Origin of the sequence: Dactylosporangium sp. NPDC005555 (assembly GCF_040605635.1) — a bacterium.
GTDB lineage: Bacteria > Actinomycetota > Actinomycetes > Mycobacteriales > Micromonosporaceae > Dactylosporangium.
Genome location: NZ_JBEXDG010000068.1, coordinates 1 through 51,726, shown reverse-complemented (window position 1 = coordinate 51,726; position 51,726 = coordinate 1). Strand labels below are relative to the sequence as shown.

Below are 51,726 nucleotides of genomic sequence, written 5' to 3'. Positions count from 1 at the left end.
TCGGCACGAGTCATCGTCAACGTCGAACTTCCTGTACTCGCCCTGCTCAGACCATGTTTCAGACCGCTTGTCTCATCTCAGCCTGACAGAGAGGGCAACGCCGGACACGACCGTGGCCTCATCACGACGCCGAGTTCGGGGAAGCTGTCGCCGAGGCCGGACATATCCCTGCCCAGTCCGGTTCGAGGTGCGCCGGAGCCGTAGTTGCCGGGCCTCACGTTTCAACTGATCCTGGGGCCATCCGTCCAGCGGCGGTTGGCGGTCGGTTGGCCTGCCGGATATCCGTTCAACCACTGGGCTTGGTCGGCATGGCACCGCCCAGCATCTGCAACCGCCGGATATACTCGTCTTCGTCGATCTCACCCCGGGCGAACCGTTCGGCCAGCAGTTGCTGTGGCACCGGTCGCGGACTGGTCGGCGTGCCGCGGCCGAAGTTGCGGACCAGCAGGACGACACCAGCGACCACCAAGCCCCAGAACAGCAGCGTGTTCAACGCCATGAGGGCCATGCCGAAGCCGCTCATGCCGTCGCCCCAGTACATCATCGTGATACCTCCATCCGCTGACCTGCTACCGCCCGGTGGCCGGTGCGTCCTTGCGAGGGCGAGGCCGTCGATCACCGATGCCGATCGCGCACGCGACCCACGGCCCACGCTTCATGCCCTCCTGAGCTGACATCTCTACTGTCCCCCCGGACCCTCTCGGGGGGCACGGGACAACGTCACATCCGGCAGGGCCGAAAGGCTCGACCCCGCGGCTGCAGGCTGGTCCGTTGTCAACGGACCAGCCTGCGGCTGACCGGTCCGGCCTGGAACATCGGCGCGCTGGCTGTCGGATCGGTCCGGTCCCTCGGCATGGCAGCCTCCCCCGGCCAAGGCGGCCATTCCCTCATTGGGTCCCGCGGCTTGAAGGCCGCCCTTGCCGTCGTGGAGTTGCAGACGGCCGAACTGCAGGCTGCAGACGCAGTGCTCCGCCGCGTCAGTTCAGCATCTGAGCCGGGCATCGGCACAATACGCTGACAGACCTGGAACCTTCTGTTCGACCTACTGGGAATGTCGACCCTGCTGGGAACGCGATCACTCGGAGCCGTGCACCGCGGTTGACGCTGCGGCGTGCCCGGCCTGATGCTCGGCGGTACGGCGGCTGCAATCGGCGGTCGGCAGTGTGATGGTCACAGTGAGGCCGCCGCCCGGTGTGCATTCCTGCCGCAACGCGCCTCCCATGGCTTCGGCCAGTCCGAGGGCCACCCGCCGTGCCAGGTTTGGCGAGAGCATCGGCGCGAGCGGCGGTGTGGCGATGATGGCGGACGTGTCGTCGAGGCCGCTGGTGTCGCTGCCGTGGTCGATGACCTGGATCTGGAGTTGCTGAGGTTCGACGATGGCGGTGATGGTCGGCGGGCTGTGTGGCGGGCTGCGGCGCAGCGCGTCGGCGGCCAGGCTGGTGATGCTGTGCGTGAGCAGCTGGCTGTCGGCGACGATGCAGGGAAGCCGGTCGGGCAGCCGCAGGGTGACAGGTTGACCGTCTGGGCCCAGGTCGTCGATCGCGGCATCGATCGCCTCGGTGAGGTCCACCGGGCGTAGCCGGCAGTCGAGGGCGCCGGCGCGGAGTCGGCAGAGGTCGTCGAGGTCGGTGAGGAGGCGGACGGTGCGACCGACCGACGCTTGCGCAGCGGCGGTGTATCTGGCCTGGTCTGATGGGGCGAGACGGCACGCGTGGCCGGTCAGGTCGGTCAGTGCGGTCTCGGCTGCGGCCAGCGCGGCACGCAGGTCGGGGATGGCTGCGACGAGGGGACCATGCAGGTGTTCGACGGCGTCGGTGGGGCGTGGTTCGACCTCTCGGTTGAACGCGTCGGTGAGGTGCGCGACGTAGGCGGTGAGGATGCGTTGCTCGTCGGCACTGAGCATGCGCCCGACCCCGGCGATGGTGAGGCCCTCGGCTACCGGGGCGGTGACGTCGGCGCCTTCGGGGCGCTCGGGCGGGTGCCAGCCGGCGCTGGCCGCAACGTACCAGTCCGCGCCGGGTCTGTTGTCGGGCAGACGTTCGAGGAGGCTGACCGCGCGGAGACCAAAGGTCTGCCGGAGCTGTTCGAGCAGGGCGGCTGGACTGTCCTGACCTCGGAGCACCCCGACGGCCAGGTGGCTCAGCGTGCTGGCCTGGGCGGACTCATGGGCGGCTCGTCGCGCCCATCCCGCCGTCAGTTCGACGGACAGGCCGAACATGGACCCGGCGGCGACGAACACGGCAAGTACCGCTGCGTCGGTGAGCCCTGAGTTCGTCGGGGCGTGTTGGGGCAGGAGGTAGCTGGCCAGCAGGCCGGCGGCCAGCGCCGCGGCAAGCGCTGGATACAGGCCCCCGACGAGTGCGACCGCGAGTACGGCGAGCAGGTACAGCGCCAGCCCGACCGGCACCTCGAGTTCGCCACGCAGGGCGCCGAAGGCCATCGTCAACGCTGGCAGCAGCACTGCCGCCACGATGAATGCGTACCAGCGCCGGTGCGGGCCGAGATCCCTGGTGAGGCGTGGCAGGGAGAGCCGCGGTGGCCCGGCGGCACCCTCATGGGTGACGGTGTGGACGTTGACCGGCCCGCACAGCCGGACGACCTTCGCCGCGACGTCCTCGCCGGACAGCAGTCCGGCGAACCCGCCACGGCGGCTGACCCCGAGCACGATCTGGGTGGCGTTCTGGGCTCGGGCGAGCTGCAACAGTGTCTGTGCGACGTCGTCGCCGACCACCTGCCAGTAGCTGCCGCCCAGCGACTCCACCAGCACGCGCTGGCGGACCAGTGCCGCAGGGTCCGCTCCGATCAGCCCGCTGCACGTGGTGACGTGGACCGCTATCAACTCGCAGCCGGGCATCCGGGCGGCGATACGGGCCGCACGCCTGATGATCGTCTCGCCGCCGACGTCTCCGGTCACTCCCACGAGGATGCGTTCCCGGGCCTCCCAGGGGGCTGCGATGCCATGCTCGGCGCGGTAGTTCTGCAACCCTTCGTCCACCCGGTCGGCGACCCACAGCAGCGCAAGTTCGCGCAGCGCGGTGAGGTTGCCCGGCCGGAAGTAGTGGGTCAGCGCGGACTCGATGCGATCCGGCGGGTAGATGTCGCCGTGAACCATCCGCCGGCGCAGCGCCTCCGTCGACAGGTCCACCAGCTCGATCTGGTCGGCTCGGCGGGCCACCGCATCGGGCAGCGTCTCGCGCTGCACCGTGCCCGTGATCTGCTGCACCGTGTCGTTGAGTGACTCCAGGTGCTGCACGTTGAGCGTGGTCGCCACGTCGATCCCGGCCGCGAGGAGCTCCTCGACGTCCTGCCAGCGCTTGGTGTTGCGGCAGCCGGGCACGTTGGTGTGCGCCAACTCGTCGACCAGCGCGACCTGCGGGTGCCGGGCGAGGATGCCGTCCAGGTCCAGTTCGGCGAACGCCGACCCGCGGTAGGTCAGACTCCGGCGCGGCACCGTTTCCAGATCTTCGGCCATGACCGCGATCGGTTTCCGCCCATGCGGCTCGACGACGCCGATGACCACGTCGGCGCCCTCAGCCCGGCGACGAAGACCCTCCTGCAGCATGGCGTAGGTCTTGCCCACGCCCGGCGCAGCCCCGAGGTAGATCCTCAGTCGCCCTCGCCCCGCGCCGGCCGGGCCGGTCATGTCATTGCTCGCTCCCATGACCTGTTCCATACCTATTGCCTGCCCCACCCCGGTGCGGCCGAACACGGTCTTGACAGCAGGTCGCGGGAATCCCCCCGTCGACGCGCGTCCGCCGCACGAGTTTGGGAGACGATCAGACGTGGCCCCGGTGACGGTCTGCGGTGGCTCGCCGCGCTCGGCGTGTTTCGTTGCCGAAACACCGCAGGCCTGGGACCGGCACTCCGGAGGATCAAGGTCCTCTCGCCACCGCCGGCCGGGACGACAGGACCGGGAGCGTTCGAGGTGAGCCGGCCGACGACGTCGCGTAGCCCGGGCCACCCGATCCCGATCGAGCTGTGACCTTCGGCCCTGCCGTCCGCCCTGAGGTCGAGCAACGGTTGACCTGATGCGGGATGCGAGTGCTTCCCGCCGTCGAACCGGAACGGAGCAAACCGATGCAGCGTCGGAAGCGCGCGAAGATCATCAACACTGAGGGGGAACCCCACGCCGCCTCGGGGCTCGACGACGCCTCCGACACCATGATTGCCCACCGTTCCACCGACGACGCTCAGTGCCCCGATACCCGAGGAGACAGGCATGAGTTGGGCACGTGTTCGTGACGTGATGACCGAGTCGGTGGTCGTGACGACACCCGACTGCGCGTATCAGCAACTCGTCGACGCGCTCGCCGACACCGGCGTGAGCGCATTGCCCGTGGTCGACCAGAACAACCGGGTGCTCGGCGTCGTATCTGAAGCGGACGTGCTCCAGCATGACCCACGCATCGGCGGAGAAGCGAACACCGACACCGAGCCTGCTGAGCATCAGCGGCGTGACGCCATCAGAGCGCCAGATGGCGGGACGGCGCGCGACATCATGACTTCGCCTGCCATCACGATCACGCAGGAATCCAGTATCCACCAGGCCGCCCGGCTCATGCTGCGCCACCACGTCAAACGACTGCTCGTCGTCGACCCGGAATCCGGTGCCATGATCGGCATAGTGTCCCGGCACGACCTCCTCCGGCGGTACTTGCGCAGCGACGAGGCGATCCAACGCGACGTCGCCGATGAAGTGCTGACGCAGACGCTCTGGTTGGACCCCTCGCACATCACCGCGACGGCGACCGACGGTGTGGTGACGCTGACCGGCAAGGTCGACCGCCGATCGACCGCCGTGATCGCTGGTCAACTGGTCCGAGGTGTCGACGGAGTGGTCGCCGTCAACAATGAGATCGGCTGGGACGCCGACGACACGACGCGAGGCAGCCGGAACGTCTCCGGCGTACGGTGAGCGGGCGCAGTGCCGAGTGCTCAGCGAAATGCGCGTCGTCGTGCGGGTCCAGCGGACCGACGAGCGTCCAGTCGGCGACGAGCGTGGTGCCGGCCCGTGAAACCATGCACGCACCGCGGCCCCGACAAGAGGTCCTACGTCCCTTCGCCCGGGTGATCCCCGGCCGGCGCGGCGGGGAGGTCGATCACGAACCTGGCGCCGCGCCCTGGGCTACCGGAGACCTCGAGCCGTCCGCGGTGAGCATCGACGACCTCGTTGACGAGCGCGAGCCCGATGCCGAACCGGCGTCCTTCGCGATCGGCCTGGCCGTCGCCGCGCGCGAACCGGCGCATCAGGTTGCGCGTTTCGGCGGGGTCCAGGCCATCGCCGTCGTCAGTGACCGCGATGTACACCCGGCCGCCACCGCCGTGCACGTCGACGGTCACGATGCCACCCGCATCGACGTGGGCCAGCGCGTTGTCGACAAGTGCCGCGAGGGCCCGGCGCAGCGAGGAGCGCACACCCTCCACCGTCAGCTGCTCGTCGCCTGTGTCGGCGACGAGCGCGACGCCCCGGCGCTCGGCGTGCGGACCGACGGACGTGACCAGGTCGCGGACCAGGTCGCCGGCGTCGACCCGAACTCCGGCGGCGGGGCGGTGTTGCAGTTCGGCCGACAGCAGAAGGTCCTCGACGACCTCGCCGAGGGCGTGGGTGTCGGCGGTCAGCCGCGCGAGGTCGGCCCGCAGCCGGTCATCGGCGGGCGATCCGGCGCGGGCGATCCGGCGCTGGATCAGCTCGGCGCGGGTGTGCAGCACCGCGAGCGGCGTCCGCAGCTCATGGCTTGCGTCGGCGACGAAGCGCCGCTGCAGTTCCAGCGCTCTGGCCAGCGGCAGTACCGCCCGACGGCCGAGCAGGACTCCAGCAGCGCCGGCGGCGGCGATGCCGAGCAGGCCGCCGACGAGCAGCGACCCGACGAGCCGCTCCCCGGACTCCGTGCGGGCGGTCACGTCGAGCAGCCCGACGGTCCGGCTGCCGTCGGGCTGCTCGACCGCATACGTCTCGTATTCGTGGCCGGCGACCCTGGCGTTGCCGCGCCCGGCCCGCAGCTGCATCAGGTCGAGCCGGGCCAGTGGCTCCGGCACCGCGGGGCCCGCCGTCACCGCGCCGGACGCGTCGCGGCGTAGCAGCACCACACCGTCCGAACCGGTCAGCTGCGGGCCGGCGGCGACGGTGACCGCACGGACGGTGCGTTCCTCGGCGCGGTGCTCGGCCCGCACGGTGAGGGAGAACGCGAGGACGCTGACGAGCAGCACGGTGGCCGCGACCGCCGCCGCCACCTGCGCGGCGATGCCGATCGTCGCGCGGCGGACCATCCGCGCGTCCGGTGAGCGGTTCACGCCGACCCGATCTGGTAGCCGCGCCCATGGATCGTTCGAATCACGTCGCGGCCGAGCTTGCGCCGCAGGTAGTGCACATAGGTGTCGACGACGCCCGGGCTTTCCGCCGCGTCGAAGACCAGCGAACGCAGGTCGTCGCGGTTGAACACCTGCCGCGACCGGGTGGCGAGCGTGCGCAGCAGGGCACACTCGCGTTCCGAAAGCGTCACCACCCGGCCGTCCGGATCGCAGACCTGTCTGGCGTCGAGGTCCAGCCAGCGGCTGCCGATCGCGACCCGGTGCGCGTGCTCCGGATGGCGACGGCGCAGCGCCCGCAGCCGGGCGAGCAGTTCCTCCAAGTCGAACGGCTTGACAAGGTAATCCTCGGCGCCTGCGTCGAGTCCCTCCACCCGGTCGGCGACGGCGCCGCGCGCGGTCAGCAGCAGGGCCGCGGTCGCGACGCCCCGCCCGCGCAGCCTGCGCAGCAGTTCCACCCCGTCGATCGCGGGCAGACCACGGTCGAGCACGATGACGTCGTAGCGCCGGGTAAGCCCGAGATGGAGCCCCTGCTGCCCGTCGCGGGCCCGGTCGACGCGGTAACCCTCATCAGTGAGCAGCTCGACGAGCATCCCGGACAACTCGCGGTCGTCCTCGACGAGCAGCAGGGCGGGCGCGGGCCGGTCGGGGTCGGGGTCGGACACCCCGCTAGCGTGACACGCCCCGGACTAAGAAACCTCGAAGATCATGCAGGCAAGGTGGTGCTCATGCCCGACACCATCGATGGCCTCCCGCTGCACCCCCTCGTCGTGCACGCGGTGGTGGTCCTGCTTCCCCTGGCGGTGCTCGGCGTCGCCGCACTCGCGATCCGCCCGTCGCTGCGGGACCGCTTCGGATCGCTCGTCGTCGGCGTCGCCGCGCTCGCGACGGTGGCCATCCCGATCGCGACCAGCACCGGGGAGGATCTGGAGCACCGCGTCGGCGACCCCGGTGAACACGCGCAGCTCGGCGACACGCTCATCTGGTACGCCCTGCCACTGCTGGCTGTCGCCGTGGCGTTGGTCTGGTCGCACCGCCGGACCAGGACCGACGGTGAGGAGCGCACCGGCAAGCCCGGGCGCGGCACGACCGGTGTCGTCCTGTCGGCGCTCGCGCTGGTCATCGCCGCAGCGAACCTGGTGCAGGTGTACCGGGTCGGTGACTCCGGCGCCCGGGCGGTATGGGACAACACGCCGGCGGCTTCGACCCGCGGCCCGGGACGCTGACCGGCCTGCCACAACCCCCGCCGCCCGCCAGGTCGCGTACCGCCTGGTTCACGTCCAGGCGCGAACGACGGCATCGTGTCGATGACCCGGCCTGGTCGTGGGAGCGGCGGCGCCACGACGGCCACGGATCCCGTTCTCATAGCGGGTGTCGCGCCGGGTGGAGGCCGATGCGGTGTCGATGGCGCTGGGTGAGTGCGTATCGGGTGAGCAGTCATCGCGATCCTGCTGCCCCCACCCGGCGTGAGTCCGGACGCCCGGTCAGGGACGTCCGGCCCTCGGCGGACCGCCGCTGTGCGGGGCATGGTTGGGGTAGAAGCCGTATGAAGGGTGGGTCCGATGGCGATGTCGCTGACTGTGCCGGATACCTGGGAGCCCGAGGCCTTCACCGCAGCGGTCGGAGACGCCGTGTGGGCGCCGTCGATCCACAACAGCCAACCGTGGCAGTTCCGGCGGACCGGGAAGGGTATCGAGGTGACTGTCGACGAGGCCCGCCGGCTCCCGGCCTGCGACCAGGACGGCCGCATGGCCCGCATCTCCTGCGGCGCGGCAACGTTCAACTTGCGACTCGCGCTCGCTGCCACCGGTCTGCCGGCCCGGTACCGGTTCGGTCGTGACCCCGTGCTGGTGCATCTGTCGCCGGCACCGGCCCGGCCGCCGACGCCGGTGGAACGCCGGCAGCACTGGCAGATCCGGCGCCGGCACACCAACCGCGGGCCCTTCGCCGACCGCGCCCTGGAAGCGGGGGTGCCGGAGCTGCTGGCAGAAGCCGCTCGGCGGGAAGGCGGCTGGCTTCACTTCGTGGCGGGCGAGCACGCGCTAGCCTCGCTGGCCGAGTGGATCCACGACGCGGATGCCCAGTTGCGGACCTCCCCGGCGTACATGGCAGAACTGCAGGCCTGGAGCACGGCGGCCGACACCTCGGTCGAGGGGGTGGGCCTGTACGCGGCCGGCGCCGCACCGCACCCGGACGAACTGCTGACCCGGCGCGACTTCGGCGGTGCCCGGCACGACTCGACCCGCGACGTCGTACGCCAGCCGGTCGTGGCGATCCTAAGTGTGCTCGGCGACGGTCGCAACGACGACGTCAGCGCCGGGATGGCCCTGCAGGGCGTACTGCTGACCGCGGCCGACCTCGGCCTGGCCACGGCGATGTACTCGCAGCCGGTCGAGGTGCCTGCCACACGTGAGCGACTCCGTCGCACGATGAGCGGCATTCACCAGCCGCATCTGGTGCTGCGCTTCGGGTTCGCGCCGACCACCTGCTACACGAACCGCCGGCCTGTCGGTGATGTCATCGTGGCGTGACGGCCGGGAGGTCATCAGGACACAGCGCTGCCCGCCCGGGTGGCGGACGTGCAGCAGCCGGACGGGTTCCGTGCCCGTCCTGTTGAGCATCCTCGAGGCGCTGGCGTGGCCGGCGTCCGGCCTACCGCTGCTGAAGCCCTTCGCCACCCGAGTTGGACCTCAGGCGTCAGACTGCGACGGCAACACCGAGTCGAACATCTCGACCCGCGCTTCACCGGCGGCGCAGGCCATCGCGGCGCGGACACGCCAGGCGTCGACGGCGAGCACCGCGGCCGCGCCGAGCGCGGCACGTTCGTCGAACCTGGCATCGCGCAGCAACGCGCGGCCGTCGTGCTCCAGGCGGTGCCACCACCGCACCTCGGCCCGCCACAGCTCTTCCGGTCCGGGGACGTCCCGCAGCACCCACGAGGCCGGCCGTGGCAGCGCGGCGACGTACTCGTCGAACGTCGCCGCCGCCATTGCCGGCCTGCCGACGAGTGTCGCGGCCCGCGTACCGGCGGGCCCCTCGACGCGGTGGCCGGCCACCCAGTGCTCACGAGCCACGGCCAACGCCACCGCTCCCGCCGCCCACGGCAGGGCCGAAGACACTGCCGCGACCCGCTGCGCCCACGACATGCGCATCCCCAGCAGCACGGCACGGGCTGTCGCGGCACCGGGATCACCCCACCCGGACCCGGCCAGGGTGACACGCACCTCCTCCAGCGTCGACGCCGCCGCGAGGCGGGGCCAGGCGACCGCCAGCGCACCCGACCGGAACGGCGGGGCACTGACCCGGCCGTGCAGGCGTCGCAGCAACTGGTCGGTGTTGCTGATCTCGTACCAGCCGGCGAACGCCCGCAGCGATTCCGCCCCGCGCCTCGGCAGCCAGCCCGCCATCACCCGCAGATGCCACAGCAACGTCGCGGCGACCGCGGTCTGGACCTCCGCCAGCGTCTGCCCGACACGGGCGTCGTGTCCGTACGGCGTTTGGCGCAGCGCTTCGATCGCCGCGTCCAGACCATCGGTCGTGGCGAGCAGCCGCGTCGTGGCCGGGCCCGCGCATCGCCGAGCCATCGCATGGGCCCGCACCGCGCCGGCCACAAACGAGATCCCGCTTCCGCTCGTCATAACTCCAGCCTCCGGGCTGCGCCGGGCGCGTGGCAGGCCGGAGGGACCAGCGTCCACGGGCCGTCCGGCCCTGCCCGCGGCGCACCGCGCCACCTACCGTCGCATGTGCAGGGACTAGTCGCTGGGGGGTGGACAGGATGGTGCCGACGATGATCTTCGCGGTGTTCCTCGCGGTGTGCCTCGCGCTGGTCTACACCGTGCTGGCCGTCCGCCAGCTGTACACGCTGCGCGACGGCGACGGCGACGGCCCGGTCGCCGGTGCGGGGCGCTGGCGCACGGGCTGGCTCGCCGCACGCTCCGGGCCGATGCCGCAGGCCGTCCCGGCCGATCAGCGCCTGGCCCGCGCCGAGAGCGACGCGGTGCACCGGCTGCTGCGGGGTGAACTCAGCCGCGCCGGGTACGTGGCCGCGATGGCCGAGCTCGCCGCCCGCGATGCAGCGGAACGTCCGCTCGACGTGCCCACCACCCCGTAGCGAACGTGCCGGGACCGTGAAGGCAGGTGCAGGTGCTGATGACGATCCGGGATCTGCTCCAGCGCTTCCGCCCGGCGGGCGCGCCGGGCGCGGCGATGCCCGCGGCGGTGCCCGCGGACCGCGGCGCGGAGGCGGCCGCCGAGCTGCGCGTCGTGTTCGCGGCGCTCGACGACACCCATGCGGAGGCCGCGCGGATAGCCGCCCGGGCCATCACTGAGGCGGCCGACCGGCGACGGTGGGCCGCCGGCGCCGCCGACCGGATCATCGCCGCCGCGCGGCGTTCGGCGCAGGACACCCGTGCCGACGCCTTCGCCACCGCCCGGGCCGGCGCCGCACGCGCCGATACCGAGCTGCTCGCCGAGGCCGAGCACCAGGCCGACGCCTTGCGCGCCCGCGCGCGGCAGCGGATGGCTGAGTGCGTCCCGCCGATCGTGGCGGCGGGGTTACGCCACGCGTACGGCGCCGGGGAGGCGACACCGTGACAGCCGGCGGCACGCGGGCAGCGGATCCGGACGGGTCGTGGGGTACCGCGCTCCACCACCGCCTGCGCCCCGTCCGCATGCTGCGCGTCGCCCTGGTCGCGCCGCAGCAGTCGCTCGACGCCGTGCTCACCGAGGTCGGTGCGGCCGGCGTGCTGGAGCTGGAGCCCGTCGACGCCCCCGCGGGCCGCGACGGCGGCGCGGCCGAGGTGCGTGACATCGAGGTGCGTGACATCACGTCAATGCGCGACGGGGCAGTCCTGGACCACGGCGTGGCAGCGTACTGCGGCTGGTGCCCGGCCTCGGCCCGGGCGCTCCTCACGGCCCGCATCGCGCCGCTCGGTGGTGCCCTGGTCCCGTTGCCGGTGCCGCGCGGCGTCGACCCGCCGACCCTGCTCGCCCCTGGCGGCGCGCTCCAACGGTCGTTCGCGCCGCTGGTGGAGACCTACGGCACCGTGCCGTACGCAGACGTGGACCCGACCCTGATCGCCGGTATCGCCTACATCGTCATGTTCGGCATGATGTTCGGCGACGCCGGCCACGGGCTGCTGCTGCTCGCGTTCGCCGCGCTGCTGCGGCTGCGCCCGCCGCGGCGCTTCGCACGGCTGCGCCGGATGTGGCCGTTCGCCGCGGGTGCCGGGCTGGCCAGCATGGTGTTCGGTCTGCTGTTCGGCGAGGTGTTCGGGCCGACCGGTCTCGTGGCGCCCCTGTGGTTGGCACCGCTGGACGAGCCGGTCCGGCTGCTGGGCGCGGGTGTCGCCCTCGGTGCGATCCTCCTCGCGGTCGCCTACGCCGTCGGCGTCGTCAACCGCTGGCGCGAGGGCTCGGCGGGTTTCGCGCTCTACGCCGCTTCCGGGGTGGCCGGTGCCGCCGTGTTCGCCGGCCTCGGTGGCGCCGCCGCCGGTGTCTACCTCGGCAGCGTCGCGGCGGCCTCGGCCGGGGCGGTCGTCGCGGCGGTCGGGCTCGCGCTCGCAGCGGCGGGCCTGCACGCCGGTGCCGGCGGCGGCGGGGCCGCCATGGTGCAGACGCTGGTGCAGCTGTTCGACCTGGTCATCCGCTTGGGCGCGAACCTCGTGTCCTTCGCGCGGCTGGCGGCGTTCGGCATGACGCACGCTGCGCTCGGCGCACTGGTCTGGTCCGGCACAACAGGGTTGTGGCACCGGGGCGGCACCTGGGTCGTCGTCGCGGCTGTGGTGTTCGTCGCCGGCAACGCCATCACGTTCGGTCTGGAGGCGCTGGTGGCCGGGGTGCAGGCGCTGCGGCTGGAGTACTACGAGCTGTTCACCCGCGTGTTCGAGGGGACCGGCCGGGCGTTCCGACCCTGGCGGGGCGAGCCCGGCCCGAAGGAGGTTTCGTCATGAGCCTGATCTGGCTGGGTGTCGTGCCCGTCGCGCTGGTGCTGGCCTGGGCGGCCCGCCGCCTGGCGCCCCGGCACGCACGGCTCGTGCCACGCGTCCTGCTCGCCGTCAACGCGACGCTCGCGGCCGCGGCCACGACGGTCGTGGTCGTGCTGCTGTCCGCGGCCCCGGCCGGTGCGCAGGCACCCGCCGCGCAGGGCGCGGCCTCGTCCGGCAACTGGGCGGCGCTGCTCGGTGCCGCGATCGCCGTGGCGGGTTCCTCCATCGGCGCGGCGATCGCGGTGGCCTACACCGGGGCGGCCGCGCTGGCCGCGATGAGCGAGCGGCCCGAGCTGTTCGGCCGGGCCATGGTGATCGTCGGTCTCGCCGAAGGCATCGCGATCTACGGCCTCATCGTCGCGATCATCCTGATCGGAAAGGCATGACGATGGGCGCCGTACCGACCACGGAGCCGGGCCGTATGGCGGCGATCGGCGAAGCCGCCCTCGTGCGCGGATACGGCCTCGCGGGCGTCGTGGTGACGACGACCACCGGCAGCGACGACGTGCGGCGTGCCTGGGACGCGCTCGGCCCGCAGGTCACGGTCGTCGTGCTGACGCCGTCGGCCGCTGCGGCCCTGCGCGACGCGGTGTACCCCGCCGGGCGGATGGTGGCAGTCCTTGCGGCCGACGGCGAGGTGGCGTCGTGAACCGCGCCGGACCGGCCGAGGCGCTGGAGCCGGTGCGGGAGGCGATCCTGCGGCGGGCGCGCGCCGAAGCCGACGCGGTCCGTCGCGACGCCGACCGGGCGGCGGTGGCGCTGCTCGGCGACGCCCGGGCCGAAGCGGAACGGGTTCTACTGGAGGCCAGGACCAACGGGACCGCGGACGCCGACATCCTGACCGCGGTCGAGCGGACGCGCACCCGCCGCACGGCCAGAGCCGTCCTGTTGCGGGCCCAGCGTGAGATCTACGACGAGCTCCGCGGCCGGGTCGTCGCGGCGTTGTGCACGGCACTGGAAGGTCCCCGCGGCCGGGCGGCGCTCCGCGCCACGATCACCCGGACGCTCGGCCCGCAGGCCACGATCACCCCGGCGCCAGGCGGCGGCCTCACCGGTACCCGCGGCAACCTGGAGATCGACTGCTCGATCCAGCGGCTCGCCGAACATGCTCTCGCCACGACCAAGGAACTCGGACGGGTGTGGACGTGACGACTCCACCGCCCGCACCGCAGACCGCCCGGATCGCCCGGGTGACCGGTTCGCTGGTCGAGCTCGACGGGGTCGCCGGGACCGCCATGCACGACCTCGTGGCGCTCGGTCCGCTGTCGCTGCCCGCCGAGGTCGTCGGCATCCGCGGCGGCAGCGTCACGTTGCAGGCGTACGAATACACCGGCGGGCTACGCCCGGGCGACACCGCCACGGCGACGGGACACCCGCTGGTCGCCCGGCTCGGGCCCTGGCTGCTCGGCGGGGTGTTCGACGGTCTGCTCCGCCCACTGCGCGACGCGCCGGCCTGGTTGCTGACCGGGTCGACCTGGGCAGACGGGGGCAACGACGCCGCGCCGCCCGCGTCGTGGTTGTTCGAACCGGCGATCGGACCAGGCACCACGCTCGACGGGGGCGCGGTGCTCGGCACCGTCGCCACCGCCGGCCGGGTGGCATTCCGGGTGCTGGTGCCACCGGATCATGGTGGCCGGGTCGAACACGTCGCCGCCGCAGGCCGGTACCCCGCCGAAGCCGTCATCGCCACCGTCGGCGGGACACCCCTGAGCATGAGCACGCGCTGGCCGATCCGCACACCCCGGCCTTACCGCGACCGGCTGGACACCACCGAGCCGCTGCACACCGGTCAACGCGCGGTGGACGCACTGTTCCCGATCGCGAAGGGCAGCACGTCCGCGGTCCCCGGCGGTTTCGGCACCGGCAAGACCATGCTGTTGCAGCAGATCGCGAAGTGGTGTGACGCGGATGTCATCGTGTACATCGGCTGTGGTGAACGCGGCAACGAGATGGCCGACGTCGTCAGCGAACTGTCCGAACTGGACGACCCGCGCACCGGCGGACGGCTGGTCGACCGGACCGTCGTGATCGCCAACACCTCCAACATGCCGATGATGGCCCGGGAGGCGAGCGTCTACACCGGCGTCACGGTCGCCGAATACTTCCGCGACATGGGTCACGACGTCGTGGTCATCGCGGACTCGACGTCCCGCTGGGCGGAGGCGCTGCGCGAGTTCGCCTCGCGGACCGGCGCACCGCCCGCTGAGGAGGGCTACCCGGCGAACCTCGCCTCCGCACTGGCGGCCTTCTACGAGCGGGCCGGTGCGGTCGTCACCCTGGCCGGCGCACGCGGCTCCGTCACCGTCATCGGCGCGGTCTCCCCGCCCGGCGGCGACCTGACAGAGCCGGTGACGGCCAACACCGAACGCTTCGTGCGGTGCCGGTGGACGCTCGACCGGGACCTGGCCTACGCCCGGCACTACCCGGCGGTCTCCTGGGCCGAGTCGTTCTCCCGGGACGTCGACCTGATCGGCTCGTACCATGCCCAGCATGGCGATCCGGCCTGGATCCGCCGGCGAACCCGCGCGCTCACGGCACTGATCGAGGCCGATCGGATCGGGGCGCTGGCCGAACTGGTCGGCCTGGCCGGCCTGCCGAGCCACGAGCGGATCACGATGCTGGCCGGGCGGCTGCTACGGGAGGCGACGCTGCAGCAGAACGCCCTGGTCAGCAACGACGCGTTCTGCACGGCGGCGAAGTCCGCGGCGTTGTTCGACGCGGTCCTCGCCGTCGCCGAGCGCTGCCACACGCTCGTGGACGCCGGCGCGGACCCCGCCGGTGTCGAGGAGCTCGACTTCGGCCCGCTGGTGCGTGCCAGGGAGGAGACGGCGCCGGACGCGGTCGACGGGGTCGCGCAGCGGCTGGACGTCGTGCTTGCCCGGCTCGGCGGCGTGGACGGCGGAGGGAGGCGGTCGTGATGGCCTGGCCTGTGGTGCAGTACACGTCGGTCCGCGAGGTGCACGGGCCGCTGCTCGTCGTCGACGGCGTGACGGGTGTCGGCTTCGACGAGGTCGCCGAGGTCCGCCTGCCCGGCGGCGAACAGCGGCACGGCATGGTGCTGGAGGTCGACCACGAAGTCGCCGTCGTGCAGGTGCTGGAGGGCACCGCGGGCATCGGCAAGGACGGGAGCAGGGTCGCCTTTGCCGGGGCACCAATGCGGATCCCGGTCGGCGACGCGTGGCTCGGCAGGACCTGCAACGGGCGGGGCGAACCGATCGACGGCGGGCCGCCGATCGACGGTGGCCGCACCGCCGCGGTCGCGGGCGCCCCGATGAACCCGCTGTTCCGCCGGCCACCGGCGGAGCCGGTCATCACCGGGGTGTCGGCCGTCGATGCGCTGACGACGTTGGTGCGCGGCCAGAAGCTGCCGGTCTTCGCTCAGGCCGGGCTGCCGTATCTGGAGCTCGCGACACAGATCGCGGCGCAGGCACACGTCAACGGCGCACCGTTCTGCGTGGTGTTCGCGGGCATGGGCCTCACCCACGCGGACGCGTCGTCCGTCCGCGACGCCCTGGACGAGCGTGCCCGAGCCGGCGAGCTGGTGCTGCTGCTCAACACCGCCGCCGATCCGGTGATCGAACGCATCCTGACACCGCGGCTGGCGCTGACCGTCGCGGAGGACCTGGCCTTCACCGGTGGCCGCGACGTGCTCGTCGTCATGACCGACATGACCAGCTACGCGGAGGCGCTGCGTGAGGTGTCCTCGGCGCGGGGCGAGACCCCCGCACGCCGGGCCTACCCCGGCTACCTCTACAGCGATCTGGCCTCGCTGTACGAGCGCTGCGGCCGGGTCGACGGGCAGCCTGGTTCGGTGACGATCATGCCGGTGCTGACGATGCCGGCCGGTGACATCACCCACCCCGTGCCCGACCTGACCGGCTACATCACCGAGGGTCAGATCGTGCTGTCCACCGAGGTCCACGGCCGCGGCGTGTACCCGCCGGTCGAGCCGCTGTCGTCGCTGTCGCGGCTGATGCGCCACGGTGCCGGCGAAGGCCGCACCCGCGCCGACCACCTACCCGTCGCGGCGCAACTGCTCGCCGCGCTGGCCCGGGCCAGGCAGGTGCGTGAGCTGGCCGACCTGGTCGGAACGGACGCGTTGAACGATGTCGACCAGCGCTACCTGGGCTTCGCCGATGCAGTCGAACGTGACCTGCTCGACCAGCGCACCGACGAGGCCCGTGCGCTCGATGACACCCTCGACCGGGCGTGGCGGGTGCTTCGCACCCTGCCGACGCGCGAGTTGAGCATGTTGCCGGAGGCGCTGCTCGCCGCGCACCCGCCGGCCGGGTGAGCACCATGGCAGGACTGCGACACGTCCCCGCCGGCCGCTCCGGTGTGCTGTGGCTGCGCCACCGGCTGAACGTGGCCCGGCGGGGCGGCACCGTGCTGCGGCAGAAGCTCACCATGCTGGCCGGCGAGCAGGAACGGCTCCGGCATGCGCACGCCGCGAGCGCTGGCGCCCTGCGAGCGGCGGACCTGGCGGCGCGGACCTGGCTGGCCAGGGCCGTCCTGCTCAACGGTGCGGACGCACTCGACGCGGCCTGCGACGTCCCGCCCGTCTCAGTCACCGCACGGTGGAGCATGGTGATGGGCGTGCGCTATGCCGAGGCGCCATCCGTCGACCTGCCGCCGCCACAGCCGCAACGGGCACCTGCCGGTGGCGCGGCCATCATCGAGGCCGCCGCGGCCTACCGCGAGGCGGCGCTTGCGGCGGCGCGGCATGCGGCGGCCGGAGCAGCCCTGCGGACGGTCGAGGCCGAGCTGGCCACCACCAGGCGGCGGGTCCGGGCAATCGAACGGCACTGGGTCCCGCGCCTCGAGTCGGCGCTCGCCACGGTGTCGCTGCAACTGGCCGAACTCGAGGCCGGCGACGCCGCCGGCAGACGGGCGGCCCGGTAACGCCCCTGGCGGACCGGCATGCTGCAGGGCCGCAGGTCCCGGCCCGGCAGGGCGGGAGACTCTACCGGTGGCCAGACCAGGCCGGGTTGGCTGGAGACGGACGCCACCACATGCCGGCAGGGGTGAGAACAATGATCACCGCACACGATCTACTCGTCACGCATCCGTTCATGGCGGGGGTACCGGACCGGTTCCTGGATCGCATGGCGCACTACTCGCACCGTGTCACGGTCCGCGCCGGCGCCCGCATCTTCAGCGAAGGCGGCCGCGCCGACCGGTTCTGGCTCATCCGTGAAGGCCTGGTAAGCCTCGATACGCATCTGCCGGGCCGCGGCAACGTGGTCGTGGAGACGATCGGCCCCGGGCAGGTGCTCGGCTGGTCGTGGCTGTTCCCGCCGTACCGCTGGCACTTCGGTGCCACGGCAGAGAGCCCCGTGCTCGCGATCAGCTTCGACGGTGCGGGCATCCGGGCGCTCTGCACGGCGGAACCGGAGCTCGGCTACGAGTTGACCAGACGGCTCATCGAGGTGGTCGTCGAACGCATGCAGGCGACCCGGATGCGGATGCTCGACCTGTACGGCGGGGCTTCCGACCACCCCGGCGACGGCCGTGACCGTGTCACACGCGAAAGCCTCGGCAAGGAGTCCATGCCGTTGGCCGAATGACGTCCGGTGCCGGCCCGCTTGGCCTCACTCCCCGCCGGTGATCGAGATCAGGTCCGCGTGCGCCCGCAACAGCCTCGCTACCGCCTCGTTCGGCCGGACCGTCTCACCGGTCACGGCCGCTACCCGGCCGACGGGTGGCCTGCGGACAGGAACCGCACGGCCTCGGCCAGCGTGGCGAGCCGAGGATAGTCTTCCTCATCGATACGCTGACCGGATCGTTCGCTGAGCAGTTCGACCAGCCGTAAGAAGTCAATGGAGTCGAGGCCGAGGCTGTCGCGCATGTCGGCGTCGCCTGCGAGGTCGTCGACGTCGGCATCAGGGGCCACCTCGTGCAGGGCACGGCGGACGAGTGCTTCCGCTTCGGCAGTGGTGTTCATAGCTCCTCCGGTTGCTGCAGCAGTTGGGTGACGGCTTGCAGATACCGGGCCCCGGTCGCTCCGTCGGTGGCGCGATGATCGGCGGCGAGGCTCACGGTCACCGTCGGCCGTACGCCGATGAGTCCGCCCACGACCCAGGGCCGGTCGACGATCCTGCCGAAGCCAACCAGAGCAACCTGCGGCGGGTAGACGACCCCGAGGATCGACTCGACTCCCTGGTCGCCGAGGTTGGACACGGTGATGGTCGATTCTGCCAGCTCGGCGCGGCGCAGCCTGCCGGCCCGGGTCCGGGTGACGAGATCCTTGAGCCGCGCCATCAGCTCGTCGAGGTCGATGTCGGCTGCGTCGTGGATGGCCGGCGCGACGAGCCCTCCGCCGCGCAGCGCGACGGCCACGCCGAGGTGGACATGATCGGCGCCGGCAGGTCGCCTTCCGGCAGACCGAGTTCACGTGTTTTGAGAAGCCGACGCATCACCTTGCCGCTGCGGGTGTGCGGCAGATCCTGATCGAAGGCGATCTCCTTCGGCGCCATTCCGCCGAGCCGGCGCCGGGCGAACGCCAGCAGGTCCAGCCGCAGATCGTCGCCGGCTGCGTAGCCCTCCCGGAGCGTCACGAACGCCTTGACCACCTCGCCGGCCACCGGATCCGGTTTGCCGATCACCGCGGCCTCGGCGACAGCGGGGTGTTCCATCAGGAGACTCTCGACCTCGAAGGGTCCGATCAGATGCCCAGCGGACTTGATCACGTCGTCCGCACGCCCGACGAACCAGTAGTACCCGTCTGCGTCCCTGCGGGCCAGATCGCCGCTCAGGTACCAGCCGCCAGCGAAGCATCGCCCGGTCGTCCCGCTCGTGAAGTGCAGCAACGCCATCTGCTGAGGATTGGTCGGCGGGATCTCGAACCGGTCGCCGGCCGCGGCCAGCGCCGCCGCCAGGCTCACGGTCCCTTCCGGGGGCAGCCCGCCACCGGTGACGAGGACATGCCGCAGGCTCGGCACGGCGTCACGGATCGGCCTGATCTTGCGCTCGTAGAGCTCCGGGGTGGTCACCACCAGCACGGCGTCACCGCGGCACAGCCGCTCGCGGATCGGTTCGGGTCCGAACGCGGAGAACAGTGACGACAGGACATTCGTGTGCTTGAGCGCGCCCAGGACCGTGACGTACAGCTCAGGGCCACGGTTCAGCAGTGAGAACACCCGCTCACCGGGGCGTACACCGAGGGCGTCGAGCACGTTGGCGAACCGGCTGGTCTGCCGGCGCAGTTCGTCGTAGGACAGGTCGATCGCCGGGCCATTCCGGACGAGGCACCGCAACGCCACCTTGTCCCGCAACGGGCCTTCGGCGTGCCGGTCGACCGCCTCGTAGGCGATGTTGAGCCCGCGCCCATCGGGCAGGCCGGAAAGCCACGAACGGGCCGTGCGCCAGGTGAAGTCGTGACGGACCCAGCAGTAGTTGCTCAGGTTCGCCGACTGCTGCTCCGCCGACGTCCTGCGGATCGTCTCCATCGCGCACCGCCCATCACCGAACCTGCGGCAGCTGCGGCCTGCCGCGGGCGGACCTGTGCCCTGTCCCCCACGCTTCGCCCAAAGCAACGGATCCGGTAGGGACCAACGTCACCCGACCCGGAGGCGGGCCGCTGCGTTGTGCTCGCCGAAGACAGCACCACACACCTGCCCCCCGACGACGGCCGTAATCCCGTCGCCGGCCAGACCTTGCCCACGCCTGGTCTGCCGAGGTCGTCACTGCCCCGGCGACGAACAGGCCAGTGGTCCCGCCCGGCATGGGTCCATCGGCCCTGCGACCGGCCGGTGCATGGGGCACGGTGGAGTTGACGCCATCGCTCGTGTTTGGAGGCCGTTGCCATGCCAGCCGAAACCGATGTCGGGTCGTTCCGTCCCGCCGAGACATTCGCCGAGGTCCAGCAGACGCATGCCGCCGTGGTGTTCATGGTCGGCAGTCGCGCCTACAAGTTGAAGAAGCCGGTGGATCTGGGCTTTCTCGACTTCAGCACCCGGGCGAAGCGGCAGGCCGTCTGCCAGCGGGAAGTCGAACTCAACCGGCGGCTCGCGCCCGATGTGTACCTCGGCGTCGCCGACGTGTCCGGCCCGGACGGCGCTGTGTGCGACCACCTGGTGGTGATGCGGCGGATGCCGGTCTCGCGGCGGCTGTCCACGCTGGTCCGCGACGGCGCCCCGATCGACGACGATCTGCGCAGGCTCGCTCGGCTGCTGGCCGCCTTCCACGCCAACGCCCGGCGGGGCCCGGAGATCTCCGCGGAGGGCAGCCGCGACGCGATCCGGCGCCGCTGGACCGACAGCTTCCGGCTGGTCGCCACCTTCCGCGGCAGGGTGCTCCACGACCGGCTCGTCGAGGAGATCACAACCCTCACCCTGGACTTCCTCGCCGGTCGCGACGCGCTGTTCGCCGACCGGATCGCCTCGGGCCGGGTCGTCGACGGACACGCCGACCTGCTCGCCAACGACATCTTCTGCCTCGACGACGGCCCACGGGTGCTGGACTGCATCGAGTTCGACGACAAGCTGCGGTGGATCGACGGCCTCGACGACGCGGCGTTCCTCGCAATGGACCTGGAACACCTCGGACGACCAGAGCTCGCGACACAGTTCCTCGACTGGTACGCGGAGTTCGCCGGTGATCCCGCGCCGAGCTCGCTGCGCCATCATTACCTGGCCTACCGCGCGTTCGTCCGCGCCAAGGTCGCCTGCCTGCGCCACGCGCAGGGCGATCCACACGCCGCTGCCGACGCCGTCCAGCACGCCCAGCTCACCGTCACCCATCTGCGGGCCGGGGCGCCACGGCTCATCCTCGTCGGCGGGTTGCCCGGCACCGGCAAGACCACGCTCGCCGGTCGCCTCGCGGACCGGCTCGGTGGTGTCGTACTGTCCTCCGACCGGCTCCGCAAGGAACTGGCCGGCGTCGCGCCCGCCACCTCCGCGAAGGCGGACTTCGAGCAGGGCATCTACACGCCGGCGTGGACCGGACGGACCTATACGGCGCTGCTGCAGCGAGCCGATGCGCTCCTGGCCCGGGGTGAGACCGTGCTGCTGGACGCGTCGTGGTCCGACGCCGAGTGCCGGGCCGCAGCCCGTGCCCAGGCGGCGCGCACCCACAGCGCCCTCATAGAGCTGCGGTGCGCGGCGCCCGACGAGGTGGTCACCGACCGGCTGCGCCGGCGCACGCTGTCCACGTCGGATGCGGACGCGGCCATCGCCACCGCGATGGCCGCCCGGGCCGATCCATGGCCCGAAGCGTCCACGATCCGCACCGACATGCCCCTGACACCGACGCTGGACGAGCTGGCGGGCATGATGTCGCGCGAGTCGGCTCGCTCCGCCATGACGGGGGCGGGCACCGGCAGGGACAACATCGCATCGTCCGGGTAACGCGTCATCCGGGTAAACGGAACCATCGTCTCGAACTCACCTGCGGAGCGGACCCGGCTTCGATCGTCGCGTGCGGCAGCCCAGCGCAGGCGGCCAGGCAGGCCGCTCGACCCTGTTCGCACGGCCTGTCCGGTGGAACGTTGCAGGGAGAACCGCGTCGCCGTGCACCGATGCGCCACACTGGGACGGGCGATCACCGAGCGGATCGCTGCCGCAACCACCGTCGTGGGAGCGGTCCGCCGTTCTCAAACGGGAACCGAGGAGCCGTAGCGGGCGCGGATGCGGCAGATCCGGGTCCGGGCACGACCTTCGGTCCAGATCCTCGGCGCCGACCGGCAGACGGCCCGGCGCTTCGGCGCGAACCACGGCGCTGCGGCCGACAGCATCACTGGGCGCTGCGCCGTGCCCGCCGCGCCGATGCGATGGTGCCGGATCAGCGGCCGGAGCTCCGGCTCCGCCTGCGGGCGGAGGCCGCGGTACACCACGGGACGCGGTGTGGTGCCACCGACGACCATCTGCGCCAGTGCCCGCTCCATACCCATGCACGTGTTCTCGACGTACTCCAAGCCGGCGTCGTACGCGGTCCGCCGCGCCTGTGGGCTGGTGATGCCCAGCTGCAGCCACAGTGCGCCGGCGCCGATCGCCGCCGCCTCACGCGCCAGTTCCGGCGCCTCCCGTGCGGGCCGGAAGACATCTACCACGTCGACATGCACCGGGATGTCCGCGAGCCGGACATACGCGTGCTCGCCGAACAGCCGGTCCACGTGCGGGTTGACCGGGATGAGGCGCCAGCCCTGCTCCTGCAGCATCTTCGGCACCCAGTGCGCCGGCTTCTGCGGATCACGGGACGCACCCACAACCGCGATCGTGTGCGCCCCGGCAAGGATCTCTCTCGCGGTGCGCATCGGACTCATCTCCCAAGGTCTCGAATCGTCATCGCTGACATCTCTACCGGCTCTACCGTCGCTCGATGCCGCATTGACGCGTAGTGCTAAAAGTCCCGGATGTCCGGGTCGAACGGACCGCTGCGGCAACTGCCTCGACCACTTGCTCGACCACTTGCTCGACCACCTGGTCGACGGCCGTCGCCACGGCCGGTGTCAGGCCGGGCCCGTAGCCGATGTCTGCCACCTCGACGCCGAGCATGACCATCCGGTCGGGAAGCCGGTCGAGCTCACGGGCCAGGGCGACGGCGTCGCCCATGTCCATGGTGTGGGAGCTGGCACTGCGCGCCGATGTGCCGGGTCGGCACGCCATGACGTGCCGGTGAATCCGGCCGGGATGCGCATGATGCGTGTGCACCGCGTCGACGACGATGGCGAGACGTCGTCGTTCCCACAGCTCGATGAGCGTGCCGGCATCACCGTCGCTCTCGGCCAGGGTGGTCCCGGGAAGGTCGGCACGCCTGAGCCGTTCGATGACCGCCGGACCGACGCCGTCGTCGCGCCGGTAGGGGTTGCCGACGCCGATCACCACCACCGGCGGGTTCATGTGCGCTCCACGGTGAGGTCGAGGAAGTGGGTGGCGCAGGAGATGCAGGGGTCGTAGTTGCGGATCGCCTGCTCACACTGGGCGGTGAGCTGTTCGTCGTCGAGGTCCAGCCGGTCCTGGACGAAGCGGCGCAGGTCGTCTTCGATGCTCGGCTGGTTCTGCGCGGTGGGCGGCACGATCCGGGCGCTGCGGATGGTTCCGGTGTCGTCCAGCCGGTAGCGGTGGAACAGCACACCGCGCGGCGCCTCGGTGGCGCCGTATCCGGCACCGGCTCGCGCTGGAACCTCCATGTGGCAGGGTGCCGGCGGTTCGTACGCCTCGACGAGGCGCAACGCCTCGTCGAGGGCGTAGACGAGTTCGACCGCTCGCACGACGATGCTGCGGAACGGGTTGTCGCAGCGTTGCCCGAGACCTGCCGCGGCAGCGGCCTGACGGGCGAGCGGTGACAGCGCGGCGTGGTTGAGCGCGTACCGGGCGAGCGGGCCGGTGAGGTAGGTCCCGGCGTCGGCCAACTCGGCGTGCAGGGCGGTCGAATGCGGTACCTGTGTCTCGACGACGTGTCGTTCGAAGTCGTGCACCGGGAACGACCGGCCGGACGAGGTCCGCGGTTCGCCGCGGTCGATGGGGTACCGATGCGGGTCGACCAGGGCGAGCAGTTCGTGGTCGGTGGTGAAGTCGGGGAACGGAAAGCCGGCGACCCACTCGACCGTGGCCAGCGCATGCTCGAGGGCGGGTCGCAGCGTGCCGCGTGCGAGCGCCTGCAACGCTGCGGGCGACGGGGCGTCGTAGAAGCCGCCGACGCGGACGTTGATCGGGTGGATCGCCCGCCCGCCGACCAGCTCGAGAATGGCGTTGCCGGCCTTCTTGAGGGCCAGTCCGCGTTCGACGGCATCCCTGTGGTCCCGGGCCATCTCCACGACGCCGGGGTAGCCGAGGAAGTCGGGTGCGTGCAGGAGATAGACGTGCAGCGCGTGGCTTGCCACCCATTCGCCGCAGTAGAGCAGCCGGCGCAGTTCGGCGATCGGCTCGCTGACCTGGACGCCGCACGCGTCCTCGACGGCCAGGCACGCACTCATCTGGTACGCCACCGGGCAGATGCCGCAGATGCGGGCGGTGATGTCGGGTGGTTCGACGTGGCCGCGGCCGCGCAGGAACGCCTCGAAGAACCGCGGCGGCTCGTAGATCTGCAGCCGCACGTCGGTCACCGTCGACCCGTCGACCCGTACGTGCATCGCGCCCTCGCCCTCGACCCGCGCGAGGGCGCCGACGCGCAGCGACCTGTCGTTGCGGTGGCTCATCCGTGCTCCCCCTGCTCCCCCTGCTCCCCCTGCTCGGCGGCCGCCCGGAACTCCGGCTTGGCGGCGTGGAAGGTCCGGAACACGCGTGCCACGTCGGCCGGGGACATGCCAAGGCTGCGCAATGAGGCAACCATGGCAGCGGTGTTCGGCTGCGCCATCGGGCCGAAGCAGCCGTAGCAGCCGCGGCCGTAGGCGGGGCAGAGCGCGCCGCAGCCGGCGCGGGTGACCGGACCCAGACACGGGATTCCCTGTGCCACGGTCACACAGGCCGTCCCGCGCAGCTTGCACTCCTGGCAGACGCTGTGCACGGGCAGGCCGGGACGGCGCCCGGCGAGCACGGCGGTCAGCACCCCGATGAGCTGGCGCCGGTCGATCGGGCACCCCGGCAGCTCCAGGTCCACTTGTACGTGTGCCGAGATCGGTGTCGACTCCGCCAGGGTCGCCACGTACTCCGGTCTGGCGTAGACGACCGAGCGGAACTCCTGGACGTCGGCGAAGTTCCGCAACGCCTGGACACCGCCGGCGTTGGCGCACGCGCCGATGGTCACCAGCATCCCGGACTGCTCCCGGATGCGGTGGATCCGCTCGACGTCGGTCTGGGTCGTGACGGAACCCTCGACGAGGGAGACGTCGTACGGGCCTTCCACGACGGCGCTGGATGCCTCCAGGAAGTGCGCGATCTCGACGTGCTCGCCGAGCGGTAGCAGTTCGTCCTCGCAGTCCAGCAGGGTGAGCTGGCAGCCGTCGCAGGACGCGAACTTCCACACCGCGAGCTTCGGCCGTGCCGTCTCAGCCATCACAGCTCCTTCACCGACAGCAGCGGGCCGGCCTCGTCGTAGCCGACCACCGGGCCGTCCCGGCAGAGCAGCAGCGGACCGAGCTGACAATGACCGCAGTGGCCCAGGCCGCAATGCATGTTGCGCTCCAGGGACAGCCGCACGCAGCCGGCCGGCACACCCCGGCCGGCAAGGCCCCGCGCGGCGAACCGCATCATGATCTCGGGCCCGCACACGTAGGCGGCCGTGTCGGCCGGCCGGTGGTCCAGCCGGTCAAACAGCGCGGTCACCACGCCGACGTGGCCGGACCAGCCGGTGGCGGCGCGGTCCACGGTGGCGAGGACGTCGAGTCCGGCGGCTCGCCAGGCGTCGTACTCGTCGGGGTACAGCAGGTCGTCGGGAGTCCGGGCACCGATCAGCACCGCCACGTGGCGGTAGCGGGCCCGGTTGGTGACGGCGTGGCGCACCACCGGCCGTAGGGGGGCCAGGCCGAGCCCACCGGCGACGATGACCAGGTCGGCGCCGGCGGCTGCCGGCAGGTCCCAGGCGCGGCCGAACGGTCCACGGACCCCGAGCATGCATCCGGGCTCCGCCCGGCACAATGCGCCGCTCGTGGCGCCGACCGCCCGCACCGTGTGCAACAGACCGGCGACGCCGTACCGGCCGGAGACGGAGATCGGTACCTCCCCCACCCCGAAGGCGTAGAGCATCGCGAACTGGCCGGGCCGGAACACCGGCAGCGGCTCGTCGACCGGCTCGAGCGCGAGGGTGACCGTGTCACCGGTCTCCGGCGTGCGCTCGACCACCCGGTAGCGGCTCGGGGTCATGGTTGTCATGCCGGCGCCTTGTACAGGTCGAGCAGGCGGATTCTGGTGGCCTGCATCCGGTCCACGACAACCGCCATGAACCGCCTGGTCAGCTCATAGCCGAAGTCGGGGTGGGCTTCGCACAGCGCTCGGGTGCCCGCACCGTCGATGGCGATGCTGAGGACCGGGTCGATGGCGACTGCGCCGAAGTGCCATCGGTACGGCGGGAACATCCAGGACCAGCCGAGCACCGTGCCAGGACCGATCGTCTCGACGATGACGTCGCCACGGCCGGGCACCCGGATGTCGAGGTTGACGTAGCCGTCCCGGATGAGCCAGAACCGGTCGGCCTGACCGTTCTCCTCGAAGATCCGCATACCCGCGCGGAACGGTGCGCGGCATGCCCAGCGTGAGAGGCGCTCAAGGTGGCCCAGCGGCAGCCCGGCAAGGAACGGATGCGCGACAAGAAGGTCGTACGTGGTCGTCATGGCGAGTCCTCGGCGGTTGTCGGCGGGTGCGCGTTGAGGGCGTGCAGTTCGGCTGTGACGTCGATGCCGACCGGGCACCAGGCGATGCAGCGGCCACAGCCCACACACCCGGACTCGCCGAACTGGTCGTGCCAGGTGCCGAACTTGTGCGTGAGCCAGTGCCGGTAGCGGCCGGCGCGGGAGTCACGCACCGGTCCGCCGTGCAGATAGCTGAAGTCCAGGTCGAAGCACGACTCCCAGGACTCCCAGCGCTCGGCGTGGTCACCGGTCAGGTCCGTGGTGTCCGTGACCGAGGTGCAGAAGCAGGTCGGGCAGACCATCGTGCAGTTGCCGCAGGTCAGGCAGCGCTCGGCCACGTCGTCCCACTGCGGGTCCGCACGGTGACCGGCCAGCAACGTGCGCAGGTCGACCTCGGGAAGGGTCCGGCCCATCCGCGTCGCCGCGGACTCCACCGCCTGCGTGGCGGACGCGATGTCGGCGGCGGACGCCGGCGTGGTGGGGATGCGCGCGAGCACCGCCTCACCTTCGGCCGTCCCGCTGCTTGCCAGGTACGTCCCGTCGGGGCGTTCGGTCAGCACGATGTCGTAGCCGGTGTCGGCGCCGGGGCCGCCGCCGGCCGACACGCAGAAGCAGGCGCCGCCCGGCTCGGTGCAGTTGACCGCAACGATCAGGATCTCGGCGCGGCGTGCGGCGTACCGTTCACCGTCGCCCAGGACGTGGTCGAGGACGCCGATCGCGCGCAGGTCGCACGGGCGGACGCCGAACAGCGCCAGTCGGCGCGGCGGCGCAGGTTCGTCGGTCACCGCGAAACCGTCCTCGGACCTGTCCGCAGACCACAGTCTCTGGCTGGGCGGATGCAGCACCTGTTTCCATGACTGCGGTCCGGAGGTGTGGCTGAACGCGAGCCGCTCGTCGCCGGGCCGGAGCCGGTAGGTGCCGGCCTCGACCTCGGTCCGCCGGCCGTACGGCAGTTCGGCGGCACCGCCGATCTCGGTGAGCACGATCGCGTGTCCCCGCACCGCCGGACCGACGACCGTACGACCGTCCGCCTGCAAGGCGGTGAAGAGATCGTCGAGTCTGGACAGCAGGACCTGATTGTCGGCCGGTCCGTCGCGGCCGGAGTTCGGCATCGGCGACGGATGTTCCGGGGCCATCGTGTGCCTCCTAGTACAGGTCTCTGTTCCATCACAATGCGGCGCCACTACCCCGCGTAGTGCCGTTCGACCTTTCCGGGTCGCCAAAGGTCCTGTCGAAGACAGAAGCTGGTACGTCAGCAGATGCGGGGCAACTGCTCGCCGACGAGCATGTCGACGACGCGACGGCCGCCCATGAGCGTGTTCATGACCACCCGGCCGGGGTGCTCCTCCACCACTGACCCAAGTCGGACCGCACACCGTCCCTCGGGTGTCGACCGGATCATGGCCAGTAGCGCCTCGGCGATCTCAGGTGCCACCACCGCCACCAGGCAGCCTTCGTTGGCCACGTGCAACGGATCCAGGCCGAGCAGCTCGCACGCGGCCGCGACGGGTGCCGGTACGGTGACTGCGGCTTCGTCGATCTCGACGCCGACCCGGGCAGCCGCGGCGATCTCGTTCAGCGTCGACGCCACGCCGCCCCGGGTGGGGTCGCGCATGACGTGGATCGCCCGCCCCGCACTGGCCACCATCGCCGCGACGAGCCGGTGCAGCGGGCGGGTGTCGGAGGCGATCTCGGCCTCGAACCCGAGCGCTTCCCGGGTGCTCAGGATGGTCGTGCCGTGCGCACCGATCGGACCGGACAGCAGCACGACGTCCCCGGGACGGGCGAATGCGGCCGACACCCGGGCTCCGGGCAACCGACGCCCGAATCCGGTCGTGGTCACGAACAGGCCATCGGCCGCACCGCGCCCGACCACTTTCGTGTCGCCGGTGACGACCTGCACCCCGGCAGCCGCCGCGGCAGCGCCGACCGAGGCGGTGACCCGCCGCAGCTCCGCGACCGGGAATCCCTCCTCGATGACGTACGCCACCGCGAGCGCCAGTGGTACCGCGCCCATCATCGCCACGTCGTTGACGGTGCCGTGCACCGCCAGCATGCCGATGTCGCCACCCGGGAAGAACAGCGGACTGACCACGAACGCGTCCGTACTGATCACGAGATCGAGGCCGTCGACGGCCACCACGGCGGCGTCCTCCGGCACGGTCTCGGCGGCCGCGGGCCCGAGGGCCGGCACTACGACGTCGCGCAGCAGCTCCGCGGACAGCTGACCGCCGCTGCCGTGCCCGAGCAGCACCTTCTCGGCCTCGGCCAACGGGACCGGGCACGCGCCACGGGTCGGGTCGGCGGTGGTCATCGCAGCTCCGCGGTTGTTGCCGACGGCACGCGCCGTCCCGCGTTGTAGAAGGCGGCGCAGGTGCCTTCGGTGGACACCATGGGCGCGCCGAGCGGGGTGCGTGGGGTGCACAGCGTGCCGTATGCGGAGCAGTCGGTCGGCACGCGTGTCCCTCTGAGGATGTCACCGGCGATACAGGCCGGGTGTTCCCGCGCGGTCAGGCCGGCCACGGCGAAGCGCGGCTCGGCGTCGTATCCGGCGAACTCCTCGGTGAGCATCAGGCCGCTGCCGGGAATGGTGCCGATGCCGCGCCAGGCACGGTCGCCGATGCGGAACACGCGTCGGATCGCGTCCTGCGCCTCGCTGTTGCCGGAGCGCCGCACCGCGCGGGCGTACTGGTTCTCCACCGCCGCACGACCGTCCTCGAGCTGCCGGACGGCCATCAGGATGCCCTCGAGCAGGTCGAGCGGCTCGAACCCGGTCACCACGATCGGCACGTGGTAGCGGTCCGCGATCGGCTCGTACTGCGTCCATCCCATGACCGCGCAGACGTGCCCGGCGGCCAGGAACGCCTGCACCTCGCAGTCCGGCGCGTCGAGGATCGCCGTCATCGCCGGCGGCACCAGCACATGGCTGACCAGCATGCTGAAGTTGGGCAGCCCGAGCTGATGGGCCCGAAGGACCGCCATGGCATTGGCCGGCGCGGTGGTCTCGAAACCGACGGCGAAGAACACCACCTCGCGGTCGGGACGGTCGGCGGCGATCCGGACCGCGTCGAGCGGTGAATAGACCACGCGGACGTCGGCGCCGCGGGCGCGCAGTGCCAGGAGATCCGTGTCGCTGCCCGGCACGCGGAGCATGTCCCCGTAGGAGGCGAAGACGACCTCGTCGCGCCGGGCGATCGCGAGCGCCTTGTCGATGAGCTCGAGCGGCGTCACGCAGACCGGGCAGCCCGGTCCGTGGATCATCCGCACCCCGTTCGGCAGGAGTTCGTCGATGCCCTGCCGCACGATGGTGTGTGTCTGGCCGCCGCACACCTCCATCAGCGTCCACGGTTGTGTGACCGCCGCCTTGATCTCGGCGAACAGATGCCGCGCGAGCGCCGGATCACGGTATTCGTCGACATACTTCACGACGTTGTCCTCTCGGCGGGCGCCGAGCCGAGCGCACGCTCGGGAGCGAGCTCCTGCTCCAGCGCGTCGCCCATCGCCCGCAGAATCTCCAGGGTTCGCTGGGCCTCGGCCTCGTCCACGAGGCTGATGGCGAACCCGACGTGCACGATCACGTAGTCGCCCACCCGCGCCTCCGGGACATAGGCGAGGCAGACCTCACGTTCCACCCCGCTGAAGTCGACCGTGCCCATGGGCAGGCCGCCCGAGTCGTCGGCGGCCACGATCCGGCCGGGTACACCGAGACACATCCGGATCATCCCCTCGCATCCATCCGGATCCGGGCGGCGGCGACCGCCGCCTGGCCGTAGCTGATACCGCCGTCGTTGCCGGGTACCCGCTCGTTGACCAGCGGCTCCAGCCCGGCGCCGGACAACCCGTCGACGACGGCTTCCACGAGCAGGTGGTTCTGCATCACCCCACCCGACAGGCAGATGGTGCGCAGCCTGTACCGCGCGGCGACCTCGGCACAGACGGCCACCGTCACAGCGGTGACCGTGGCGTGGAAACCGGCGGCGAGGAACCCGCGGTCGGCACCGTCGTGTAACGCCTCGAGCAGGGCCAGCAGGGTGGTCGTGGGGTCGTACACGATCAGGTCGTCCCGCGTCACGAGACGCCACGGCAGCTCGGGCGCGGCCGGGCAGCCGGCCGCGAGCGCCTCCAGCGCGACCGCCGCCTCACCCTCGTACGTCGCATCGTCGCGGAGGTCGAGCAGCGCGGCGACAGCGTCGAAGAGCCGGCCGGCGCTCGACGCGACCGGGCAGTTGACGCCCTGCGCGACCATCCGCCGCACGATCGCCACCTCACGTTCCGGCAACCGCCTCAGGAACGGCCCGGCGGCGCGGAGAACCGCCCCGCTTGAACGCTCGTCCAGCAGCTCACCGCCGAACAGGTAACCCAACGCCATACGGGCCGGTCGCCGCACCGCGGCGGCGCCGCCGGGCAGCGGCGCACAGCCGAACCGTGCAACCCGCCGGTACGAGATGAGGTCGGCGACGAGCACCTCACCGCCCCACAGGGTGCCGTCGTCGCCGAGACCCAGCCCGTCGTACGCGACGCCGATGTACCGGCCGGTGATGCCGTGCTCCGCGGCGCACGACGCGACATGCGCGTGATGGTGCTGCACACCGATCCGGCCCTGTACCGGCAGTGCTTTGGCGTACTGCGTCGACAGGTACCCCGGGTGCAGATCGTGCGCGACGACGCGGGGCGTGACACCCACGACGCGGGACAGCTGCGCGAGGTTCATTTCGAACGCCTGCATCGTGGCCTGTTGTTCCAGGTCGCCGGTGTGCGGACCGACGATCGCGGTGCCGCCACGGGCCAACGTGAACGTGTGCTTGAGCTGGCCGCCGACGGCGAGCAGTGGCTCCGGCGCGGCCACCGGAAGGTCGATGGGCTCCGGCGAGTAGCCGCGGGCCCGGCGCACGACCGATGGCCGCCCGGCGACGACGCGGGTGACCGAGTCGTCGTACCGGGACCGGATCGCCCTGTCGTGGCCGAGGAATCCGTCGGCCAGCCCGGCCAGCCGCTGCCGGGCGTCGGCGTCGTCGATCGCGATCGGTTCGTCCGACACGTTGCCGCTGGTGACCACCAGCGGGCGAGCCAGATCGGCGAGCAACAGGTGATGCAGCGGCGTGTTGGGCAGGAACAGCCCGATCCGGGGCACGCTCGGCGCGACGAAGCCGGACATCGGATGATCCGGTCGCCGGGCGAGCAGGACAACCGGACGCGCGACCGAGGTCAGCAGCGCTGCCTCGGCCTCGCTGACGTGGGCCAGCCGTCGCGCCGCGGCCAGGCCGTCCACCATGACGGCGAACGGCTTCGCCGGTCGGTGCTTGCGGATGCGCAGGCGGGCTACGGCCGCCTGGTCGGTGGCATCGCACACGAGTTGGTAGCCGCCCAGCCCTTTGAGTGCGACGACACCGCCACGATGGATGAGCGTCTCCGCCGCAGCGAGCGCGTCCTCGCCGCTGGCGCCGTCCGCCCCACGGTCGTGGTCCGTGGTGTGCCACACCAGCCGCGGGCCGCACGCCGGGCAGGCGATCGGCTCGGCATGGAACCGACGGTCGGTCGGGTCGGCGTACTCAGCCGCGCAGGCGGCGCACATGTCGAAGCGCCGCATCGTTGTGCGCATCCGGTCATACGGCAGAGCGTCGATGACCGTCGCCCGTGGGCCGCAGTCAGTGCAGTTGAGGAAGGCGTAGCGGTACCGGCGATCGCCCGGATCGAACAGTTCCGCCAGGCACCGGTCACACGTGCCGAGATCCGGGGGAATCCGGCTGACCTCCGCCCCGGTGCCCACCGGGCGCCGCCAGGTCGACCGAACGACCCGGAAGCCGGTGCCCGGCGCCGGCGCGGATCCGTTCAGGTCGCTCACCCGCACGCCGGACACCCGGGCCTGGGCCGGGGCGTCGGTACGCAGCCGTGCGGCGAGCGCTTGCATCGCCTCGAAGGAGCCGGCCGCCTCAACTACCACGACGCCACCGTCGTTGCGGACGCATCCGTCGAGCCCCAGCCCGCTACCGAGACGACAAACGAACGGCCGGAAGCCCACGCCCTGCACCGTCCCACGGACCTCGATACGGTGCGCCACCCGCGCTCCGAACGTCTGCATACTCCGAACACCTGCCACCTCGGCCGACCCAGTAGCGGATCGTGGTTCAAGTCTCGTCCGAATACACGCCAGAACGAAGGCCGATTCGGGCCACTCATCCTGTTCCTCGGCACCTCGCCGCGTCAGGGTGATACGGGCGTTGGTGGCCTGGAGCGCGCATCAGCGCGGAAAGTGGGGCCGGTGCCGGTCCGTCGCGGACGGGCTGCCGCCGCCGGCGCTCATCACCGCGACGGCCGCCGTAGGTCAGGTCCCGACGGTCGCCGGGGGCATGAGGCTGAACGCGTTCTCCTCTTCCTGGGCGTTGTGCAGGCGCATGATGGCGTACAGGCCGTAAAGACCGGCACGCAGGTCGGTGGCCTCCTCAGGCTCCGGCCGGTCGCCGACATCCTGCGCCGCGCGGCGCAGCCGGCGGACCTGGTGCTCGATCTCGGCGTGGGTGCGGCTGAGCGCCCCGGTCGGGTCGGGACCGCCCAGGGCGCGGGCGATGATCGGCAGCAGTTGGGCCTCCTCGGCGCGCTCGTGCGGGAGCAGGTCGGCTTCAAGACGTTCCAGCAGCTCGCGCAGGGGCCTGAGGTCGGGTTCGGTGATCGAGAGGTCGTCGGCGACGGCGCGGATCTGTTCGACGAGCGGCCGGATGGCGGTATGCTGCTCGTACAGTCGCTGGGCTGCGGCGAGGTCGGCGGCCGGCAGGGTGACGGTGTGGGTACGCCCCGGCAGCAGGACGGTCAACGCAAGGCCGATGGCGGCGACGTCGATCACCTCCTGCAGGATCGCCCCTGCCACCGGCGTCAGCAGCCCGGCCGCGGCCGGGACCATCGCCGCCAGCGACAAGCCCATGCCGAGCACTGCTGCGCGGCGGGCGATGCCGTGGCTGCGCCGGGCGATGAGGATCGCGTCGGCGAGGCCGTCGACGCGATCGGCGGTGAGCACGACATCGGCGGCCTCGGCCGAGGCGGTGACGCCACGCGCCGCCAGGGCCACGCCCACACCTGCGGCGGCCAGCGCTGGGGCGTCATTGACCCCGTCACCGACCATGATCGTCGGTGCCTTGTCCTGCTCGGTGCGGACAATGGCGAGCTTGTCGGCTGGATCACGGTCGGCGTACACGGCGTCGACCCCGACGATGCGCCCCACGGTCTCGGCGATGTCGGCCCGGTCACCGGTGACCAGCACCGTACGGTCGATGCCGGCATCGCGCAGGGTCCGCATCATCCGCGGTGCGTCGGGCCGGAGCGGATCAGCGAGCAACAGCACACCGGCGGGCCGGCCGTCGACCGCCGCAAACACGGTCAGCGAGCCGTCCAGCGCGGCGCGACGCCGCGCCCGGCGCACCCAGTCCGGGGCCGGGCCGTCGACGATCCAGGCGGCTTTGCCGAGGCGTACCGGGTGACCGTCCACCGTGCCTTCGATGCCGAAGCCGTGCCGTTCGTGGACACCGGACGCCGGTGAGAGCGCCAACCGGCGGTCACGGGCGGCGGTGACGATGGTGGCTGCCAGCACGTGCGCCGACGCCTGGTCGAGCGAGGCGGACAGCCGCAGCACTTCGTCAGCGGGCACGTCGCCGGCGGTGACCACGTCGGTCAGCACGGGTCGTCCGCGGGTCAGGGTGCCGGTCTTGTCGAACAGCAGGACCCGCCCGGCGGCCAGCCGTTCGAGGGCGGCGCCGCCTTTGAGGATCACGCCGTGCCGGGCCGCCCGGGACAGCCCCGACATGATCGCGATCGGGGCGGCCAGCAGCAGCGGGCACGGGGTCGCCACGACGAGCACGGCCACCGCGCGTATGGCCTGACCTGAGATCGCCCAGGCCAGTCCGGCTGCCAGCAGGGTGAGCGGGACGAAGGCGAGGGCGAACCGGTCGGCGATGCGGACGAACGGCGCGCTGCTCGCCTGGGCCTGCTCGACGAGGCGCACCACGCCGGCGTAGGTGGATTCGGCGGCGGTCTCGGTGGCCAGCATCCGCGTCACCGAACCGGCGTTGACGACACCGCTGCGGATGGCGTCGCCCGCGCGACGATCGACCGGCACCGACTCACCCGACAGCGCCGACTCGTCGAACACACCGCCGTCGAGCAGTCTTCCGTCGACCGGCACGAGCTCACCGGCACCGACCAGCAGCCGGTCACCGACCGCGACTCGATCCACGTGGATCTCGTCCACGCCGTCCGGCCCTTCGCGGCGCGCGGTGCGCGGTGCGCCGGCGGCCAAGCGGCTGAGCTCCCGACGGGCCCGAGCCGACGCGCGCACCTCCAGGACGCTGCCCGTGAACAGCATCACCGCGATCACCGCTCCCGCGAGCGGCTCACCGACCAGCAGCGCACCGGCCAGCGCCAGCCACGCGATGACGTCCACCGACGGCTGGTGGCGGCGCAGTGCCACCGCGATGGTGATCGTCGAGTAGGCCAGCCCGAGCAGCGTCGCCCCGGCCCACACCGCCGAAGCCCACTCCCCCGCGCCCGCGACAGCGGCCGCTGTCCCGGCGAGGAGCAGCAGGGTCACCGCGGCGAACAGGATGACCTCCCGGGCGGCCCACAGCCGCGCAAGGCGCGACTCGGGCCCACCGTGCGGGTCGGCCGTGATGCGGTCCGGCATGGATCCCACCTCCCTCCAGTCCACGATCTCCATTCCGCGTCACAGCGCCCAGTGCCGAAAGTCCTTGCCCCGTCACCCCACCCGGGCGGTCCAACCCTCATCGCGGCTCGAGCTTCCGGCCCGTGACGGCCCGACCTCCGGGTAGAGTCGCGGTGTGGGCCGACGCCACGCCGAACCCGGGCGTCAGGGACCCGTTCAGCAACGGCACTGCCCGGCGGTGGTGCGCCCTGCGCCGGTGCCGGCACGCAGCGCAGGTGACGGTGTGGCGTTACGACCATCCAGCAGGAGCCTGGTGTGCGGAATCGTCAGGAATTCAGCGGGCTGAGCGGCCAGCTGATCGAGGTGATCGACCTCTCGCGGATCGCGCTGGAGCACGCCGCCGCAGCCCTTTGCGACCACGATCCGCCTGCCGGGAGCCGCCTGCCGGATGTCGAGAAGGCGCTCTTCGCGCAGCGTCAGGCGGTCGAGGATCAGGCGTTGGCGATCGAGGAGACCCGCGTCGAGCCATCGGACACCGCCCTGCGGACCATTGTCGTCGCCGCACAGATCAACGCTGACGCGGAATGCGTCGGAGAACTGGTGCGGCGGTTGGCTGAGATCGCCGGGTCGCGGCCGTCGAGGCCGACGATGCCGACCGAAGTACAGGCCACGGTGTGCAGCATGGGTCGGGTCTGCGTGGAGATGATGGCCATCGCGGGCAGCGCCGTAGGGTCGGCGCAGGCCGCTACGGAGGCGGGGATGGGCGCGGACGACGCCGAGATGCATCGGCTGCGGCGGTTGCTCTACCAGCTGCTGCTGCATGACCCGGGCACTGTCCATGTAGACGCCGCACTGGACGCTTCCCTGGCCTGCAGGTATTACATGCGATGCGCTGAGCACGCGATTTCGATGGCCCGGCACGCAGTGCTGGCCGTCCATGGGGATCCTGTCTGACATCAGGGCACAGCGTGCGCTCAGGGCGGACCCGTCAACGAGATCTGGTCGAGGATCGGTTGCCACACCGCGTCATTGAGGACGTTCCGGCGATGTGTCACCACCACCGCGGAGTGAATGGGGTCGGTGAGGTCGATCGAGAGCGCGCCGGCGCGGACGAGATGCGGCCGACCGGTTCGGCCGCTGCGCAGTGGACCGGAGAGGCAACGGCCGAAGGTGTCGGCGGCGGTCAGCACCGTTTGGTGACCGACGACCTGATCCTGAAGGTCCGCACGACCGCAGAGGGAGGGGATCCGGGTGGCAGGTGGGCGTTGGCAGTTCTGGGTCGACCGTGGTGGCACGTTCACCGACATCGTCGCCCGGACGCCGGATGACGACCGGCTGGTGACACACAAGCTGTTGTCGGACAACCCGGCACGCTACGAGGACGCGGCGGTTGCGGGAATCCGGGCGCTGCTCGGCATCCCCGGCACGGCGCCGATCCCGGCCGACCAGGTCGAGGTGGTGCGGATGGGGACCACGGTCGCCACCAACGCACTGCTGGAGCGCAAGGGCGAACGCACGGTACTGGTCATCACCAAGGGCTTCGGTGATGCGCTGCGCATCGGCTACCAGAACCGGCCACGCATCTTCGACCGGCACATCGTACTGTCGGAAATGTTGTACGAACGCGTGATCGAGGCGGATGAGCGGACGCTGGCAGACGGCACGGTCCTGTGTGCACCGGATGTCGAACGGCTCGCCACCGATCTGCAGCGTGCGCACGATGATGGCATCCGCGCGGCCGCAGTGCTCTGTCTGCACAGCCACCTGTACCCCACGCACGAACGGGAAATCGGGAAACTGGCCGAGCGGATCGGCTTCGACCAGATCTCGTGCTCCAGCGAGGTGAGCCCGTTGATGAAGCTGGTGCCGCGTGGCGACACCACGGTCGTCGACGCGTACCTGTCGCCGGTGCTGCGCCGCTACGTCGAGGCGGTGGCGGAGCAACTGCACGACGTACGCCTGATGTTCATGCAGTCCAACGGTGGTCTGGCTGAGGCCGGGCATTTCCGGGGCAAGGACGCGATCCTGTCCGGTCCGGCCGGTGGCATCGTCGGCATGGTTCGCATGTCGCAGCTGGCCGGCTTCGACAAGGTGATCGGCTTCGACATGGGCGGCACCTCCACCGACGTGTCGCATTACGCCGGCGAGTACGAGCGGGTGTTCCACACCCAGATCGCCGGCGTGCGGCTGCGCGCGCCGATGATCGATATCCACACCGTCGCCGCGGGAGGCGGCTCGATCCTGCACTTCGACGGCACCCGCTACCGGGTCGGGCCGGACTCGGCCGGGGCCGACCCGGGTCCGGCCTGTTACCGCAACGGCGGGCCCCTCACCGTCACCGACGCCAACGTGCTGCTCGGCCAGATCCAGCCCGCAACCTTTCCTCGGGTCTTCGGTCCGCACGGCGACCAGCCGCTGGATGCCGACGTGGTGCGACGGCGATTCGCCGACCTGACGGCGATCATCGCCCAGCAGACCGGCGACGAGCGCACATCCGAGCAGGTCGCCGAAGGGTACCGGCAGATCGCGGTCGCCAACATGGCCAACGCGGTCAAGCGGATCTCGGTGCAGAAGGGCCGTGACGTCACCGAGTACGTGCTCACCACATTCGGCGGCGCCGGCGGGCAACACGCATGCGCGGTGGCCGACTCGCTGGGTATCCGCTCCGTGCTCGTACCGCCGATGGCGGGCGTGTTGTCCGCCCTCGGCATCGGCTTCGCCGACACGACCGCCATGCGCGAACAGTCGGTGGAGGCCCGGTTGGAGCCCGCGGCGATGCGACGGTTGACCGACGTCGCGGACACCCTGGAGGCAGCCGCGTGCTCAGAGCTGCTCGACGAGGACGTGCCGACCCGGCGGATCCGGGTCAACCGGCGCGTGCACCTGCGCTTCGACGGCACCGACACCGCGGTGCCGGTCGAACTCACCGATCTTGACGCCATGGTGGCGTCGTTCGAGACGGCATACCGGCGTACGTATTCATTCCTGATGGACCGGCCGCTGATCGCCGAGGCGGTCTCGGTCGAGGCAGTCGGGCTGACCGAGCCGCCGGACCTCTCCCGGCTGGGCGAACCCACCAGCACGTCGAACGAAGCCGGTGCTGCTGCGACGCCGGTCACCACGGCAGCGTTGTACACAGGCGGGGTATGGCGTGAGGTCGCGCTCCACGAGCGGGAACGCCTGCGTCCTGGCGACACGATCAGCGGCCCGGCGATCGTGGCCGAGACGAACGCGACCACAGTCGTCGACGACGGCTGGCAGGCCGCGGTGACGGAGTTCGGCCATCTGCTCATGGAACGGGTACAGCCGGACGCAGAGACGTCCGCCGCGGCGACCCGGGTCGATCCTGTGCGGCTGGAGATCTTCAACAACCTCTTCATGTCGATCGCTGAGCAGATGGGTGCCCGGCTGGAGTCGACAGCGCAGTCGGTGAACATCCGGGAGCGGCTGGACTTCTCATGCGCGCTGTTCGACCCGGACGGGAATCTCATCGCCAACGCCCCGCACATCCCGGTCCACCTCGGCTCGATGAGCGTCAGCGTCAAGGAGGTCATCCGCCGCCGCGGCCAGTGGATGAAACCCGGGGACGTGTACGCGATCAACGATCCGTACCACGGTGGCACCCACCTGCCCGACGTCACCGTCATCACCCCCGTCTTCGGCGCCGCGCGGCCGGAGATCCTGTTCTACGTGGCATCCCGCGGCCACCACGCGGAGATCGGCGGACTCACTCCTGGCTCTATGCCCGCGACCAGCCGCGACGTTCATGAGGAGGGGGTGCTGTTCGACAACTGGCTGCTGGTGGAGCACGGCAGGTTCCGCGAGGAGGAGACGCTGCGGTTGCTCACCGAAGCGCCGTACCCGTCCCGGAACCCGGCGACCAATCTGGCCGACCTGCGCGCGCAGATCGCTGCGAACGCCAAAGGCGTCGAAGAGGTGGGCAAGATGATCGACCACTTCGGCCTCGACGTGGCGCAGGCCTACATGCGGCACGTCCAGGACAACGCCGAGGAGGCGGTACGCCGGGTCGTAGACGCCCTCACCGACGGCGAATACCGCTATGAGATGGACTCCGGCGCGATGATCTCGGTGCGAATCACCGTGGATCGCATCCACCGCAGCGCGACGATCGACTTCACCGGCACCTCACCGCAGCTGGAAACGAACTTCAACGCGCCCTCGTCGGTCATCACCGCAGCGGTGCTCTACGTCTTCCGGACACTGGTCACCGACGACATCCCGCTCAACGACGGCTGCCTACGCCCACTGCACATCGTGGTGCCCGACGGTTCCATGCTCGCACCGGTCTACCCCGCAGCCGTGGTCGCCGGCAACGTCGAGACATCGCAAGCGATCGTCGGCGCGCTGTATGCCGCCCTTGGCGTCCAGGCCGAGGGATCCGGGACGATGAACAACGTCAGCTTCGGCAATGAACGCCACCAGTACTACGAGACCGTCGCCTCCGGCTCCGGCGCCGGCCACGGGTTCGACGGGGCTTCGGTGGTGCAGACCCACATGACGAACTCCCGGTTGACCGACCCCGAGGTGCTCGAATGGCGGTTCCCGGTGCTGCTCGACGAGTTCGCCATCCGGCGCGGCAGTGGCGGCGCCGGCCGATGGCGGGGCGGCGACGGAGCGGTGCGCCGCATCCGGTTCCGCGAGCCGATGACGGTCAGCACCCTGTCCAGCCACCGGCGGGTGCCGCCGTACGGTCTCACCGGCGGCTCACCCGGCGTGCTGGGAGCCAACCGGGTGGAACGGGCCGACGGCAGCTTCGTCCACCTCGCCGGGTGCGACTCGGTCGACGTACAGCCGGGTGACGTGCTCGTGATCGAGACACCCGGAGGCGGCGGATTCGGCAGCCCGTGATCGCCGCGGTCCGTGGGCGACATGGCGAGGTTTCGTCGGTTCGGGCGTGGGGAAGCAGCGCGAATGGCGTACGAACCGATCGCCGAGAGCGCGACCGTGGGTGTTCACCCTCGACGACGTGTCCCTCGTCGGTGGTTCGGGCCGAAACACGCCACGGTTGTGACCGACACGCCCGAGCCCGTGTCCCGACACACCCGTTCATGCTCCTGACGCTTGGACCTCATCTCGCCAGGCCGCCGGCTATCGGCTGCCGTGCCCGTGTCCGGTCGCCCGACTCGGTAGTGTGGCGGTGACCGTGGTGCCCCGGCCATCCGGGCCGACGTCGACAGACAGTTCGGCAGTGAGGTTGCGGCAGATCCACAAGCCGCGACCTCCCTCGCTGCGGGTCGGGTCGGGCATGGTGCTGCCGCCAGCTGGATCGAGGATGCCGGGGCCCTGGTCAGTAACCTGGCAGTACAGGACGGTGTCGTGGTGCCACAGTCGCAGCTGGCCCGTGCCGCCGCCATGGATGATCGCGTTGGTCGCCAGCTCGCTGGCGACCAACAGCAGGTGCTCGATCTGTTCGTCGTCAGCGCCGAGCCGGCTGGCGTGGGCGGCAAGGGTGGCGCGGAGCCCGTACAGGCCGTCGACGTCGAAGGTCTGATCCACGTCGACCGCCCCCGGCGCAGCACCGCCCGGCCGCCACGCGGAGGTGTCCACCGCCGGATCAGGGCTGCTCATGAGCTCGCTGTACCCGCAGTCGGGGTGCGGCACTCGCACCGACGAGTTGCAGGACGGTACCGACCGCCCGCCGGCAGGTGACGGTCATCCGCCGCGACGCCGGCAGCCGAACCGCGGTCGCCACGATCACCCCGGCGCACGCCCCGTCGATGTACTCCAGCCCAGACAGGTTGAGGTGCATGTGCCGGTCCAGCCGCAGTGACTCGGTGAGGGCCTGTTCGAGTACATCGCGATGCCGGTAGTCCAGCTGCCCGGCGATGCGGACGCCAGGTGGGCTGTACTGGCGGCAGATGCGCAGCAGTGGATGCTCGAAGTACACCTGGGCCGCGACGGTCTTGGGATGGGCCTTCGCGGCGAAAGCGAGGGTGACGGCGTCGAAGCGGTCCCGGTCGTACTGGCAGATCAGGCACAGCCGGCCATCGCCGAGCAGCTCGGCGACCGCCGACTCGAAATCCAGCAGCTCCTCGGCGGCGACGAAGGGCCGGGTCGCCCAGCTCATATCGGCGGTCACCCGCAGCCCCGCGTAGCCCTCCCCACCGGCAGCGTCGACTTCCCGGGCGAGGACGTCGACCATCCCGGCCGCGGTGGCCGTACCGCCGCCGAGCAGCGCCCCCGTAACCGGCGCCAGTCGCAACTGGCCACGACGCAACGCCGCCCCCGGCCGGACCCCACGAGCCGTGAGGTGCGCGGCGAGGGCCTCCGGACCGATCGTGTCGGTCCAGCACACCACCTTCGACCCGGCGCGCAACCCGTCACGGACAAACGCGGCAATCAGGTCCATCCGCTCCTCGGCATCGGTGAATGTCAGACACGCATGATCACCCACACCGACCATTTCCGATGGGACCGCATCCGTCATCCAGGCCGCCGCTCACTCTTGAAGGTCCCACTACCGTAGAACAGCCATGGGCCGGTCCGTCCACTGGTGCCGCCACAGCTGGCAGGTGCGCCGTCCGACACGCTGTCGCAGTAGTAGTCCGACGGAGACGGGAGAACACCGCTCAGCCACGACCGCCGAAACTGGCAACCTCTGGGCTTACATCCACCGCCGCCGGGTAGCTCGCCGGGACGCGGTAGCCGTGCGGCAAGGGGGTTCACGGTGAACGATGATCGGATCGTCGTTGTCGGTGCTGACGGCTCCCGAGCAGGGCTCGAGGCTGTGACCTGGGCCGCCACCGTCGCCCTGCAGCGACGGTACCGGCTCGACATCGTGCATGCGTTCGCCTGGCCGACCGTGTATGCACCGATGGCCGGCCCGGTGCCCGCGCCGTACGAGCAGGGGGTGCAGGAAGCCGCCGAGCGGACGCTCGCCGAGGCCGCGGCCCGCGCCCAGACGGTCGCACCAGGGCTCGAGGTGCGCACAGACCTGCAACTGCAACTGCCGGCGGCGGCCCTCGTCGCCGCCTCCCAGCACGCCGCCGTAGTCGTCGTCGGCAACCGCGGCCACGGCGGCTTCACCGGCCTGCTGCTGGGCTCCGTCGGTATCGAGCTGGCAACCCATGCGGCATGTCCGGTCGTCATCGTCCGCCACGAGGACCGGCCGGCAGGCCCCGAGGCTGGCCGGATCGTCGTCGGCGTCGACGGCTCACACGACGCCGATCGGGCGCTGCAGTTTGCGTTCGAGCAGGCGTCATTCCGCGATACCGGCCTGACAGCAGTACACACATACCAGTGGCCGGCGTCCGCCGCCCCCGGCGACATGCAGCCGTTGGTCTACGACCCCGACGACCTGCGTGCCGAAGAACGGCGGGTATTGGCCGAATCGATGGCCGGATGGGCCGGGAAGTACTCCGACGTCGACGTCCGGCACTCGGTTGTGCTGGGCCGGCCCGCCGCCGTCCTGACGGAGCTGTCCGCGGGTGCCGAACTGCTCGTCGTCGGCTCCCGCGGCCGCGGCGGGTTCGCCGGTCTGCTGCTGGGCTCGGTGAGCCAGACGGTCATCCGCCACGCCGCCTGTCCGGTGGCCGTGGTCAGGTAGCGAGGGAGGCGACGTGACGGGCACCGACCGGCCGGTGATCGCCGGTGTGGAGGACACGCCGGCCAGTCTCGGCGCGGTTCGTTGGGCCGCGGACGAGGCGGTACGGCTGCACCAGCCGCTGCGGATCGTCCACGCTGTGGACGCGGCCGGAGCGTCCGGGCAGGCGCCTGACGAACACGAACTGGCGGTGCGGGCCGCGGTCGACACCAGGAGCTGGCACCCTGGCCTGCACGTCACCACGTGCACCTGGTACGGCGGGGCGGCCCGGGTCCTCGTCGAACAATCGGTCCATGCCAGCCTCGTCGTGGTGGCCGGCCGCAGCGCCGACGGCTTCCACGCTGTGCCGGAGGGAGCTGTGGGCGAGCAGCTGGCAGCCCACGCGCACTGCCCGGTCCTCGTCGTCCACGGCGCCCAGCGGTGGGCCGACCCGGCCGTCCCATTGCCGCGCCACGGGCCGGTCCTGGTAGGTACTGATGGCTCCGCCCACGCCCAGCGCGCCATCGAGCTCGCCTTCGCGGAGGCAGCTTCGCGGCAGGTGGATCTGGTTGCGGTCCGGGCCTGGCAGGAGGCACCGCACCACTGGGGGCGCAGCCACCGGCTCGAACGGATCGCCGACGACGTGCATCGGGCGTTGGTGGCGGACCTGGAGCAGTGGCGGAGCAAGCATCCGCTGGTGCGGGTGGAACTTCGCAGCGTTCACGGCCCGACCGTGCCCGTGCTGCTCACCGAGGCGCGTGCCGCGCTCATGGTCGTGCTCAGCCCTCGCGGCACGGGCGGCTTCGGCGCCCTACGCCTCGGCTCGGTCACGCAGCAGGTCCTCGACCACGCGCCCGCACCGGTGCTGGTGGCCCGTCACTGACGCGGGCTCCGGCCCGCAGCCCACGGCCGCCCTGCCACAGAGCCCACGGTCGACCAGCCGCGGGGTGGGCCGCCAGGGTTGCGTTGGCGGCCGACAGCAAGCTCGCCGACCTGCTGCCGCACCTCGCGAAGCACTTCGTGCGGGCCGAGGTGCAGCATTTCGGGTACGACGAACTCGACGACGCCGTGGGATGGGCCTCGTCCAGCCCCGCAGACCACTGAGATCGCGGTCCGGGCCCGTCAACTCTGTTGCTCGCGGCCCTGCCGCGGGCCGAACGTGCTCAGTCGGACGGCGTTGCGGCACGTACCGACGTGACACCCGCCGTGGTCCGCACCAGCGCCTCCACGACCGCGCGCTCCGTGTCGTCGTCGAATCTGCCGTCGACGGTGGCAACAGCGTCGTGGACGCTCACCGGCCACCGGCGCTGCCCGTCCGCGTAGACGTCGAGCCGGTGCTGGGCCTCACGCTGTGCGGCGTCGTCGGTCGGCAGCAGCGTCCGCAGCACGTCGCAGCGGCTGACTACGCCGACGACGTGATGGTCGACGACGACCGGGACGGTGTGTGCATCCTGCCTGACCATGACCGCGGCCAGGTCGGCGACGTCCGCGTCCGGCCACGCCATCACCGGCAGGCCCGACATCACATCGCGCACCCGTCGCGTGGCCGCGTCCGGCGCCGTCGCAGCGCCGGACGCCTCCTGCCGCAGCAGATCCCCCTCACTGACCAGCCCGACGAGCACGTCGCGCTCGTCGACGACCGGGGCCGCGGTGATCGACTGCCGTTCGAGCGGTTCCACCGCCGCCGCGACCGGCGCATCAGCACGCACCGTGCGCGCCGGGGTACTCATGATGTCCTTGGCGTGCATCGCTCCTCCTGAGTTCGGGACTACGTTCGTGCGCTCAGCCGGACGGCAGGCCGACCTCGCGTAGCGCCGCGCGGGCGATGTCCGCAGCGTCCCGCTGGGCCGGGGTCGTGGCCTGATCGAGTAGCAGCACGACCGCGGCCGTCAGCGCCGTGATCCGCCGCTCTGTGCACGCCGTGCGCAGCGCTGTGTCGGCGGTGTCGGTTGTCGGTGTGGGCGCCAAAGGCGTCGCAGTGATCGTCGACATCGTCATCGCCTCCTTCCTGAGTCCGCAGGTGCGGGGCCTCTCATCCCAACCCTCCCCGTCGCGGCGGCGATCGTTCAGGGACTTTGGTCCCGGCGTGCCGGCTCACTGCCCGGGCCTCGGCGGCGACCTGCTCGGCCACCAGGTCGGCGGCGATGTCGACCTGGTGGCCACAGGTGTGCGCCGAATCCGTGTTGAGGGCCTCGACGGCGTACACAACCAGGCATCCGGGGAGCCTGCCGAGCGTGCGGGCCGGCATCGCCGCTTCGTCGATCGCGATCGGCTCGTCGGCGAGGTTTCCCCTGGTGACCACCAGCGGCCGGCCCAGATCGTGCAGGAGCAGGTGATGCAGTGACGGGCAGGAACAGTCCCGAGCCGGGCGGCGCCGGGCGCCACGCGGTCCACCAGGAGACGGCCCGGGGCGGCCCGGGCGGGCGCGCAGCAGCACGATCGGACGCGGGACGGACGCCAGCAGGCCCGCCTCCATCGAGTCCACCTGCGCCATGCGGCGCGCAGCGGCCAGGTCGGCCGCCATCACGGCGAACGGTTCGGCCGGTCGGCGCTTGCGGAACGCAGCCGGACGACGGCCGCTTCCCCCACCAGACCGCCGTCGTTGCGCACCCGGCCGTCCAGGCACAGTTCCCGGCCGAGGCAATAGACGAACGGCCGGGAAAACCGGCACCCTGCACCACGCCTCCGACCTCGATGCGGCGCGCCACCCGGCGTCGCGTTCCCACCACCCTGCGCACCGCGCCTCCAGACCGGGCCGACCACCCCGTGCACCGAAGTCCCGGCCACCGCAGGCCGGCGGGCGGTTCGCGCAGGCTCACCCGGCTTCACCCCGCACCACCGGCACGCACCGGCCGCGTCCGGGTAGGCCGCAGGCAGCGAACCTACCGGAGGGAAGCGACCCCACCGAAGGGACAGGCACCATGCACTGCACCGACCGCGCCGAGGCGGGCCGTCGCCTGGGCGAGCGCCTGCGCCGTCAGCGCCCGCCCGAGGTGGTCCTCGGCCTCGCGGGTGGCGGTGTCCCAGTCGCCATGGCGGTCGCCGACGCCCTGGCATTGCCGCTCGACCTGATGGTCGTGCAGAAGCTGGGCGTGCCGCTCCAGCCGGAGCTGGCCATGGGCGCTGTCGGCCCCGGCGGCGCCCTGGCCGTCAACCCGTCGGTGCTTGCCGCCGCAGACATCGACGCCGACGAGCTCGCGACCGAGGAACGCCGCGCCCGGACCGGTCGGGGCGACCGTGCCCGGCAGCTGCGAACCGCCCGGCCGGCACAGCCGCTGGCCCGCCGTCGCGTCGTCATCGTCGACGACGCGATGGTCAGCGGTGCGACCGCGCTCGCCGCGTGCCGTGCCGTCCGGGCAGCCGGCGCGTCGCACCTGGTGCTCGCCGTCCCGACCGCGACCCGGTCGAGCGCGGACCGGCTCCGTGCGGCAGCCAACGAGGTGGTGGTCCTGGACACGGTCGACGACGACGCGACCCTCGGCGACCACTACACCGATTTCCGGCCGGTGACCGACGACCACGCCGCGCACCTCATGGCCGGCTTGCTGTGATCGGCGGCGGCGGCCGGCTGCTGCAGGAATGCGACGCCCTGGCCGCGATGACAGGCCTGAGCGGGAACTGGTTCACCGCGCGGCTCGCGCACCGCCCGGCACCCGGATGAGGCCGGCGCACGGCGGGTGATCCGATAGCGCTTCGTCTGGTGTGTCTTCGCGCCCTGGACCGGGTCAGCCGTGCCGTGCGATGAGCACTGGTTCCGTCGCGTGTTCGAGGATCTGCTGCGTCACCGCACCGAGCTGCAGCCCCTGGAGGCTTCGTCGGCCACGGGCACCGAGCATCACCATGAGCCTGCGCCTCCTCGAGCAGCACCGGCACCGGAGATCCGCGACGCGCATGGACCTCCACATGGGCCTCCGGGAACTTCGCTCGCCACGACTGCAACTCGCCGGCGAGTTCCCGGCCGGCGGTCGCGGACAGCTGACCCAGCTCCGGCACGCCCCCACCGATGCTCTGGTTCCTGCCAGGTCCCCGGCCCGTACCTGTGGGCCGTCGCACATTCCCTCCGCCGGACAACGGTGCTTCTCTCTGCACGGTGCCTCCGGCAACCGGTCGGCCGACGACGGCGATGCTGGAAGGCGGAGGTGATTTCGCACTGTCCTGTGCGTGAAGCGTGCACGGCCGGGCAGGGCACCTGACGCCGGACACGCCACACGTGTCGAGCTGAGCCGAGGAGGACCGCGCAGTGACCACGGTGCTGCATCAGGCGGCGCAGGACGCTCGGCTGGCCCCGTCGATCCTCAACACCCAGCCGTGGCGCTGGCAGGTGTACGACGACGTGCTCGACCTGTACGCCGATGCCGACCGGCGGCTGCCGGACGTCGACCCGCACGGGCGGCTGATGATCCTCAGTTGTGGCATTGCGCTGCATCACGCCCGGGTCTCGTTGGCCGCAGCCGGCTACGAGCCAGCCGTGGACCGGATGCCGGACGCGGGACAGCCGTCGCTGCTGGCCCGGATCCGCGACCGCCGGGCGCGGCCTGCGACGGAGGAACGGCTGGCGGCGTACCGCAGTATGCGGCTGCGGCACACGGACCGGCGCCTGTTCGCCGACGGCATGCCGGTGCCCGACGAAGTGCTCACCCAACTGCGGGTAGCCGCTGAGGCCGAGGGTGCTCGGCTGCACCCGTTGCAGCAGCAGGACGTGGTGTACCTCGGCTATGCCGCCCAGGGCGCGCACACGGTCGGCGCGCATGATGCGCGTGCCGCCGCAGAGCTGCACCGGTGGACGCACCGCGGCGCGGACGCACCCGACGGGGTTCCGGTTGGCACGGTGGCCGGGGCGGCCGACCGGCCGGTGCCGTTGCGCGACTTCGGCCTCGGCGACGAAGCCGCGCTGCCGCCCGGTACCGGCGATGACACCGACGCGGTCTACCTCGTGGTCGCCACCGTCAGCGACGAGCCGGTGGACTGGCTGGTCGCCGGTGAGGCGACCAGCGCGGTCTGGTTGACGGCAACCACGCAGGGCCTGGTGGGATCGCCGATGAGTGACGTCATCGAAATCCCGGGCGCACGAGCGCTGGTCCGCAGCCTGTTACAGCCACCCGGCCAACCGCAGCTGGTGCTGCGGTTCGGGCTGGCACAGACAGCCGAGCCACCGGTCAGTCCGCGTCGGCCCGCCTCCGACACCGTCACCGTCACCGAGCGAAGAACCATCGGCGAGGGCGTGTGATGACGAGCGGTCAGGTCGTGGTCGGCGTGGACGGCGGGACGCCGTCGCTGGAGGCAGCGCGTTGGGCCGCCGCCGCTGCCCAGCGGCGCGGCACGTCGCTGCGGGTCGTGCTCGCCTACCACTGGCAGGTGCCGGCGATGTTCATGCCGCGCGCAGACCTCGCCGAGACCGCGCAGCAGCTGGCCGAGATGCTCGCCGCCGACGTAGCCCGCGACGCCGAGGCGGGCGAGCCGGGCCTCGGCGTGACCACGGAGGCGGTGCTCGGGCACCGTGCCGATGTCCTGGTCCGGGCCGGCGCCGACGCGGCGCTGCTGGTCGTCGGCGCCCGTGGCCGGCACCACGCCGTCGGCGCGATGCTCGGCTCGGTCGCCCAGCAGGTGGCCGTGTACGCCACCTGCCCGGTCGCGGTCGTTCGCGGCCGGCCCGACCTGTCCGGTGGCGTGCTCGTCGGTGTCGACGAGTCGCCGTCCGCCGATGCCGCGCTGGAGCTGGCCTTGCCGAGGCCGCCCGCCAGCAGTGCGACGTGGTCGCGGTCCGGGCGATCGAGAGGCCGATCGGGCCGCCGGCCGTGGGCCTGCCCCCGCTGCTGTACGACACGGCCGAGACCCACCGTGCCCTGGCGGAAGCGGCGACCGCGCACGTGGCTGCGGCGGGACAGCGGCATCCGAAGGTGTCGTGGGAGTTCCACGGCATCGCCGGCGACGCGGCGGACGTGCTATGCGACCGGTCGCGGCGGGCACGGCTCGTCGTCGTGAGCAACCGCGGCCATGGCGGGTTTACCGGGCTGCTGCTCGGCTCCCGAACCCGGGCCGACAGTTTCGGCTTTCGGTGTTGTAGCTGCCGGCTTTCGTTTGAAAGACCAGCTTCGCGCGGGAGCGGTCGGGTCGGTAGGTCAAGACCCCCGGGTTGCAGCAGGTCGTGACGACGTCGACGTGGGACACGGCGGCGGTGCGGGCGCGGCTGGCCGTTCGGGCGGTCGACCTCGTCCAGCCGGCCGCGTGGGTGATCGACAACACCGGGTTCCCGAAGGACGGCATCGGCTCGTCAGGTGTGGCCCGGCAGTACTCCGGCACGCTCGGGAGGTCGCCAACTGTCAGATCGGGGTGAGCGTCCACGCGGCCACCGATACCGCGTCATGCCCCTGGACTGGCGGTTGTTCCTGCCGGAGCCGTGGGATGCGGTCAAGGCCAGCCCGGCGGCGGTGAAGGCGGCCAAAGCCAAGCAGCGCAGGACGTTGAGCAACGCCCGGCGGGCCGCGGCACCGGCCGCGCCGACTGATGCTGAGGTCGATGTGGGGGCGTGACTGAGGCAGCGCGGCGACGCCGGAAGTCGGCGGTACCGGAGAGGGGCACCGTCCGAAGTGGACCCTCGCCGTCGAGATACTCGACGGGCTCGCCCGGCGTGGACTGAGGCCACCGCTCGTCACGGCGGGCGCCGTGCCGTTCTGGACCATCAGCATCGGGCGATCGTTGCAGCACTCCGAGACGTACTGCCGGGTGGGTCTTCCGTGCCTGATCTTTCGGATCGGCAACGCCCAGACGGGGTTTGGAAGGATATTGAACTAACCGGTTGGTGTGGGTAAGGTCGGTTCAACCGCGAACAACGGAGGCACCGCCATGAGTGGCTTCACGCCTACTCCGCAGCACAAGTTCTCGTTGGGATTGTGGACGGTCGGCTGGTCCGCCCGCGACGACTTCGGTGACGCCACCCGAGCCCCCCTCGACCCGGTCGAAGCCGCAGGCATGGCGTTCGAGCGTCTCGATCAACTGACTATGGAACACCTGCTGGGCGTGCGATGACCCTGGTTGCCGGGGTCGACACGTCGACCCAGTCGACCAAGGTCGTGGTGTGCGACGCGGACACCGGCGAGGTGCTCCGCGAGGGCCGCGCGCCGCACCCCGACGGTACCGAGGCCGATCCGCGCCTGTGGTGGGCCGCGTACGAGCAGGCCAGCGCCGGGCTGCTGGACGGTATCGCCGCGATCGGCGTCGGCGGGCAGCAGCAGGGCATGATCTGCCTCGACGAGGCCGGCGAAGTGGTGCGTCCCGCTGTGCTGTGGAACGACACCCGCTCGGCGCGCGCCGCGGTCGACCTCACCGACGAGTTCGGCGGCCCGCAGGCGTGGGCCGACGCGGTCGGGCTGGTGCCGGTGGCCAGCTTCACGGTCACCAAGCTGCGCTGGTTCGCCCGCGCCGAGCCGGAGCTCGCGGCCCGGACCGCCACAGTGCTGCTGCCGCACGACTGGCTCACCCACCGGCTGCGCGCAGACGGGGGCGAGCCGACGACCGACCGCGGCGAGGCCTCCGGTACCGGGTACTGGTCGCCGGCGACCGGGGAGTACCGCCGGGACCTGGTGAAGCTCGCCTTCGGCCGGGACCTGGCGGTGCCCCGGGTCGCCGGGCCCGCCGAGACGGTCGGCGAGACCGCGTCCGGCGCGGTGCTCGCCGCCGGCACCGGTGACACCATGGCCGCGGCGTTGGGCGTCGGCCTGCGCCCCGGCGACGTGGTGGTGTCACTGGGCACCTCGGGGTGCGCGTTCGGGGTGAGCGAGGTTCCGACCGCCGACGCGAGCGGGCTGGTGGCCGGCTACGCCGACGCGACCGGCCGGTTCCTGCCGCTGGTGTGCACGCTCAACGCGGCCCGGGTGCTGGGCACGGTCGCCGACCTGCTGGGCCTGTCGCTGGCCGAGCTCGACGAGTTGGCGCTCTCGGCGCCGCCGGGCGCGGGCGGGTTGACGCTCCTGCCGTACCTGGACGGAGAACGTACCCCCAACCTGCCCGACGCGCGCGGTCTGCTCGCCGGGCTGACCCGGGCGAACGCGTCGCCGGCGAACCTGGCGCGGGCCGCGGTGGAGGGCATGCTCGGCGGCCTCGCCGACGCCCTCGACGCGCTCCGCGCCCAGGGCACCCCGGTCAACCGGGTGCTGCTGATCGGCGGCGCGGCCAAGTCCCGCGCGGTACGGGCGGTCGCGCCGGCGCTGTTCGACGCGCCGGTGAGCGTGCCGAGCCCCGGCGAGTACGTTGCGCTCGGCGCGGCACGTCAGGCGGCCTGGGCGCTGTCCGGCGGTGCCGAGCCGCCGCACTGGCCTGTCGCGGCCGAGGAGGTAGCCACCGCCGGTACCCCGGAGGTGCACGAGCGCTACGTCGACGTCCGCCAACGGTCGCTACGACTGCTGACGCAACGGGACCGAGCTCGGCAGGTCGAACGCGGAGCGCAACGGCGTTGATCGCGCATGCCCTGCATCATCCCGGACCCGACACAGACACCCGGATATGCCCAGCTCAGCCATCCGCCAACCGACTACGCAAAGGCCCTGCCCTTCCTTACCATGATCGCCACGCCCACCGTGCGCACCGTCCACTCCACCGACGGCACCACGATCAGCTACCACACCACCGGCACCGGCCCGGACATCCTGATCATCCCCGGCGCGCTCAACGACGCCGCCGACTACACCACGCTCCCCGCGCGGCCGCGGACGGTGGACGTAAGGCGTTGTCGCTGCTGCGAGGCGTCGATCGGGTGGTTCGCGCGGGTGTAGGCGACCATCGACATGATGCCGGTGGAGTCGCTGCCGCCGTTACGTCGCAGGGCCGCCGACGTCGACAGGTCGAAGTAGTTGCCGCTGCGCGTCGCCTCGGACAGCACGACGATGAGGCCGTACCGGTCGGCCGCGGTGACGTAGTCGTGGCCGTTGCCGTTGAAGATGCCGCCGGTGGCCGTTCGACCACCGGCGACATGGCGGGTCAGTTGAGGCTGAAGCGTTGGTTGGCCTGGCCGTTGCAGTCGTAG

52 protein-coding genes and 3 pseudogenes are annotated in these 51,726 nt (G+C 71.6%); 27 read left to right on the top strand and 28 right to left on the bottom strand.

Annotation, left to right across the window (positions count from 1 at the left end):
• Nucleotides 1–286 precede the first annotated feature (286 nt).
• Both ABZS58_RS43700 and ABZS58_RS43695 read right to left on the bottom strand, forming a co-directional pair.
• Nucleotides 287–544, bottom strand: a complete 258-nt coding sequence (locus ABZS58_RS43700) for an SHOCT domain-containing protein (protein WP_354789976.1) — start codon at nucleotides 542–544, stop codon at nucleotides 287–289.
• Between the two features lie 531 nt (nucleotides 545–1,075).
• Nucleotides 1,076–3,661, bottom strand: a complete 2,586-nt coding sequence (locus tag ABZS58_RS43695) for a universal stress protein (RefSeq protein WP_354789975.1) — start codon at nucleotides 3,659–3,661, stop codon at nucleotides 1,076–1,078.
• Nucleotides 3,662–4,219: 558 nt separating this feature from the next.
• Between ABZS58_RS43695 and ABZS58_RS43690 the strand changes: the two genes are divergently transcribed.
• Nucleotides 4,220–4,915 (top strand): CBS domain-containing protein, encoded by a 696-nt coding sequence (locus ABZS58_RS43690; protein WP_354789974.1) that lies wholly within the window; start codon nucleotides 4,220–4,222, stop codon nucleotides 4,913–4,915.
• A 134-nt stretch (nucleotides 4,916–5,049) separates the two neighbouring features.
• Here the strand turns inward: ABZS58_RS43690 and ABZS58_RS43685 are convergent, their stop codons facing one another.
• Both ABZS58_RS43685 and ABZS58_RS43680 read right to left on the bottom strand, forming a co-directional pair.
• Nucleotides 5,050–6,291, bottom strand: a complete 1,242-nt coding sequence (locus tag ABZS58_RS43685) for a HAMP domain-containing sensor histidine kinase (RefSeq protein WP_354789973.1) — start codon at nucleotides 6,289–6,291, stop codon at nucleotides 5,050–5,052.
• On the bottom strand, nucleotides 6,288–6,971 hold the full coding sequence (locus ABZS58_RS43680) for a response regulator transcription factor (protein ID WP_354789972.1): 684 nt from the start codon (nucleotides 6,969–6,971) through the stop codon (nucleotides 6,288–6,290). Before ABZS58_RS43680 ends, ABZS58_RS43685 begins: the two co-directional genes overlap by 4 nt.
• Nucleotides 6,972–7,034: 63 nt before the next feature.
• Between ABZS58_RS43680 and ABZS58_RS43675 the strand changes: the two genes are divergently transcribed.
• Complete coding sequence (locus ABZS58_RS43675; RefSeq protein ID WP_354789971.1) at nucleotides 7,035–7,532, top strand: DUF2231 domain-containing protein; 498 nt, start codon at nucleotides 7,035–7,037, stop codon at nucleotides 7,530–7,532.
• 336 nt (nucleotides 7,533–7,868) lie between these two features.
• Nucleotides 7,869–8,837: a nitroreductase gene (locus tag ABZS58_RS43670; protein ID WP_354789969.1), complete on the top strand. Its 969-nt coding sequence runs from the start codon at nucleotides 7,869–7,871 to the stop codon at nucleotides 8,835–8,837.
• A gap of 159 nt (nucleotides 8,838–8,996) precedes the next feature.
• Here ABZS58_RS43670 and ABZS58_RS43665 read toward each other — a convergent pair whose 3' ends face one another.
• Nucleotides 8,997–9,890 carry a hypothetical protein gene (locus tag ABZS58_RS43665; protein WP_354789968.1) on the bottom strand — a complete coding sequence of 298 codons (894 nt, stop codon included), beginning with the start codon at nucleotides 9,888–9,890 and terminating at the stop codon, nucleotides 8,997–8,999.
• A gap of 203 nt (nucleotides 9,891–10,093) precedes the next feature.
• On the opposite strand from ABZS58_RS43665, the gene ABZS58_RS43660 reads away from it, so the two are divergent.
• From ABZS58_RS43660 to ABZS58_RS43615, 10 genes are all read left to right on the top strand, one after another.
• Nucleotides 10,094–10,417: a hypothetical protein gene (locus ABZS58_RS43660; protein ID WP_354789967.1), complete on the top strand. Its 324-nt coding sequence runs from the start codon at nucleotides 10,094–10,096 to the stop codon at nucleotides 10,415–10,417.
• A 38-nt stretch (nucleotides 10,418–10,455) separates the two neighbouring features.
• Nucleotides 10,456–10,899 (top strand): hypothetical protein, encoded by a 444-nt coding sequence (locus ABZS58_RS43655; RefSeq protein ID WP_354789966.1) that lies wholly within the window; start codon nucleotides 10,456–10,458, stop codon nucleotides 10,897–10,899.
• A complete protein-coding gene (locus ABZS58_RS43650) occupies nucleotides 10,896–12,257 on the top strand; it encodes a V-type ATPase 116kDa subunit family protein (RefSeq protein ID WP_354789964.1) in 1,362 nt (453 codons plus the stop codon). The genes ABZS58_RS43655 and ABZS58_RS43650 overlap by 4 nt, the downstream gene beginning before the upstream one ends.
• The gene (locus ABZS58_RS43645) at nucleotides 12,254–12,679 is read left to right on the top strand and encodes an ATP synthase subunit C (protein ID WP_354789962.1); all 426 of its coding nucleotides are present in this window, start codon (nucleotides 12,254–12,256) and stop codon (nucleotides 12,677–12,679) included. The genes ABZS58_RS43650 and ABZS58_RS43645 overlap by 4 nt, the downstream gene beginning before the upstream one ends.
• 2 nt (nucleotides 12,680–12,681) lie before the next feature.
• Nucleotides 12,682–12,942, top strand: a complete 261-nt coding sequence (locus tag ABZS58_RS43640; RefSeq protein WP_354789960.1) for a hypothetical protein — start codon at nucleotides 12,682–12,684, stop codon at nucleotides 12,940–12,942.
• The gene (locus ABZS58_RS43635; protein ID WP_354789959.1) at nucleotides 12,939–13,442 is read left to right on the top strand and encodes a hypothetical protein; all 504 of its coding nucleotides are present in this window, start codon (nucleotides 12,939–12,941) and stop codon (nucleotides 13,440–13,442) included. Before ABZS58_RS43640 ends, ABZS58_RS43635 begins: the two co-directional genes overlap by 4 nt.
• Nucleotides 13,439–15,211, top strand: a complete 1,773-nt coding sequence (locus tag ABZS58_RS43630; RefSeq protein ID WP_354789957.1) for a V-type ATP synthase subunit A — start codon at nucleotides 13,439–13,441, stop codon at nucleotides 15,209–15,211. The genes ABZS58_RS43635 and ABZS58_RS43630 overlap by 4 nt, the downstream gene beginning before the upstream one ends.
• The gene (locus ABZS58_RS43625; RefSeq protein ID WP_354789979.1) at nucleotides 15,211–16,587 is read left to right on the top strand and encodes a V-type ATP synthase subunit B; all 1,377 of its coding nucleotides are present in this window, start codon (nucleotides 15,211–15,213) and stop codon (nucleotides 16,585–16,587) included. Before ABZS58_RS43630 ends, ABZS58_RS43625 begins: the two co-directional genes overlap by 1 nt.
• A 5-nt stretch (nucleotides 16,588–16,592) precedes the next feature.
• Complete coding sequence (locus ABZS58_RS43620) at nucleotides 16,593–17,195, top strand: V-type ATP synthase subunit D (RefSeq protein ID WP_354789955.1); 603 nt, start codon at nucleotides 16,593–16,595, stop codon at nucleotides 17,193–17,195.
• Between the two features lie 131 nt (nucleotides 17,196–17,326).
• Nucleotides 17,327–17,860: a cyclic nucleotide-binding domain-containing protein gene (locus ABZS58_RS43615; protein WP_354789953.1), complete on the top strand. Its 534-nt coding sequence runs from the start codon at nucleotides 17,327–17,329 to the stop codon at nucleotides 17,858–17,860.
• Nucleotides 17,861–17,979: 119 nt separating this feature from the next.
• On the opposite strand, the gene ABZS58_RS43610 is transcribed toward ABZS58_RS43615, so the two are convergent.
• The 3 genes from ABZS58_RS43610 to ABZS58_RS43600 are packed head-to-tail and all read right to left on the bottom strand — an operon-like array spanning nucleotide 17,980 to nucleotide 19,741.
• Nucleotides 17,980–18,237, bottom strand: coding sequence for an acyl carrier protein (locus ABZS58_RS43610; protein WP_354789951.1), 258 nt, complete (start codon nucleotides 18,235–18,237; stop codon nucleotides 17,980–17,982).
• Nucleotides 18,234–18,632, bottom strand: coding sequence for a 2-oxo acid dehydrogenase subunit E2 (locus tag ABZS58_RS43605; protein ID WP_354789949.1), 399 nt, complete (start codon nucleotides 18,630–18,632; stop codon nucleotides 18,234–18,236). The genes ABZS58_RS43610 and ABZS58_RS43605 overlap by 4 nt, the downstream gene beginning before the upstream one ends.
• Nucleotides 18,554–19,741 carry an AMP-binding protein gene (locus ABZS58_RS43600; protein ID WP_354789948.1) on the bottom strand — a complete coding sequence of 396 codons (1,188 nt, stop codon included), beginning with the start codon at nucleotides 19,739–19,741 and terminating at the stop codon, nucleotides 18,554–18,556. Before ABZS58_RS43600 ends, ABZS58_RS43605 begins: the two co-directional genes overlap by 79 nt.
• Before the next feature lie 357 nt (nucleotides 19,742–20,098).
• Here ABZS58_RS43600 and ABZS58_RS43595 point away from each other — a divergent pair, with 357 nt between their 5' ends.
• Nucleotides 20,099–21,640, top strand: coding sequence for an AAA family ATPase (locus ABZS58_RS43595; RefSeq protein ID WP_354789947.1), 1,542 nt, complete (start codon nucleotides 20,099–20,101; stop codon nucleotides 21,638–21,640).
• A gap of 500 nt (nucleotides 21,641–22,140) precedes the next feature.
• Here ABZS58_RS43595 and ABZS58_RS43590 read toward each other — a convergent pair.
• The 12 genes and pseudogenes from ABZS58_RS43590 to ABZS58_RS43535 form a co-directional block, all read right to left on the bottom strand.
• Nucleotides 22,141–22,545 (bottom strand): annotated as a pseudogene (locus tag ABZS58_RS43590) (CoA-binding protein); the annotation flags it as partial.
• A 52-nt stretch (nucleotides 22,546–22,597) separates the two neighbouring features.
• Nucleotides 22,598–23,131, bottom strand: a complete 534-nt coding sequence (locus tag ABZS58_RS43585) for a hydrogenase maturation protease (RefSeq protein ID WP_354789945.1) — start codon at nucleotides 23,129–23,131, stop codon at nucleotides 22,598–22,600.
• Nucleotides 23,128–24,429: a Ni/Fe hydrogenase subunit alpha gene (locus ABZS58_RS43580; RefSeq protein ID WP_354789944.1), complete on the bottom strand. Its 1,302-nt coding sequence runs from the start codon at nucleotides 24,427–24,429 to the stop codon at nucleotides 23,128–23,130. The genes ABZS58_RS43585 and ABZS58_RS43580 overlap by 4 nt, the downstream gene beginning before the upstream one ends.
• Nucleotides 24,426–25,226 carry an oxidoreductase gene (locus ABZS58_RS43575; RefSeq protein WP_354789942.1) on the bottom strand — a complete coding sequence of 267 codons (801 nt, stop codon included), beginning with the start codon at nucleotides 25,224–25,226 and terminating at the stop codon, nucleotides 24,426–24,428. Before ABZS58_RS43575 ends, ABZS58_RS43580 begins: the two co-directional genes overlap by 4 nt.
• Nucleotides 25,226–26,041: an FAD/NAD(P)-binding protein gene (locus ABZS58_RS43570; RefSeq protein ID WP_354789941.1), complete on the bottom strand. Its 816-nt coding sequence runs from the start codon at nucleotides 26,039–26,041 to the stop codon at nucleotides 25,226–25,228. Before ABZS58_RS43570 ends, ABZS58_RS43575 begins: the two co-directional genes overlap by 1 nt.
• Nucleotides 26,038–26,499: a cyclic nucleotide-binding domain-containing protein gene (locus ABZS58_RS43565; RefSeq protein ID WP_354789940.1), complete on the bottom strand. Its 462-nt coding sequence runs from the start codon at nucleotides 26,497–26,499 to the stop codon at nucleotides 26,038–26,040. The genes ABZS58_RS43570 and ABZS58_RS43565 overlap by 4 nt, the downstream gene beginning before the upstream one ends.
• A complete protein-coding gene (locus tag ABZS58_RS43560; RefSeq protein WP_354789939.1) occupies nucleotides 26,496–27,653 on the bottom strand; it encodes a 4Fe-4S dicluster domain-containing protein in 1,158 nt (385 codons plus the stop codon). Before ABZS58_RS43560 ends, ABZS58_RS43565 begins: the two co-directional genes overlap by 4 nt.
• 116 nt (nucleotides 27,654–27,769) lie before the next feature.
• Nucleotides 27,770–28,831: a hydrogenase expression/formation protein HypE gene (hypE, locus tag ABZS58_RS43555; RefSeq protein ID WP_354789938.1), complete on the bottom strand. Its 1,062-nt coding sequence runs from the start codon at nucleotides 28,829–28,831 to the stop codon at nucleotides 27,770–27,772.
• Nucleotides 28,828–29,943: a hydrogenase formation protein HypD gene (gene hypD / locus ABZS58_RS43550; protein ID WP_354789936.1), complete on the bottom strand. Its 1,116-nt coding sequence runs from the start codon at nucleotides 29,941–29,943 to the stop codon at nucleotides 28,828–28,830. The genes hypE and hypD overlap by 4 nt, the downstream gene beginning before the upstream one ends.
• Nucleotides 29,940–30,239: a HypC/HybG/HupF family hydrogenase formation chaperone gene (locus ABZS58_RS43545; protein WP_354789935.1), complete on the bottom strand. Its 300-nt coding sequence runs from the start codon at nucleotides 30,237–30,239 to the stop codon at nucleotides 29,940–29,942. Before ABZS58_RS43545 ends, hypD begins: the two co-directional genes overlap by 4 nt.
• Nucleotides 30,236–32,596 (bottom strand): carbamoyltransferase HypF, encoded by a 2,361-nt coding sequence (gene hypF, locus ABZS58_RS43540; protein WP_354789933.1) that lies wholly within the window; start codon nucleotides 32,594–32,596, stop codon nucleotides 30,236–30,238. The genes ABZS58_RS43545 and hypF overlap by 4 nt, the downstream gene beginning before the upstream one ends.
• Before the next feature lie 243 nt (nucleotides 32,597–32,839).
• Nucleotides 32,840–35,185 (bottom strand): heavy metal translocating P-type ATPase, encoded by a 2,346-nt coding sequence (locus tag ABZS58_RS43535; RefSeq protein WP_354789931.1) that lies wholly within the window; start codon nucleotides 35,183–35,185, stop codon nucleotides 32,840–32,842.
• A gap of 294 nt (nucleotides 35,186–35,479) precedes the next feature.
• Here ABZS58_RS43535 and ABZS58_RS43530 point away from each other — a divergent pair, with 294 nt between their 5' ends.
• On the top strand, nucleotides 35,480–36,118 hold the full coding sequence (locus ABZS58_RS43530; protein ID WP_354789930.1) for a hypothetical protein: 639 nt from the start codon (nucleotides 35,480–35,482) through the stop codon (nucleotides 36,116–36,118).
• A gap of 20 nt (nucleotides 36,119–36,138) precedes the next feature.
• On the opposite strand, the gene ABZS58_RS43525 is transcribed toward ABZS58_RS43530, so the two are convergent.
• Nucleotides 36,139–36,354, bottom strand: a complete 216-nt coding sequence (locus ABZS58_RS43525) for a hypothetical protein (protein WP_354789929.1) — start codon at nucleotides 36,352–36,354, stop codon at nucleotides 36,139–36,141.
• Between the two features lie 61 nt (nucleotides 36,355–36,415).
• Here ABZS58_RS43525 and ABZS58_RS43520 point away from each other — a divergent pair, with 61 nt between their 5' ends.
• Nucleotides 36,416–40,033, top strand: coding sequence for a hydantoinase B/oxoprolinase family protein (locus ABZS58_RS43520; RefSeq protein WP_354789927.1), 3,618 nt, complete (start codon nucleotides 36,416–36,418; stop codon nucleotides 40,031–40,033).
• A 240-nt stretch (nucleotides 40,034–40,273) separates the two neighbouring features.
• Here the strand turns inward: ABZS58_RS43520 and ABZS58_RS43515 are convergent, their stop codons facing one another.
• A complete protein-coding gene (locus tag ABZS58_RS43515; protein ID WP_354789925.1) occupies nucleotides 40,274–40,732 on the bottom strand; it encodes an ATP-binding protein in 459 nt (152 codons plus the stop codon).
• A gap of 7 nt (nucleotides 40,733–40,739) precedes the next feature.
• On the bottom strand, nucleotides 40,740–41,588 hold the full coding sequence (locus ABZS58_RS43510; RefSeq protein WP_354789924.1) for an MEDS domain-containing protein: 849 nt from the start codon (nucleotides 41,586–41,588) through the stop codon (nucleotides 40,740–40,742).
• Nucleotides 41,589–41,852: 264 nt separating this feature from the next.
• Between ABZS58_RS43510 and ABZS58_RS43505 the strand changes: the two genes are divergently transcribed.
• The 3 genes from ABZS58_RS43505 (at nucleotide 41,853) to ABZS58_RS43495 (ending at nucleotide 43,811) form a co-directional block, all read left to right on the top strand.
• Nucleotides 41,853–42,731, top strand: a complete 879-nt coding sequence (locus ABZS58_RS43505) for a universal stress protein (protein ID WP_354789923.1) — start codon at nucleotides 41,853–41,855, stop codon at nucleotides 42,729–42,731.
• Nucleotides 42,732–42,744: 13 nt separating this feature from the next.
• Entirely contained in the window at nucleotides 42,745–43,590 is an 846-nt protein-coding gene (locus tag ABZS58_RS43500) for a universal stress protein (protein WP_354789921.1), read from the top strand.
• A gap of 83 nt (nucleotides 43,591–43,673) precedes the next feature.
• Nucleotides 43,674–43,811, top strand: a complete 138-nt coding sequence (locus ABZS58_RS43495) for an STAS/SEC14 domain-containing protein (RefSeq protein WP_354789919.1) — start codon at nucleotides 43,674–43,676, stop codon at nucleotides 43,809–43,811.
• Between the two features lie 59 nt (nucleotides 43,812–43,870).
• On the opposite strand, the gene ABZS58_RS43490 is transcribed toward ABZS58_RS43495, so the two are convergent.
• Genes ABZS58_RS43490 through ABZS58_RS43480 form a run of 3 tightly spaced genes read right to left on the bottom strand, consistent with a single transcriptional unit; the run spans nucleotide 43,871 to nucleotide 45,231 of the window.
• The gene (locus tag ABZS58_RS43490; RefSeq protein ID WP_354789917.1) at nucleotides 43,871–44,455 is read right to left on the bottom strand and encodes a CBS domain-containing protein; all 585 of its coding nucleotides are present in this window, start codon (nucleotides 44,453–44,455) and stop codon (nucleotides 43,871–43,873) included.
• A gap of 34 nt (nucleotides 44,456–44,489) precedes the next feature.
• Nucleotides 44,490–44,699 (bottom strand): hypothetical protein, encoded by a 210-nt coding sequence (locus tag ABZS58_RS43485; RefSeq protein ID WP_354789916.1) that lies wholly within the window; start codon nucleotides 44,697–44,699, stop codon nucleotides 44,490–44,492.
• A 40-nt stretch (nucleotides 44,700–44,739) separates the two neighbouring features.
• Nucleotides 44,740–45,231, bottom strand: coding sequence for a hypothetical protein (locus ABZS58_RS43480; protein WP_354789914.1), 492 nt, complete (start codon nucleotides 45,229–45,231; stop codon nucleotides 44,740–44,742).
• Nucleotides 45,232–45,628: 397 nt separating this feature from the next.
• Between ABZS58_RS43480 and ABZS58_RS43475 the strand changes: the two genes are divergently transcribed.
• Nucleotides 45,629–46,258, top strand: a complete 630-nt coding sequence (locus tag ABZS58_RS43475) for a phosphoribosyltransferase family protein (protein ID WP_354789912.1) — start codon at nucleotides 45,629–45,631, stop codon at nucleotides 46,256–46,258.
• 174 nt (nucleotides 46,259–46,432) lie between these two features.
• Here ABZS58_RS43475 and ABZS58_RS43470 read toward each other — a convergent pair whose 3' ends face one another.
• On the bottom strand, nucleotides 46,433–46,543 hold the full coding sequence (locus ABZS58_RS43470; RefSeq protein ID WP_354789977.1) for a universal stress protein: 111 nt from the start codon (nucleotides 46,541–46,543) through the stop codon (nucleotides 46,433–46,435).
• Between the two features lie 485 nt (nucleotides 46,544–47,028).
• On the opposite strand from ABZS58_RS43470, the gene ABZS58_RS43465 reads away from it, so the two are divergent.
• The 7 genes and pseudogenes from ABZS58_RS43465 to xylB all read left to right on the top strand — a co-directional run bounded on the left by ABZS58_RS43465 (nucleotide 47,029) and on the right by xylB (nucleotide 51,160).
• Nucleotides 47,029–47,934, top strand: coding sequence for a nitroreductase (locus ABZS58_RS43465; RefSeq protein ID WP_354789911.1), 906 nt, complete (start codon nucleotides 47,029–47,031; stop codon nucleotides 47,932–47,934).
• Nucleotides 47,934–48,338, top strand: a pseudogene (locus ABZS58_RS43460) (universal stress protein); the annotation flags it as partial. The gene ABZS58_RS43465 and the pseudogene ABZS58_RS43460, both read left to right, overlap by 1 nt.
• A 119-nt stretch (nucleotides 48,339–48,457) precedes the next feature.
• Nucleotides 48,458–48,856 (top strand): universal stress protein, encoded by a 399-nt coding sequence (locus ABZS58_RS43455; RefSeq protein WP_354789909.1) that lies wholly within the window; start codon nucleotides 48,458–48,460, stop codon nucleotides 48,854–48,856.
• The gene (locus tag ABZS58_RS43450) at nucleotides 48,853–49,041 is read left to right on the top strand and encodes a transposase (protein ID WP_354789908.1); all 189 of its coding nucleotides are present in this window, start codon (nucleotides 48,853–48,855) and stop codon (nucleotides 49,039–49,041) included. Before ABZS58_RS43455 ends, ABZS58_RS43450 begins: the two co-directional genes overlap by 4 nt.
• Before the next feature lie 28 nt (nucleotides 49,042–49,069).
• The gene (locus tag ABZS58_RS43445; protein ID WP_354789906.1) at nucleotides 49,070–49,237 is read left to right on the top strand and encodes a hypothetical protein; all 168 of its coding nucleotides are present in this window, start codon (nucleotides 49,070–49,072) and stop codon (nucleotides 49,235–49,237) included.
• A 313-nt stretch (nucleotides 49,238–49,550) separates the two neighbouring features.
• A complete protein-coding gene (locus tag ABZS58_RS43440; RefSeq protein WP_354789980.1) occupies nucleotides 49,551–49,733 on the top strand; it encodes a hypothetical protein in 183 nt (60 codons plus the stop codon).
• Nucleotides 49,730–51,160: a xylulokinase gene (xylB, locus tag ABZS58_RS43435; protein WP_354789904.1), complete on the top strand. Its 1,431-nt coding sequence runs from the start codon at nucleotides 49,730–49,732 to the stop codon at nucleotides 51,158–51,160. Before ABZS58_RS43440 ends, xylB begins: the two co-directional genes overlap by 4 nt.
• A 224-nt stretch (nucleotides 51,161–51,384) precedes the next feature.
• Here xylB and ABZS58_RS43430 read toward each other — a convergent pair.
• Nucleotides 51,385–51,726: pseudogene (locus ABZS58_RS43430) on the bottom strand (hypothetical protein); the annotation flags it as partial.

What these genes read in the sequence shown, in the direction of transcription:
- ABZS58_RS43700 (WP_354789976.1), bottom strand. Translation starts at nt 544, where the DNA reads ATGATGTACTGGGGCGACGGCATGAGCGGCTTCGGCATGGCCCTCATG.
- ABZS58_RS43695 (WP_354789975.1), bottom strand. Translation starts at nt 3,661, where the DNA reads ATGGGAGCGAGCAATGACATGACCGGCCCGGCCGGCGCGGGGCGAGGG.
- ABZS58_RS43690 (WP_354789974.1), top strand. Translation starts at nt 4,220, where the DNA reads ATGAGTTGGGCACGTGTTCGTGACGTGATGACCGAGTCGGTGGTCGTG.
- ABZS58_RS43675 (WP_354789971.1), top strand. Translation starts at nt 7,035, where the DNA reads ATGCCCGACACCATCGATGGCCTCCCGCTGCACCCCCTCGTCGTGCAC.
- ABZS58_RS43670 (WP_354789969.1), top strand. Translation starts at nt 7,869, where the DNA reads ATGGCGATGTCGCTGACTGTGCCGGATACCTGGGAGCCCGAGGCCTTC.
- ABZS58_RS43665 (WP_354789968.1), bottom strand. Translation starts at nt 9,890, where the DNA reads ATGGCTCGGCGATGCGCGGGCCCGGCCACGACGCGGCTGCTCGCCACG.
- ABZS58_RS43660 (WP_354789967.1), top strand. Translation starts at nt 10,094, where the DNA reads ATGATCTTCGCGGTGTTCCTCGCGGTGTGCCTCGCGCTGGTCTACACC.
- ABZS58_RS43655 (WP_354789966.1), top strand. Translation starts at nt 10,456, where the DNA reads ATGACGATCCGGGATCTGCTCCAGCGCTTCCGCCCGGCGGGCGCGCCG.
- ABZS58_RS43645 (WP_354789962.1), top strand. Translation starts at nt 12,254, where the DNA reads ATGAGCCTGATCTGGCTGGGTGTCGTGCCCGTCGCGCTGGTGCTGGCC.
- ABZS58_RS43640 (WP_354789960.1), top strand. Translation starts at nt 12,682, where the DNA reads ATGGGCGCCGTACCGACCACGGAGCCGGGCCGTATGGCGGCGATCGGC.
- ABZS58_RS43625 (WP_354789979.1), top strand. Translation starts at nt 15,211, where the DNA reads ATGGCCTGGCCTGTGGTGCAGTACACGTCGGTCCGCGAGGTGCACGGG.
- ABZS58_RS43620 (WP_354789955.1), top strand. Translation starts at nt 16,593, where the DNA reads ATGGCAGGACTGCGACACGTCCCCGCCGGCCGCTCCGGTGTGCTGTGG.
- ABZS58_RS43615 (WP_354789953.1), top strand. Translation starts at nt 17,327, where the DNA reads ATGATCACCGCACACGATCTACTCGTCACGCATCCGTTCATGGCGGGG.
- ABZS58_RS43610 (WP_354789951.1), bottom strand. Translation starts at nt 18,237, where the DNA reads ATGAACACCACTGCCGAAGCGGAAGCACTCGTCCGCCGTGCCCTGCAC.
- ABZS58_RS43600 (WP_354789948.1), bottom strand. Translation starts at nt 19,741, where the DNA reads ATGGAGACGATCCGCAGGACGTCGGCGGAGCAGCAGTCGGCGAACCTG.
- ABZS58_RS43595 (WP_354789947.1), top strand. Translation starts at nt 20,099, where the DNA reads ATGCCAGCCGAAACCGATGTCGGGTCGTTCCGTCCCGCCGAGACATTC.
- ABZS58_RS43585 (WP_354789945.1), bottom strand. Translation starts at nt 23,131, where the DNA reads ATGAACCCGCCGGTGGTGGTGATCGGCGTCGGCAACCCCTACCGGCGC.
- ABZS58_RS43580 (WP_354789944.1), bottom strand. Translation starts at nt 24,429, where the DNA reads ATGAGCCACCGCAACGACAGGTCGCTGCGCGTCGGCGCCCTCGCGCGG.
- ABZS58_RS43575 (WP_354789942.1), bottom strand. Translation starts at nt 25,226, where the DNA reads ATGGCTGAGACGGCACGGCCGAAGCTCGCGGTGTGGAAGTTCGCGTCC.
- ABZS58_RS43570 (WP_354789941.1), bottom strand. Translation starts at nt 26,041, where the DNA reads ATGACAACCATGACCCCGAGCCGCTACCGGGTGGTCGAGCGCACGCCG.
- ABZS58_RS43565 (WP_354789940.1), bottom strand. Translation starts at nt 26,499, where the DNA reads ATGACGACCACGTACGACCTTCTTGTCGCGCATCCGTTCCTTGCCGGG.
- ABZS58_RS43560 (WP_354789939.1), bottom strand. Translation starts at nt 27,653, where the DNA reads ATGGCCCCGGAACATCCGTCGCCGATGCCGAACTCCGGCCGCGACGGA.
- hypE (WP_354789938.1), bottom strand. Translation starts at nt 28,831, where the DNA reads ATGACCACCGCCGACCCGACCCGTGGCGCGTGCCCGGTCCCGTTGGCC.
- ABZS58_RS43545 (WP_354789935.1), bottom strand. Translation starts at nt 30,239, where the DNA reads ATGATCCGGATGTGTCTCGGTGTACCCGGCCGGATCGTGGCCGCCGAC.
- hypF (WP_354789933.1), bottom strand. Translation starts at nt 32,596, where the DNA reads ATGCAGACGTTCGGAGCGCGGGTGGCGCACCGTATCGAGGTCCGTGGG.
- ABZS58_RS43535 (WP_354789931.1), bottom strand. Translation starts at nt 35,185, where the DNA reads ATGCCGGACCGCATCACGGCCGACCCGCACGGTGGGCCCGAGTCGCGC.
- ABZS58_RS43510 (WP_354789924.1), bottom strand. Translation starts at nt 41,588, where the DNA reads ATGGTCGGTGTGGGTGATCATGCGTGTCTGACATTCACCGATGCCGAG.
- ABZS58_RS43490 (WP_354789917.1), bottom strand. Translation starts at nt 44,455, where the DNA reads ATGCACGCCAAGGACATCATGAGTACCCCGGCGCGCACGGTGCGTGCT.
- ABZS58_RS43485 (WP_354789916.1), bottom strand. Translation starts at nt 44,699, where the DNA reads ATGTCGACGATCACTGCGACGCCTTTGGCGCCCACACCGACAACCGAC.
- ABZS58_RS43480 (WP_354789914.1), bottom strand. Translation starts at nt 45,231, where the DNA reads ATGGCGGCCGACCTGGCCGCTGCGCGCCGCATGGCGCAGGTGGACTCG.
- ABZS58_RS43475 (WP_354789912.1), top strand. Translation starts at nt 45,629, where the DNA reads ATGCACTGCACCGACCGCGCCGAGGCGGGCCGTCGCCTGGGCGAGCGC.
- ABZS58_RS43470 (WP_354789977.1), bottom strand. Translation starts at nt 46,543, where the DNA reads ATGCTCGGTGCCCGTGGCCGACGAAGCCTCCAGGGGCTGCAGCTCGGT.
- ABZS58_RS43445 (WP_354789906.1), top strand. Translation starts at nt 49,070, where the DNA reads ATGCCCCTGGACTGGCGGTTGTTCCTGCCGGAGCCGTGGGATGCGGTC.
- ABZS58_RS43440 (WP_354789980.1), top strand. Translation starts at nt 49,551, where the DNA reads ATGAGTGGCTTCACGCCTACTCCGCAGCACAAGTTCTCGTTGGGATTG.
- xylB (WP_354789904.1), top strand. Translation starts at nt 49,730, where the DNA reads ATGACCCTGGTTGCCGGGGTCGACACGTCGACCCAGTCGACCAAGGTC.